This window comes from Oceanobacillus massiliensis str. N'diop (genome assembly GCF_000285495.1).
GTDB classification, from domain to species: Bacteria; Bacillota; Bacilli; order Bacillales; family Amphibacillaceae; genus Oceanobacillus; species Oceanobacillus massiliensis.
This window is the reverse complement of the sequence record NZ_HE610976.1, coordinates 1,046,248-1,087,972: the sequence shown is the minus strand read 5'-3', so window position 1 is coordinate 1,087,972 and position 41,725 is coordinate 1,046,248. Positions and strand designations below refer to the sequence as shown.

Sequence of the window (41,725 nt, the reverse complement as noted above, 5' to 3'; positions counted from 1 at the left end):
GCGGAATAAATAAAAATGGCGCGGAATTCCCATCAGAGCCGCGGAATAATCCAAAACAGTGCGGAATTCCCGCCCGAATCGCGGAATAAACGAAAAAACCGCGGAATCCCCGCCAGAACCGCGTAACCAATCCAGCCAGCTCAAAACTCCACCCCCCCGAAAACCATGGGGAAACTGTATATCCGTCAGATGATTACATTACAATTTAACAAAAATAGTGAAATTTATAGTCTTTATTACAAAAATAATGATAATATAGTATTTATATAGTTAGGTAGGTGTCAACATGGGAAAAATAATGTCCATCGCAAATCAAAAAGGTGGCGTAGGTAAGACAACTTCATCGGTTAACCTTAGTGCATGCCTTGCCTCATTGGGGAATAGGGTACTGCTTGTTGATACAGATCCACAAGGGAATGCTACCAGTGGAGTAGGAATTAACAAGGCGGATGTCAGTAATTGTATTTACAATGTACTGGTTGAGGATTTACCGGCTGAAGAGGTTGTTGTTCCAACAAAAGTAAACAACTTAGATATAATACCTGCAACCATTCAACTCGCAGGAGCTGAAATTGAATTAGTTCCAATTATTTCAAGGGAAATCCGTTTGAAAAAAGCGCTTGATAGTTTAAAAGAAAAGTATGATTATATCATTATAGACTGTCCTCCATCGTTAGGACTATTGACGATTAATGCACTTACAGCATCTGATACGGTGATGATACCGGTGCAGTGTGAATATTATGCACTGGAAGGTCTGAGTCAATTGCTGAATACGATTCGCCTCGTCCAAAAACATTTAAATAAGCAGCTGATGATAGAGGGCGTGCTATTGACAATGCTGGATGCGAGAACCAATTTAGGCATACAAGTAATTGAAGAAGTGAAAAAATATTTTCAGGATAAAGTTTATAGTACAATCATACCGCGTAATGTACGATTGGGAGAGGCACCAAGTCATGGATTACCGATTATTATCTACGATCCGAAATCCAGAGGTGCTGAAGTTTATCTTGAATTGGCGAAGGAAGTGATTGCTAATGGCGAAAGGGTTAGGTAAAGGGCTTAATGCCTTCTTTCCTGAGATTGAAAAACAAGATGACGCTTCCGTTCAAGAGGTTGCTGTTATAGAATGCAGACCAAATCCTTATCAACCGAGAAAGACCTTTCATGCAGATGCAATTGAAGAGCTGAAAGAATCTATTTTGGAATACGGCATCATACAGCCGCTGATTGTCCGCAAAAGTATAAAGGGATATGAAATTGTTGCCGGCGAACGGCGTTTCCGTGCGGCCAAAGAAGCGGGTCTGGAAATCATTCCTGTAATCGTGAAGGATCTCTCAGATGAAAAAATGATGGAAATTGCCTTGCTGGAAAACCTGCAGCGTGAAGATTTGACGCCGATTGAAGAAGCGCACGCCTATGCCAATCTAATGACGGAGCTTAAGATTACCCAGGAAGATCTTTCCAAGCGATTGGGTAAAAGCAGGTCCCATATTGCAAATATTGTCCGCTTGCTTTCCCTCCCGGATCAAGTGGTCGCCTATATTAATAATGGCGAGCTATCGATGGGGCATGGCAGGGCCTTATTAGGGCTTAAAGATAAGGAAAGTTTGCTTCCATTCGTCAATAAGATTCGCCAGGAAAAGCTGAATGTTCGTCAGGTTGAAAAGCTTATCATGGAATTTAATGAAAAACCGGTCAGAAAAAAAGAGAAACCAAAAAAAGATGTTTTCATAAAAGAGCGGGAATCGGTGCTGCGAGATCGGCTAGGTACCGCTGTAACGATTCAAAGAGGGAAGCGTAAAGGGAAAATAGAAATTGAATTTTACACAGATGATGACTTGAATCGAATTATAGAATATCTAGAAAAATAATGGTTCTGAGAAGGCTGACGAACATAGTCAGTCTTTTATATTGGTGAATTAATAGAAAATGTTCCACGTGAAACATTTTAATATTTACATAAGTTGGGGCGGTAGAGATGGTATTATTCGGTACATTAATAAATGGAGCTTTCATAATTGCGGGCAGCGTTCTTGGTCTCTTCTTCACGAAAATCCCCGAAAGATATAAAGAAACGGTCATGCAGGGGATTGGACTTGCGGTTATCTTAATCGGTTTGCAGATGGCTTTGGTTACCGATCAAATTATCATTGTCCTTTTAGGTTTGCTGTCCGGTGCAATCATTGGGGAATTTATTCATCTGGAAGACGGACTAAATCGGCTTGGTTCCTGGCTAGGCAGTAAATTCACGGCCGATCCTGGGAGTGACTTTAGTGTCGCACAGGGGTTTATTACCGCAACATTGATCTTTTGCATTGGTGCGATGTCAATTCTCGGTGCATTGGATAGCGGGATTCGCGGAGATCATGAAGTTTTAATAACGAAAGGTGTTATTGATGGGTTTACCGCACTTGTGTTGACAACCACATTGGGATTCGGTGTCGTTTTCTCTGTCATTCCCGTTGTTCTATATCAAGGTGGAATTGCTCTTCTAGCTACCCAGATTGAAAAATGGATACCCGAAGCCTTTTTAAATGGGATGATTGTTGAGGTAACCGCGGTAGGGGGGTTATTGATTGTTGCTATCGGTTTAAACCTCCTGAAAATAACCCAGATGCGGATTGGCAATCTATTGCCGGCAATCGTGACAGTTGGGATTATCTATTATATCTATCAGATTATATAGAGGGCACCACTCACTCTCAATCGGTATTTTATGATAGCGGTCGGTGTCCATATATCCAAAAAAACGTAAATTCCTGCTGGGATTTACGTTTTTTTAATAGATTTGTGTGTGATATAAGTATTTATAGGATATAAAAAGGAGCCTGATAAAAGTTAATTATACTGTCCATTTCGTTTTATGCTGCTCTTCTGAAATGACAGATGATGGGGAAAAATGATGAACGAGCCTGTCATCAATGATGCTTAGGATTTCAGCTATCTGTTTTGCCATATCGACAACAATCGACAATCTGGTGTTCTGGAGGATGGAATGCTCCATAAATCCGCTAATATTAACTACTCCAGTAATATTTACATCTCCAATGGATGGTAATGCCTTATTTAAAGCAGACCCAGGCTTTAATGGACCATTTTCCGTAATGATATGCCCAATGGAGGCATTCCGTCCAAGACAGGCGTCTATGGCGATGATAAAAGGGTTTCGATAGGTAGTAGTTATTTTCTCGATTGCCTCATGAAGATTTACAGCATGGACGGGATGATGCAATGTTCCGTATACATGCATATGTTTTGTTTTTTCTTCTTGCAAAAAAGACCCTGTCAGTGGGCCAAGTGCATCCCCTGTAGAACGGTCAGTGCCAATACATAGGATGACATATTCCCGCGGCTGATTGGGGAACCAGGACATGATTTTATCGCTCATTCGCAGTGCTATTTCAGAATCCATGTGCGACATACGAAAATTATCAGATGAATTGTCAAAACGATTGTTTAGATTCATAGCTTATCCTCCACAAACATATTGGTATAGTATACGGATGTTGCAAGTGAACTATACATACGAATATGAAATTTATTGGGGGAAGCAGAATGTGGGCAGCAGGATTGAAGTGGATGTTTTTGATTATAGGCACGACCATTGGTGCAGGGTATGCGTCTGGCCGGGAGCTATGGCAATTTTTCGGGCATGAAAGTGGACTTGCTATCTTATTATTTTCATTATTTTTTTCTGTATGCTGTATGGTGATCATGAATATTAGCCATAAATTAAAGACAAATCATTATTTACCGGTACTTGAGGAAATTGTTGGAAGTAAACTGACAGGTGTTTTTGACTTTATGATTCTCCTATATTTATTTACGACCACCATCATTATGATTGCCGGCAGCGGGGCCACGGGGCAGGCGTTTAACTTTCCCAATTGGTGGGGAATGGTTATAATTGCAGTCGCTTTGATTCTATTATTCAGTAAAGGTGTTAATGGGCTTATCAATATCAATAGGTACATCCTTCCTTTTTTACTTGGGGGGATGCTGTACATTCTCATCATGTTCACTATCGATCAGCACTTGGCATTGTTCTCCCATTGGCATGAACAGCGGAACTGGATAGCGGCATTTCCTTTTACGGCATTGAATATATTGCCTCTCATTGCGGTGCTTGGTGCGGTTGGGAATAAAGTTACGTCAAAGAGGGAGATAGGGATTGCCTGCTGGGGAAGCGGGATTTGCTTAGGGGTCCTCTCCTATATTTATAATAACAGTCTCATTCAAATTGCAGATGAAATTCTTTTATATGAAATCCCTTTGTTTGCAATTTTAAAGCATTATCCCTTTGAGATACTCGTGTTAATGTCTATCCTATTGTGGTTTGCTATTTTTACAACGGCGGCATCGGGAATGCTTGGGATTGCTACCAGACTGCAGGAGTATTTCCAAAAACCGCTGCATGTTATCGTTGTTGGGGTATTGCTAATCATGATACCATTATCAACATTCGGATTCTCTACCCTAATTAGTTTTATCTATCCAATCTATGGAATATTGAACCTATATATATTAGCCAGACTCTTAATGTATCCTATATGGAATAAAATGGACAGGCGGCATAAATGATGAGTGGAGGAATAAAGATGGATGCCATCAATAGACAAATAACCGATCTATGGACATATATAACTGGACCGGAATTATGGACAATCATATTCTCGGTTTTCATTAAAGTTGTCATTATCATTCTACTGGCTGTCACGATTGTCAAGGTGACGAGGACCCTGGTAGAAAAGCTGTTTTCAAACAGGAGCAGAGGTCCCATCAGAATCTCGCAGCGAAGGGAAAATACACTCAAAAAACTGATTAAAAATGTGATTGCCTATATCGTATATTTTATGGCAATTGTGATGATACTCGGTGTCTTTAACTTTGAAATCGGTCCGCTGCTTGCAGGTGCCGGGGTTGTAGGCTTGGCTATCGGTTTTGGGGCACAGAATCTGGTAAGGGATATTATCTCTGGCTTCTTTATTATTTTTGAAGACCAATTCTCTGTTGGGGATTATGTGGCAGTATCCGGAATCGAGGGTACGGTAGAGGAGATTGGGCTTCGCACGACGAAGGTACTAAGCTGGACAGGAGAAATGCACATTATCCCAAACGGAAATGTGACACAGGTTACCAATTATTCGCTCCATAATGGGCTTGCAGTGGTAGATATCAATATTCCGTATGAAAGCAATGTTGACGATGCGGAAAAGGTCATTAATAAAGTGGCTGCCAGTTTACCCGAGAAATATGAATTCATTGTCGGAATCCCGGAAATCATTGGGGTGCAGAATCTTGAAGTATCCCATTTTACACTTCGCGTCATTGCAGATACATTACCCGGATTCCAATGGGCTGGAGAACGCAATATTAAAAAAGAAATGCAGGACAAGCTATATAAATCAGGAATTGAAATACCGGCACCGCGACTTGTCATGTATTCAAAAGAAGAAAAAGAGAAATTTATTCAGGAAAATAGAGAGCGCGGACTATAAAATTTAGGTATAATGGGAGATAACAAAAGCATAGAATCCCTGTTGGCGTGGAAGCAAAAATATATGGGTGGGTTGAATTATTCCTGCTATTTTAAACGTTTCGTATCTAAAGTGTAAAAAGGAGAGCCCGAAATGGAGAAAGAATTTGGATTGAATGATGTTGTACAGATGAAAAAACAGCACCCGTGTGGTGAAAACCGCTGGAAAATAATTCGGATGGGCATGGATATCCGAATCAAATGCCTTGGCTGTGAGCACAGTGTCATGATTCCGAGAAGAGAATTTACAAAGAAAATGAAAAAAGTATTGGAAAGGGCAGAAGGATAGTGAAAAGCGCCGATTCCAATATAACGGTTTTTAACAGAAAGAGCCCGTTGCAGCGGGAATGTTAAATAATTTTAAAAATAGTTAAAATTGACTATGAGGCGTTTGAATTAGTATAATAGAAGCATAAAGAGATAGAAAAATGAAAAGTAATAGGGTAAAAGCAAAAATAGGTATACATTGTATGCCTATTTTTGCTTTTTAGCTGCTTGTCTTTTTACATGCTACTATCTATAATTGGGATAACAAACGCGTTCATATGAATGGAATCCTTAAGGAGTGAAAGTTTAATGGCATTGACAGCAGGAATCGTCGGACTTCCGAACGTTGGAAAATCCACACTTTTTAACGCAATAACACAGGCCGGAGCAGAAGCAGCAAACTATCCGTTTGCAACGATCGATCCAAATGTGGGAATTGTGGAAGTACCTGACGAACGCTTAGATAAATTAACTGAATTAGTAAAACCGAAAAAAACGGTACCAACGGCATTTGAATTTACCGATATTGCAGGTATCGTAAAAGGTGCAAGTAAGGGTGAAGGGCTTGGCAACCAATTCCTTTCACATATTCGGCAAGTGGATGCAATCTGTCAGGTTGTTCGCTGTTTCGTGGATGAGAACATTACCCACGTCTCTGGTAAAGTGGACCCGATCGATGATATCGAGATTATTAATCTGGAATTGATTCTTGCTGACTTGGAAACTGTTAATAAACGTTTTCAGCGTGTGGAAAAACTTGCAAGGCAAAAAGACAAGGATGCAGTTGCTGAACATGATGTTCTTGTGAAAATCAAGGATGGCCTGGAAGAAGAAAAACCAGTCCGTGCTTTGGAATTTACAGAAGATCAGCAGAAAGTAGTGAGAGGCCTTCACTTATTAACCAGCAAACCAACCTTATATGTAGCAAATGTAAGCGAGGAAGAGGTTGCTGACCCTGATTCAAATGAAAATGTTCAAAAGGTGCGTGAATTTGCAGCCAAAGAAAATGCGGAAGTCATTGTTATCTGCGCAAGGATTGAAGAGGAGATTTCAGAGCTTGATCCAGAGGAAAAGGAAATGTTCCTTGATGATCTAGGAATTACTGAATCCGGATTGGACAAGCTGATTAAAGCTTCTTACAGCCTCTTAGGACTCGCAACGTATTTTACAGCGGGTGAACAGGAAGTACGCGCATGGACGTTCCGTAAAGGTATTAAAGCACCGCAAGCAGCAGGAATTATCCATACTGATTTTGAAAGAGGCTTCATTCGTGCAGAGACCGTTTCCTATGAGGATTTGGTCGATGCAGGCAACATGGCACATGCACGGGAAAGAGGGAAGGTCCGTCTGGAAGGCAAAGATTACGTTGTCCAGGACGGTGACGTCATTCATTTCAGATTCAACGTCTAAATAACCGCAGAAGCTGGTTGGATCAAGTCAGCACTGTAAATTTGCAATAACGTATATTGGGATCTCTCGGATACTTGTCAAACAAAGCAGGATTTGGTATAATTTATCATTGTGAGTAATTAGATTATGATTATTCCTTGCTCCTATTGCGATTAACGGATAAGTTTTTCAGCAAATGGGGGCCGCTAAGACCAAAAGGAGGTGTAACGGATGAGAAAATACGAAATCATGTATATCGTCCGCCCAGACATTGAAGAGGATGCTCTAACAGCTTTAATCGAGCGTTTCAACAAGATCTTAACTGATAATGGAGCGGAGATTGCTAAAGTAGATGAGAAAGGCAAGAAACGTCTTGCTTATGAAATCAAAGACTACCGTGATGGATATTATGTAATCATTAACTTCAGCAGTGGCGACGAAGCAGTAAATGAATTTGATCGCCTAGCTAAGTTCTCTGATGATATTATTCGTCATATTGCAGTTCGAGATGAACAATAATAAGGAGTGGTTCTGATGTTAAATCGTGTCGTACTCGTAGGCAGGTTAACGAAGGATCCTGATTTACGTTATACACCCAATGGCGTTGCAGTGGCCAACTTTACTGTCGCAGTAAATAGACCGTTCTCCAACCAGCAGGGAAATCGTGAAGCTGACTTCATTAACTGTGTTGTTTGGCGTAAACCGGCTGAAAACCTTGCAAACTACATGAAAAAGGGTAGTTTAATCGGTGTGGATGGCCGTATTCAAACACGTACATTCGAAGGACAAGATGGTAAAACTGTTTATGTAACGGAAGTTGTTGCTGACAGTGTTCAATTTTTGGAATCTAAAGGTTCTTCCCAAGGAAGACAAGAATCATCAGACTTCCAGCAAAACAGAAATCAGAACCAATTTCAAAATCAAAATCAAAATCAAAACCAAAATCAATACCAGCAAAACCAGAATCAAAATCAAGACGATCCATTTAAAAATAATGGAGAGCCTATCGATATATCAGACGATGATTTACCATTCTAAAATATAAAAAGGAGGGTTATCAATGGCAGCTCGTCGCGGACGCGCAAAGCGTCGGAAGGTGTGTTACTTCACAGCAAACGGAATTACACACATCGATTATAAAGATGTAGATTTGCTAAGACGTTTCGTTTCTGAACGTGGAAAAATTCTTCCACGTCGTGTAACTGGAACTTCTGCAAAATACCAGCGTAAGCTTACAATCGCAATCAAACGTGCTCGTACTATGGCTTTACTTCCATATGTATCTGAGTAATGAAAAAGCCTCAAAATCTGTAACCGGATTTTGAGGCTTTTTATATTGCGTTCGTGAATCTTTTTATTTTTTATGCGTAGTTCTTTTCTGCGGATAGATGGTAATCATCTTTATTAAAAGGATAAAGGCATACAGAAAAGCGATAGCTAGATATAGATCACTCACATGAAATAGGAGGGTAATGACCGTATAAAGCAGAAAGGGAATGGTCGTCGTAAAGGCGCTCAGCTTCCAAAGGATGGCAAAGCGCAATTTCCGCTGGGTGATCATTGCAAAGCCCACCCCCATATAAGCGACAATCGATAAGGCGGCAAACACAAGGATTGTCATTGGGAGATAATAAAACATGAAAAAGTAAATGAGCTTGAAAATAATATGAAGATCTGCTCCAAGCCCAGTGGTTGCTGTAAGCCTCTCTATGAGAGATGGGATGGAGACGATGGCGAGCATGAGGAACATATAGATAACGGCTACATCCATTCCAGCCCGATTGAGCTTAAACATAGCATTTTTTTTCGGTAATTTTAGACTGGTAAGAAATAGGTGCAGGTAGGTCATGTAAGTTCATCCTTCTAAAAGTTTGGTTCTATCCATGAGTGAAAATCTATATACAGATAATAAACTCTTGGATATTCCATTATCTCTCTCCCATTATAATGGAAAATAGATGCAAAAGCGCCTATGTTGATGAAATGGATAGCATCTTTTTCATAGAATTAGATGTTTCGACAAGAGGCAGCAGTTTTTTGTCGAAAAAAGGTCTTTCTATTGCCCGGGAAATAATGGTTTCTACATGATCCGACAAGCCTTTCTATTGAAATCATGTTATCATATGATAAGATGTATTCCTGAATTTAATTTCTACTTGCTTAGATGAGGTGCAATGAATGAATCAATCGAGAAAAATGACAGACGGAGCATTATTGCTGGCAATCTTCATGGTACTAGTATTTATTACTGTGTTTGTGCCAGTGCTATCTATATTCGGCATGTTTGTTTTGCCGGTCCCATTTGTTTTATATGCTTCCAGATATGGCTTTAAGCCTTCTTTATTAATGCTTGCAGTTGCATTGGTTTTAACTGTAATCCTGACAACCTTCTTTACCTTGCCGCTTGCAGTATTGATGGGGATTGGCGGTATAGCCATAGGTGGTGCCATCCGCAAGGGTCTTTCCCCATACGAAACATGGGCAAGAGGTACATTAGGGTTTATTGCCGGGCTATTGTTTGTTTTTGTTTTCAGCCAAATCGTCTTATCCATGAATTGGGTGGAAGAATTTAAAGTAATGCTTTCTGATTCATTGGAAATGAGCATGTCTGTAATGGAACAATTTGGTGCAGCGGAGCAGACAGAAGAAATGGAAGAAATGCTCCAATTACAGGTTGAGACCATCATTGATCTCCTTCCGGTAGGGTTTGCTTTATCTGCTATCATACTCGCTTTTCTCTCCCAATGGATTAGCTATAAATTTATAAACCGGCTTGAGAAGAAACAGCTCTATTTTCCCGCTTTTCGCAATTTGAGATTCCCGACATCGATTATATGGGTTTACTTTTTTGCACTGTTCTTTTCATTCCTTGGGCCTGATTCCGGCTTTTACTATATGGCCTTACAGAATGTGCTCGTACTTACAGGTCTGTTAATGACGCTTCAGGGATTTTCTTTTATCTTCTTTTATGCCCATCACAAGCGGATGTCGCGAGCGATTCCGATTTTCAGTGTTGTGCTGACAATACTTTTTCCAACATTTCTGCTTTATTTCGTAAGAATCTTAGGTATAATTGATATAGGTTTTAGGCTAAGAGATTACCTGACAAAGAAGAAATAAAATAAAATCTACAGGTGATATGAAGTAATAGGAGCTGAACGCGATGCCGGATTTACAAAAGAAACCAACATTGAGCAGACACTTGTGGGTGATTTATCTATTGTCCCTAATTTTGCTTGGTGTCATTTGGTATTTCCAATGGATGTTGGGTCTCATTATGACTGTCGTTTTGGCTGCTTCCTTTTATTATAGTATCAGGACAGAACGGATGCTTCTTGAAGAGGCGGAGCAATATATCTCTACGATCTCCCATCGGATAAAGAAAGTCGGTGAAGAGGCATTATTGGAGATGCCGCTCGGGATTGTTCTGTATAATGAGGATTACCATATTGAGTGGACGAATCCATATATGAATAAATTCAGTGAAGAACATGATTCACTGGTAGGTGACTCGTTAAACAAGCTATCAGAAAACCTTATCCCCATGATTAAAGAGAATAAGGATACGGTGTGGCTTGAACTGAAAGGCTATAAGTTTCAAACGATCATCAGAAAAGAAGAAAGACTGCTCTATATGCTTGATCGCACAGATCAGGAAGAACTGCAGGAGCTTTATCATAATGAACAAACCGTATTGGCAATCATATTCCTGGACAATTATGAGGAAATCACACAAAACATGGATGACACTGCAAAAAGCCAGCTGAATTCACAAGTGACGACCGTTTTAAACAACTGGTCCAGTCATTACGGCCTTTATCTAAAACGAACATCACAGGAAAGGTTTCTAGCTGTTGGTACAAAGGAAATCCTTCAACAGCTTGAGAAAGTCAAGTTCGATATTTTGGATGAAGTACGTGAAATGAATGGTACAGATAGTAATCCTGTCACATTAAGCATTGGAGTCGGGGTCGGTAATATAAGCCTTCCTGAACTTGGAGAGCTTGCCCAATCCAGTCTCGATCTGGCGCTTGGACGCGGTGGTGACCAGGTTGCGATTAAAGAAGACCAGGGGAAGGTCCGTTTCTATGGTGGAAAAACCAATCCGATGGAAAAACGGACCCGTGTCAGAGCGCGTGTCATCTCTCATGCGCTGAAGGAACTGGTCAAGACAAGCGATAATGTGATTATTATGGGACATAAATCACCAGACATGGATTCACTCGGTGCAGCAATTGGCGTGTTGAATATTGCTAAGATCAATAATATAGATGGCCATATTGTATTCGATCCCGAAGATTTGGATACGGGTGTATACCGTCTCGTGGATGCGATAAAGGCAGATGAAGAATTATGGGATTATTTTATTGAGCCGGACGAAGCAGAAGAGATGATTACAAGCAGAAGCCTCGTGGTTATCGTGGATACCCACAAACCATCCATGGTGGCTGTTGAGAGTCTGCTGCATAAGTCGGAATATAAAGTAGTGATCGACCACCATCGCAGGGGTGAGGAATTTATTGATAATCCCACACTGGTTTATATGGAACCATATGCATCCTCGACAGCGGAACTGGTAACAGAATTGCTGGAATATCAGCCTAAAGGAACCAAGCTTAAAATGCTGGAAGCAACTGCCCTGTTGGCAGGTATCATTGTAGATACGAAGAGCTTTACGCTAAGAACGGGATCAAGGACCTTTGATGCAGCAAGCTATTTGCGCTCTAAAGGGGCAGACACCGTCCTGGTGCAGCAATTTATGAAGGAAGATCTTGACCTTTATATAAAACGAAGTAAAATAATTGAACGGGCCATTATTTACCGGGAGCATATTGCGATAGCGAAAGCAGAGCCGGGAACAGCCTATAGCCCCGTGCTTATTGCGCAGGCTGCCGATACCTTGCTTACCATGACTGGCATCAGCGCTTCCTTCGTTATCTCTGAAAGAGCAGACGAGAGGATAGGCATAAGTGCAAGATCCCTTGGTGATGTAAACGTACAGGTAATTATGGAGAAAATGAACGGCGGCGGACATTTAACGAATGCAGCTACCCAAATAGAAGATACAACGATTAATGATGCAGAAGCATTTCTGATTGATATTTTAAATGAGTATTATGAAGGGAGAGAAACAGAATGAGAGTAATTTTTCTAAAAGACGTAAAAGGCAAAGCCAAAAAAGGTGATGTAAAAAATGTACCTGATGGATATGCACGGAATTACCTGTTGAAAAACAACCTGGCAGAGGAAGCAACGGCGGGAAGCATGAAGGCACTTGAAGCAAAGCAGCGCAAAAGCGCCCAGCAGGAACAACAGGAAAAAGAAGAAGCTATGAATCTTAAAGATACCCTTGCAGAGTTGACGGTTGAGCTTAAAGCAAAATCAGGCGAAGGCGGCCGGTTGTTTGGTTCTATTACAAGCAAACAGATTGCCGAGGGTCTTCAGAAACAGCATGGCCATAAAGTGGACAAACGTAAAATCGAGCTGGACCAGCCGATTCGGGCATTGGGATATACCACCGTGCCGGTAAAACTTCATCCAGAGGTATCCGGTTCTGTAAAGGTTCATGTAAGTGAACAATAGATCTGCAAAAATAGAAAAATAGCGAAATCGCATGACGGAAATCGGCTTAACTGCCGATTTCTTCTGTATTGCCGACAAACTAGTAAATATTGCTAATCCGTTTAATAGAAGTTAAATAGAAGTAAAGAGGACTTTGTTTTACCTCTTGGATGAAGGGGGAGAAAATGATGAGTCAATCGATGAACGACCGAACACCGCCACATAATATAGAAGCAGAGCAATCTGTAATTGGAGCGATTTTTCTCGAGCCGCAAGCTTTTACGACGGCATCAGAATTATTGGTCTCTGAAGATTTCTATCGTGCGAGTCATCAACGGATTTTTGCCGCAATGATGGACCTTTCTGAAAAGGGAGAACCGATTGATGTAGTAACGGTCACCACGTATTTAAATAACAAAAAACAGCTGGAAGAAGCGGGCGGTGTTACCTATTTGACACAGGTTGCCGAAAGCGTCCCGACAGCTGCCAATATCGAGTACTATAGTAAAATCGTTGAAGAAAAAGCCATCCTGCGCCGCCTAATACGAACTGCGACCGATATTGTGACATCCACTTTTGAAAAGGAAGATGAAGTGGAGGGTATTCTGAATGATGCAGAGAAAAATATCCTCGAGGTATCCGGACGGAAAAATACAGGGGCATTCAAAAACATTAAAGATGTCCTGATTGATGTATATGACAATATTGAGCAGCTACATCAACAGAGCGGCGATGTAACCGGAGTGCCGACAGGGTTTCATGACTTGGACCGAATCACGTCCGGATTCCAGCCAAATGATTTAATTATCATTGCGGCCCGGCCTTCTGTTGGTAAAACTGCCTTCGCCTTGAATGTTGCGCAGAACGTAGCTGTGAAGACAGAACAGAATGTAGCTATCTTCAGTCTGGAGATGGGTGCAGAACAGCTTGTACAGCGTATGCTTTGCGCGGAAGGTAATATTGATGCCCAGCGGCTTCGTAATGGACAGCTCCAGGCAGATGATTGGGGAAAATTGACGATGGCAATGGGATCCCTGTCAAATGCGGGAATCTATATTGATGACTCACCAGGGGTGCGTGTAAGCGAAATTCGCTCAAAATGCCGGCGCTTAAAACAGGAACATGGACTTGGCATGATATTGATCGATTACCTGCAGCTTATCCAGGGGAGTGGAAGCTCCAAAGAAAACCGTCAGCAGGAAGTTTCAGAGATATCACGTGCCTTGAAAGCATTGGCACGTGAACTGAAGGTTCCATTGATTGCCCTTTCGCAGCTTTCCCGTGGAGTGGAATCACGTCAGGATAAACGGCCGATGATGTCGGATATTCGTGAGTCAGGAAGTATTGAGCAGGATGCCGATATCGTAGGCTTCCTTTACCGTGATGATTATTATGACAAAGAAACAGAGAAACAGAATATTATCGAAATCATTATTGCCAAGCAGCGTAACGGCCCAACAGGCACGGTAGAGCTGGCATTCGTAAAAGAGTATAATAAATTCGTCGATTTGGACCACCGCTATCAGGATGGGGATATTCCTCCTATGATGATGCAAGCATAAAGAATGAAACCCAATATGACGAGATCTACGACCATACCCAATCAATAACCGGTATGGTCTTTTTTTATCGAGTGAAAACTTCGATTGCAGGACTTTTAACCTAAAACGTAAGATTATTATCATAAATATTAATATCGAAAATGAATCAATTTATTTAAAATATCCCACTATTATGGAAGTATTTAAGAGGAAAAAAGCGGATATCTATGGAAAGTTGAGCATAAAACCACTCAAACTGACTCGCAGGCATATATATTGGAAAACAGAGATATATGGACTTTGAATAACCAATGTTTAAGATTTATAGTAGTAAGTAGGCGATTGGGGCGGATAATCAAGTATAGAGAATAATGAATCCTAAACAGATTCATGTTTTTTTATGCTCGCGTACTAATAGAATAGTAGCAAGACTTTCTACATACTTCGACAAAATGGCAACTAGGAAATAAGAGGTGATAATATGCCAATAATAGAAGCAAAAAACTTATCAAAGGTTTTCGGTAAGAATACAAAGCAGGCATTGAATCTGATGGATGACGGTTTAAACAAGGAGCAAATCCTTAAAGAAACCGGCAATACAGTCGGTGTCAATCGGGCAAGTTTTTCTGTTGAGGAAGGGGAAATCTTCGTCATCATGGGACTATCCGGCAGCGGAAAGTCGACACTGGTAAGACTGCTGAATCGTTTAATTGAACCGACTGAGGGCAGTATTCTAATCGATGGTGAAGACCTGGCGAAAATGGATAAAAATTCCTTGCGAAAAGTCCGCAGGGAAAAACTAAGTATGGTATTTCAGCAATTCGCTTTGTTCCCACACCGGACGATTTTAGAGAATGCAGAATTTGGCTTGGAGATTCAAAAGGCGCCGAAAGAAGAACGAAGAGAAAAGGCAAAAGCCGCTTTGGAGATGGTTGGCTTAGGGGACTATATCCACCAGAAGCCCAAGCAGCTATCAGGCGGTATGCAGCAAAGAGTTGGACTGGCGCGTGCCCTGGCGAATGACCCCAAAGTATTGCTGATGGATGAAGCATTTTCCGCATTGGACCCACTTATCCGCAAAGATATGCAGGATGAACTCATTGAACTGCAATCCTCGATGAAAAAGACGATTATTTTTATTACCCATGATTTGGACGAAGCCCTGCGCTTGGGTGATCACATTGCACTTATGAAGGATGGTATGGTCGTACAGATCGGGACACCGGAGGAAATCCTGATGAATCCGGCAAATGATTATGTCGAAAAATTCGTTGAAGATGTAGACAGGTCCAAGATTTTAACCGCACAGCATATTATGAAACGACCGGAAACGGTAAATATAGAAAAGCATGGCCCCCGGGTAGCGCTTGAGCGGATGCGGGAAGAAGGAATCTCCAGTATCCTGGTTATCGATGGCAAACGTAATTTACAAGGGTATATCACGGCAGAAGATGCTTCCGAGGCACGAAAGCAGGATATCGGAAATCTGCATGATATTCTACGAACCGATATTCCGAAAGTGGAACGGGAAACAGCCATGAATGAGATTTTCACGATTATCCATGATGCCCTTACCCCAGTAGCCGTTGTAGAAGATTCGAAGCTGGTAGGCATTATCGTACGCGGGGCTGTCATTGCCGCCTTGGCTGGAGATGGTGAGGTGAATTTACAGCATGCCTAATTTTATGTTAAATATCATTCCGGAAATACCGTTAGCAGATGCAACCGATCGATTTACCGATGACTTAAAAGATACGTTTGCATTTCTGTTTGACCCAATTAGAGAACACTTTGGCAATTTCATGGAATTTGTCGCAGAAGATCTACTCATGAATATTCCGCCATTTGTTTTTATTATAATAGTAGCGTTGCTGGCATTCTTTGTTTCGGGTAAAAAACTGGGACTAGCCGCTTTCTCCATTATCGGATTGTGGCTCATCTACAATCAGGGGCACTGGGAAGACCTCATGAATACCGTAACACTTGTCTTGATAGCCAGTCTTCTTTCGGTCATTATTGGCGTCCCGATTGGAATATTGATGTCGAAAAGTAAATGGGCTAACGCCATATTCGCTCCAATTCTGGACTTTATGCAGACGATGCCCGCCTTTGTCTATTTGATTCCCGCCGTTGCCTTCTTTGGAATCGGGATGGTGCCAGGGGTGTTCGCATCCTTGATTTTTGCAACGCCGCCGACAGTGAGATTTACGAATTTAGGAATCCGGCAAGTTTCGAAGGATCTCGTGGAAGCCTCCGACGCATTTGGAAGCACAGGGGCTCAGAAATTATTTAAGGTAGAGCTGCCGATGGCAAAAGCGACGATTATGGCTGGAATCAACCAGACCGTCATGCTTGCACTTTCCATGGTTGTTATTGCATCGATGATTGGTGCGCCTGGACTCGGTAAAGAAGTTCTATCCTCACTCCAGCGTGCAGAAGCAGGAACAGGCTTTGTTGCAGGTTTGGGAATCGTTATTCTGGCGATTATCATTGATCGTATTACCCAAAATATCAATCGTGTAAAAGATTGATTTGTATAGCTGGTTATCTTTTCGCTATGAAAAGTTTTCCATAAAAAGAAAATAGAAAAGGGGAGATTAGATTTATGTTTAAATTTAACTGGAAACGTCTTGGGCTTATTTCCGGCCTATCATTAGCGCTTGTTGCAGCAGGCTGCGGCTCCGACGATGAAGCAGATTCAGGTTCTGAAGACAGTTCTTCATCCGTTGATGGCCAGGAGATCGAATTAGCCTATGTAGAGTGGGATACAGAAGTTGCCTCTACCCACGTAGTCGGAAAGGTATTGGAAGACTTGGGATATGATGTTAAATTAACTGCACTTGATAATGCTGTTATGTGGGAAGCCGTTGCCAATGGCGAAGCAGATGGTATGGTCGCAGCTTGGTTACCTGGTACACATGGTGCTCAATATGAAGAGTATGGTGATCAGCTGGTTGATTTAGGTACCAACTTAGAAGGTGCCGCAATTGGCCTCGTTGTTCCGTCATATATGGATGTGGATTCTATTGCTGATTTAGAAGGACAGGCAGATCAGACAATCACAGGTATTGAGCCTGGAGCAGGTGTCGTTGCAGCAGCTGAACAGGCACTGGAAGATTATGATAATCTGGAAGGCTGGGAAGTACAGACATCTTCAAGTGGTGCAATGGCAACAGCATTAGGTGAAGCCTATGAAAATGAGGAAGAAATCATTGTTACAGGCTGGTCGCCGCACTGGAAATTCCAAGCCTATGATTTAAAATATCTGGAAGATCCAGAGGGTTCATTTGGTGAAGCTGAAGAGATTGCTACCATGGTCCGCGAAGGCTTAGAAGAAGATATGCCGGAAGCTTATCAGGTATTGGATAACTTTAACTGGACACCAGAAGATCTTGAAGCAGTAATGCTTGATATCTATGAGGGTGCAGATCCGGAAGAAGCAGCAGCTACATGGGTTGAAGAGAATGCTGAAAAAGTAGCAGAATGGACAGAAGGAATCGAATAAATAATGGAGAACAGGCCTGCGGATTATCGGCAGGCCTGTTTTTTTGTGGAAAATCTGCATTTTACCGTACAATAAATTAAAATAATCCCATAAACGTTCGTCTTTTAAATTGACTTCATGCTTTGTTATTGATAAACTTACATTTGGTTATAATAAAAACATACAATCTAGATAAATTTAGTGGAGGTGCACTATGTCCTCAGTAGTAGTTGTAGGAACACAGTGGGGCGATGAAGGAAAAGGGAAAATTACCGACTTCCTATCGCAGAACGCAGAAGTAGTGGCTCGTTACCAAGGCGGTAATAATGCAGGCCATACAATCAAATTTGATGATATTACGTATAAATTGCATTTAATTCCATCTGGTATTTTCTTTAATGATAAAATCTGTGTATTGGGCAATGGAATGGTAATTGATCCGAAGGCTTTTGTAGAAGAGATTGCTTACTTGCATGAGCGCAATGTTTCAACAGATAATTTGCGCATCAGCAACCGTGCACATGTTATTTTGCCGTATCACTTACAGCTTGATATTCTTCAGGAAGAAGAGAAGGGCATTCATAAAATAGGTACAACGAAAAAAGGCATCGGTCCAGCTTATATGGATAAAGCAGCACGTATGGGAATCCGTATTGCAGACTTGATGGATAAAGATGCTTTCCGCGAAAAATTAGAGCAGAATCTGAAGGAAAAGAATCGTCTATTCGAAAAGGTCTATGAAGTAGAGCCAATGAATGTGGATGATATTCTGGAAGAGTATTATGAATATGGACAGCAGATGGCTCAGTATGTAACAGATACTTCTGTTGTGCTGAATGATGCACTCGATGCTGGCCGCCGTGTATTATTTGAAGGTGCACAGGGAGTCATGCTTGATATTGACCAGGGAACCTATCCGTTTGTTACATCCTCCAACCCGATTGCTGGTGGCGTGACGATTGGATCTGGTGTTGGTCCAACGAAAATCAATCATGTTGTAGGTGTTTCCAAAGCCTATACATCGCGTGTTGGTGATGGTCCTTTCCCTACAGAACTGGATGATGAAATAGGTCATACCATTCGTGAGGTTGGCCGCGAATATGGGACAACGACAGGAAGACCGCGCCGTGTAGGCTGGTTTGACAGTGTAGTCGTACGCCATGCCCGTCGCGTTAGTGGTATTACGGACTTATCACTGAACTCCATTGATGTGTTGACAGGAATTGAGACATTGAAGATCTGTACAGCATATCGCTACAAAGGCGAAATCATGAAAGAGTTCCCGGCAAGCCTAAAAGTACTGGACGAATGTGAACCGGTATATGAAGAAATGCCTGGCTGGACAGAGGATATTACTGGTGTCAAGACGCTTGATGAATTACCGGCAAATGCCCGTCATTACTTAGAGCGTGTATCGCAATTAACAGAAATCCCTTTATCTATGTTCTCTGTAGGTCCAGATCGTTCCCAAACAAATGTTGTTCGCAGCGTATATGCACAATAAGCGAACATTTCAGGAGAGGCTGTCATTCGTGACGGTCTCTTTTTTGATGGTATCTTTAATAATACTAACGGATGATGCCCGCAACTGCCGTCTGTGCCAAATTTTTCAGTCAGTAAACAGACGCCGTGTTGCGGTATAGAGCTTTAATCCGCGGTTCTGGTGGGGATTCCGCGGTTTACGGGATAATTCCGCGTTTCTCAGCGTAATTCCGCGGTTCCCACGATAATTCCGCGCTCTTCACAATAATTCCGTGGTTCTCGCGATAATTCCGCGCTACTCAGATTAATTCCGCGCTCCTCGGATTAATTCCGCGTTCCCCATGATAATTCCGCGCTCCTCGGATTAATTCCGCGATTCTCGGATTAATTCCGCGCTCCCCAGGATAATTCCGCGCATCTCGGATTAATTCCGCGCTCCCCACGATAATTCCGCGTTTCTCGCGATAATTCCGCGCTCTTCACAATAATTCCGCGCTTCTCAGAATAATTCCGCGGCCCCCAGCATAATTCCGCGCTTCCCACAATAATTCCGCGGTTTTCATGATAATTCCGCGCTTCTCAGAATAATTCCGCGGTTTTCGGTATAATTCCGCGCATCTCGGATTAATTCCGCGGTTCTCGGTATAATTCCGCGCTTCTCGCGATAATTCCGCGCTTCTCGCGATAATTCCGCGCTCCTCAGGATAATTCCGCGCTTCTCACGATAATTCCGCGGTTTTCATGATAATTCCGCGCTTCTCAGAATAATTCCGCGGCCCCCAGCATAATTCCGCGCTTCTCATGATAATTCCGCGCTCCCCACGATAATTCCGCGCTCCCCGCCATAATTCCGCGTTCCCCAGTATAATTCCGCGCTTCTCGCGATAATTCCACGTTTCTCAAGATAATTCCGCGCTCCCCGTCATAATTCCGCGCTCCACACCATAATTCCACACTCTTCCACTATTTTAATGTCAATTTATGGGAGGAATTATACAGTTTCTTTACATTAGTTCGCATGCCCTTTTTAATCCCTTTTACCTATGTTAGATTAATATAGTGGTAAAATGTAAACAAAAATATCCATAAAATAACGATATATATCGTATCAGAACATGTCGGAGGAAATATGGGAATGCTGAATTGGAATACGAGGGAAAATACGAGAAAGAATAAAAGTCTTATGAGAAAGATGGTTATAACAACCTGTATTGGTTTGGGTTTTACGTTGACAACCGTATATGCTGAAGAATCAATCGGCACTGTCTATCATGTATACGTCGATGGCGATCATATCGGAAAAGTAGACGATAAAGAAGTGGTGCAGCATGTCATCGATCAAAAGGTTGCTGAAGGCGAGAAGGAATTTAAAGATTTCTCATTAACGGTAGGCGAAGAAATCTTTTATATCCCGGAGAAAGTCTTTAACCCAACCTTTAATAATGAAGTGGTTTCAGAGAAATTGAATGAGGAATTAACCGTTAAGGCAAATGCAGTGGAACTGAAAATAGCAGATCGCTCGGTTGGTTATTTTACAGATGAGGAATCTGCATCGAATATTCTCGAAACCTATATCAGCGAGTACGTTGACGAAGATATATTGGAAGATGCAATGCTTTTGGAACCGGATGAAGAGAATAGCGATGCAGAGGTCCTGGCCTTTGAAGCTGTTTCAGATTCAAAAGAGAAAGAAAAGCTTGCCACTGGAGATAGTATGGTAACAGATGTCGATCTGTCGGATCCTGTCACATTCGTGAACGAGAAGGTTTCGCCAAAGGAAATCTATAATGCCGATCAAGGACTTACCATACTGGAAAAAGGAACCCTGGAACAGAAAGTCCATACCGTTAAAAAAGGTGAAGTACTTGGCAGGATAGCCGGGAAATATGACCTTTCAACAGAGAAACTATTGGAACTGAATCCGAAGCTAAAGGAAGACTCGATTCTGAAGCCGGGTCAGGATATAAATACAACCGAATATGAACCTTTTGTAGATGTCATCATCCATGAAGAGAAAAAGGTCAAAGAAAAGGTAGATTATGAGACCGAAGTGATTGAATCGGAAGATATGTATAAAGGCGAAGAGAAAGTAAAAAAAGAAGGAAAAGATGGCTCGAAGGAAGTGCTGTATTCCATTGAGAAAACGAATGGAAAAGAGACCGGAAAAACAGCCCTCGACGAAACGATTACGAAAGAACCGGTTAAAGAAGTTATCATTAAAGGTACCAAAGTGATTTCACGAAAGGGTACCGGGGACATGACCTGGCCTGCAGTAGGAGGATATATCTCCAGCCAGCTCGGCGAACGATGGGGAAAAACACATAAGGGTATCGATATAGCGCGACCGTCCAGCAAGGATATCCGGGCGGCAGATAATGGTGTCGTTGAATCGGCAGGCTATACTAATGGCGGTTATGGCAATAAAATCGTCATTAATCACAATAATGGCATGAAAACTGTATATGCACATCTCGACTCCATCGATGTCAAAGTCGGACAGGTCGTTGAGAAAGGCAGCAAGATAGGTGTAATGGGTTCAACGGGTAATTCAACAGGAACCCACCTTCACTTCGAGGTTCACAAAAATGGTGCATTGAAAAACCCAACTGATTACGTAAGCAAATAGCAGAAAGACCGGCTCCTAGGAGTCGGTCTTTCATATGTACCGACAGGATTCGACAAAATCCGAGAAGTGACAGGCACCACTACAATGCGGTAGAATAGAGATTAGTATTGGAAGAAAAGGATGTGGCTAGAAATGAGTCAAAAAATACTTGTAGTAGATGATGAACAGCCAATTGCAGATATATTGAAATTCAACTTAGAAAAAGAGGGTTATCAGGTAATCGTGGCAAATGATGGTGATACAGCGGTCGAACTTGCCGAAAGCGAAAAACCTGATTTGATTCTTTTAGATATTATGTTGCCGGGGAGAGACGGAAATGAAGTCCTTCGGGAAGTAAGAAAGACCCAGACCGTACCGGTAATCATGCTGACAGCCAAAGACTCGGAGATCGATAAGGTGCTCGGACTGGAGCTTGGTGCAGATGATTACGTGACAAAGCCTTTCAGTAACCGAGAGCTGATTGCCCGCGTGAAGGCAAACCTGCGCAGATTGCAGGTGCCGGACGATTCAGTAAAGACGACAAAAGACATCGTTATCGGAGATTTGACGGTTCACCCTGATGCCTATGTGGTTTCCAGAAAAGGGGAACAGATTGAACTGACGCATCGCGAATTTGAATTATTGCATTACTTGGCCCGTCATATCGGACAGGTTATGACAAGAGAGCATTTGCTTGAAACCGTATGGGGCTATGATTATTTCGGGGATGTACGTACGGTTGACGTAACGGTACGGAGACTTCGTGAAAAAATTGAGGAGAGTCCAAGCAACCCATTGTGGATTGTTACGAGACGCGGTGTCGGATATTATTTGCGCAATCCTGAACAGGAGTAGTTGTCATGAATAAGGTTGGTTTTTTTCGTTCGATTCAATTGAAGTTTATTATCATCTATATCCTTTTGCTGCTCCTCGCTGTTCAGGTTATCGGGTCTTTTTTTACGGAACGGCTGGAGGAATCTCTCCTGGAAAGCTTTAAATCGTCCATAAGCCAGCGTGTGGATTTACTTAGCTACAACCTGGAACAGGCATTCGAGAGACGAGCCAGTGACACTGATGACGACGGCCCCACACTAGAGGAAGAGGTTCAGCAAATCGTTGAGGATATGAACACGGATGATGTATCGACGACAGTAAATATCGTTGATAGCCAAAGCCGAGTTATTGGAACGAATAAGATCGATGCACAGGAAGATCTAGGAAAGAAAAGAACCAATCCCATGATCCAGCAGGCTCTTTTTTTTGAGACATCTGTAAAGGATACCCGAAAGGATTCCGATAATGACCGGGTATGGGTTCATGTAGAACCATTGATTGATTCAAAAGGTATGACCGTTGGAGCGATATATTTCCAATCCTCTTTGGAGGAAGTTTACGGTCAAGTACAGGATATTAACACGATATTCTTTCAAGGATCGATTCTTGCCATCAGCATTTCGGCTCTCGTCGGTATCCTTGTGGCACGGACGATAACAAAGCCGATTATGGAGATGCGGGAACAGGCTTTGATTATGTCGAATGGTGATTTTAGCCAAAAGGTTAATATTTACGGGAAAGATGAGATCGGCCAGCTGGCAGAGACATTCAATGATCTGAACAGCAGGCTGAAGCATTCCTATGCGACCATTGAAGAGGAAAGGCGAAAGCTCAGTTCTGTGCTGGCCAATATGTCCGATGGGGTGATAGCGACTGATAACGCTGGTGCCGTAACCTTGATGAATGAGGCGGCAGGCAGGCTGATCGGGGAAGTGCCGGAGGATGTTATCGGCGACTTTCTGCTCGATGTGCTTCAGCTGGAAGGGAAAGTAATCGATATTACGGAACTGCAGGATAGCGGTTCCATGATTATTGACTTCAGCGACGATGATACACCGTTTCTTGTCCGGGCGAATTTTTCAACCGTTTCCGACGATGAAGAAGAGATTACAGGATTCATTACCGTTATCAGCGATGTAACCGAACAGGAAAAAGTGGAACAGGAGCGCCGGGATTTTGTATCGAATGTTTCTCATGAATTGCGCACTCCCCTCACAACGATGAAGAGTTATATTGAAGCATTGACTGACGGAGCGTGGGAAGACAAGGAAATTGCACCGAAGTTTCTTCAGGTAACCCAGAATGAAACCGATCGAATGATCCGCATGGTCAATGATCTGCTGCAGCTTTCCAAAATGGATTCAGATGAAATGCCGATGCATAAAGAGCGAACCGATTTCGTCAGTTATTTCCACCAGGTCATCGATCGCTATGAAATGAATATACCGGAAAAAATAACATTAATCCGAGAAATACCAAAAGGGAAATCGCTCGTCTGGATGGATAAGGATAAAATGACACAGGTAATTGACAACATCATTACCAATGCCATCAAATACTCACCAGAAGGCGGCGATATTCGCATGAAGCTGGATATCAAAAGGCATTATTTACTTGTAAGCATTCAGGACCAAGGTATGGGAATCGCTTATGATAAATTGGAAAAAATCTTTGAACGTTTTTACCGGGCTGATAAAGCAAGAACGAGGAAACTGGGAGGTACCGGTTTAGGACTTGCGATCACAAAGGAACTGGTCGAAGCTCACCACGGGAAGATTTGGGCTAAAAGTAAAGAGGGTAAAGGAACAACCATTTTCTTTACACTACCGCTGATGAGTCAGAAGCGGAGGGATATCCGATGAATCTGGAAACGGCAAAATCATTTATCTTAGTTATCCTGATAGGTTCAAGTATAATCCTTTCTTTTGGGATGTTGAATTATCAGACCGAGACAACGCCCCTAAGTGAAGAATCCTATGAACAAGTGGATGTGGGCGGAGTAGAAAAAGGGAAGAATAGTCTAATCGCACCAAATGATATCATTTTTAAGTCGAATGGCAATTTCTTCGGCTTTTCCGAAACTGAACAGCGTGAACAGCTCTATGCATCGATGCAATCCTGGACACTTTCGGATATAACAATAAGTGTTTATGAAGAGAGAACGCCGAGCAGCTATGAAGTAGAAATTATTTTTCCAAGTGAAATTCCGTTTGAGCTGATCAGCAGCATGTTTTCTGTTTCAGAGGAAAATAGCCTGCCCTATTGGTCGTTTGAACGGATATACATTACATTCAATTCAGATATTAAATCACTGGAAGTCGAGTTTGTTTCCATTGATGGCAGGGAAAGAGCAACCGCATTGATCAATAGTCAGGAAAACTATGACCAGCTGTGGTCTTATATGACAAACGTGGAATCGGACATGTTCCGCAGCTATACGCTGATGGATGAAGCGGCCGAGGATATCTATATACCATCCGGGGTAATTGAACTAAATAAGGCAACGTTATTATATACGGGGATTGAGCCATCAGACTTACGGGATGCCCTGTTCCTGAACCCTAGTGTCGTCAGTGAATCCACCAATGCAGGAGTTGGAATCACTTATTTTACCGACAGCAGGCAGATGCAAGTGGACTCCCATAACCTCGGACTTGAATATGTCAATCTCGTCTCGGATAATCCAGAGGAAAATTCGCTTTCTGAGGTTAGTATATTGGAAAGAAGCATTCTGAATATTAACGATCATAAAGGCTGGACAGCGGATTTTAAATTAGATGAATTGGGCACGAATCCAAATACGGTAAAATATCGCATGTATTATAATGGATATCCTGTATTTAACAATTCAAGCCCGGATTTATCGATAATTGAACAGACATGGAGCAACGGCCAGCAGCTGGAGGAATATAATCGTCCCCTTCTTAATTATGGATTTTCAACGGAGACATCAAGCAGTCTGCCATCGGGGGAATATATTATTGGCCAAATCAAAAGCGATAATGATTATAACCAGGAAGAAGTTGAAGATATCAAAATCGGCTATCGTTTAAAGGCGAATACGGATGACCGCTCCGTTGTTCTCGAGCCCATTTGGTATGTGAAGACAGGCGGACACTGGTCAGCAGTTGTATTGAAAGATTCACCGAATCAAGAAGGAGGAGATTGAGGATGCAATGGGGTCACATTAAATCACTATTTATTCTCAGTTTCCTTATCTTGAATATCTATCTGCTTTTCCAATTTGTGGAGAGGCAGAGGGATTCGGATGTTGAAAATCTGGAAAGCGGCGACAATGCCTCTCTGGAGGAGCAGCTCGCATCAGAGAATATTACGATCACTGCCGATACCGATCAAGAGGTTACAGAAGCGAATTATATAAGCGCATCTCAACGATCATTTACGAATGAAGAAATGGAGCAGTTGAATAGCATTGATAATTTACAGGCAACTCTGTCCGGGACCTATTTTATCCTGTCTCAATTTGACAAGCCCATACCGGTTACGGAGGATGCAGATGAAGACAGTATAACGGCACTGGTTACCCCTTATTTATTGGATCCGGATGACTATGCGTATTGGGGATGGGATGAGGAACTGAATATCATCATGTTCTTTCAGAGAAAGGAAGGCAGGACTGTGTATCTGAACCAGAATGCACTTCTGCTATTTTATCTCAACGATAAAAATGAAATCACCCATTACACCCAAACCATGCTTGGTGAAGCTAAAAAGCAAGGAAACACAGAGAGTCTCTCACAGCCCAGACAGGCAATTGGTTCTCTGTATCAAAGCAGAGACCTTATCCAGGACCAGGAAGTGACGGATGTGCAGCTTGGATTCGTTTCCCGGATCAATTCGGAAGAGAGCCAGGTATTTGCACCGACTTGGAAGGTCACTGTTGATGGGGAGAAGAATTATTTCGTCAATGCTATTGAAGGTATCATCTATCCGGGAAATGATACGGAATTTCTTAAGATGACACTGGCCGAAAACTATATGGGCAAGATCTCGCTCTTGCCGGAAGATAATGAGCTCAAGGCACCTGCTACCGCGGTGTTTAATCAAAAGCTCGAACAAGAAAATCGGAGTGAAACAGAATGACATTACGTTTTAGTGTACTGGCGTCAGGAAGTACAGGAAATGCCTTTTATATTGAATCAAACGAACAGAAATTTCTGGTGGATGCCGGATTAAGCGGAAAACAGATGGATCAATTGTTCAGCGGTGTTCATGTAGACCCGTCTGCATTATCCGGAATTCTCGTAACCCACGAACATAGTGATCATATAAAGGGGCTTGGCATCATAGCCAGAAAATATAACCTGCCGATCTATGCAAATGAAAAGACCTGGAAAGCAATGGAGAACTCTATAGGGAAACTGTCACTAGATCAGAAATTCCTTTTTGGCATGGAAGAGGTCAAGACATTTGGCGATATGGATATTGAATCGTTCGGGGTATCTCATGATGCCGCAGAGCCGATGTTCTACACATTCCATCATGAAGGGAAGAAGGTCGCCCTTGTGACAGATCTCGGCTATGTTTCAGAACGGATCAAAAAAACAGTGGAAGATGCAGATGCCTATATCTTCGAGGCGAATCACGATGTGAGCATGCTGCGGATGGGACGCTATCCATGGAGTGTCAAACGCAGAATCCTTGGTGATTCCGGGCACGTATCCAATGAGGATTGCGGGCTTGCACTGACAGATATCATCAGCAACCGTACGAAGCGGATCTATCTTGCTCACTTGAGCCTGGATAATAATATGAAGGATCTCGCACGCATGTCTGTTCAAAGCGTGCTGCAGGAGAGAGGGATTGAAATCGATCTGCATGACACCGATCCGAAGAATCCAACTCCGTTATACGAAGTAGGTTAAATTTCCAGGACTTATGAAGGATATTATTGTTTAATTTTCTCAGCTTTAAGGTAATACTAATATATATTGATATGGTAAGGAGACCTTAAATATGGGATATTACGATCAGAACTATAGGACCCCTTCCAGAAGAAGAGGACGCTGGCTCTTGCCTCTCATCATGGGGGTTATTATCGGTGGATTAATCGTTGTTATCGTTGTACCAGAATTCATGAATGATAATCATTCAACAGGTGACCGTGATGTGACAGAGGAAACCGATCTTGCCGGCAGTGACCCGGGAATGAACAGGTCGCTCCAAGTTGACGTATCTACGCAGCTTACAGAAATCGTCGAAGAAGTGACCCCCGCTGTTGTGGGCATTTCGAATATACAGCAGAGCAAGGATTACTGGCAGCAACAGGAAGGTGTTGAAGCCGGAACAGGGTCAGGTGTCATTTATAAGCAAGATAATGACACGGCCTATGTGGTAACCAATCACCATGTCATAGAGGGCGCAGACACTGTTGAAGTTGTACTGGCAGATGATACCCATTTGGAAGCGAAAATCATCGGCAGTGATCTATTCTCGGACCTTGCCGTATTGAAAATGGATAGCTCCAACGTGAAGAAGGTTATCGACATTGGCTCCTCGGCGAATATTAAGGTAGGGGAACCTGCCATTGCCATTGGAAACCCGCTTGGCCTCTATCTTTCAAGCACAGTAACCCAAGGCGTAATCAGCGGAACAGAACGGACGATACCGCAGGACTTCAATCAGGACGGACGTGCAGACTGGCAGGCAGAAGTTATCCAGACAGATGCAGCAATCAATCCCGGTAACAGTGGTGGTGCATTGATCAATATCAATGGACAGCTGATCGGTATCAATTCAATGAAAATTAACCAGGAGGCAGTGGAAGGAATCGGATTTGCCATTCCAATTGACAGTGCCATGCCGATCATCGAGGAACTGGAGGCAAATGGTGAGGTCGTTCGTCCCTATCTCGGAGTCGAAATCTATTCCCTTGATGAAGTACCGCAAACAGAGTGGAAAAACACCCTAAATCTCCCGCCAGAAGTAGAAGGCGGCGTATATGTTTGGAGTACAGAGGCACTATCACCTGCAGATAAGGCTGGAATCGAGCGGCTCGATGTCATTACTGAGCTGGACGGAGAACCAATTATGAACATGATCGATTTGCGCAAAATCCTCTATCAGGAAAAGGAAATCGGTGATGACGTAGCGGTAACCTATTACCGGAATGGTGAAAAAGCCCAGACCACCATAACGCTAGGAACACAACAATAAACGCTAGCGGCGCGTGGGATAGCTTGTAGGGCGCGGAATAATCATGAGAACCGCGGAATAAACGTGAAGAGCGCGGAATTAATCCGAGAATCGCGGAATAATTGTGAAGAGCGCGGAATAATTGTGAAGAGCGCGGAATAATTGTGAAGAGCGCGGAATAAACGCGGAAAGCGCGGAATAAACGTGGAAAGCGCGGAATAAACGTGGGGAGCGCGGAATAAACGTGGAAAGCGCGGAATAAACGTGGGGAGCGCGGAATAATCATGAGAACCGCGGAATAATCAAGAAAAGCGCGGAAAAACCGCCAGAACCGCGGAATAATCGAGAAAAGCGCGGAAAAACAGTGAGAATCGCGGAATAATCAAGAAAAGCGCGGAAAAAAACGCCAACACCGCAGAATCCCCGCCACCCCCGCCACCCCCGCCCAATCCCCGAGTAAAGCTATTCTCCCTTAAGGGGGAATAGCTTTACTTTCATGCTGAGAAAAGCTCCCGCAAACGAATCTTGCTCTTTCCAACAATAATTCATCCACAGAAAACGAAAGTTATGCACAAACAGTGGATAAAATTTTGGGCGAAATCAATATATGGTATAGAAAAGATACACCATAACAAAATAGCTACGAACACTTGTGCATATGTGTATAACTTTGTGTATAAGCAGGGGTGATTTGATAAAAAAGAGCTATTATACACGGCTTATCCACAAAATTAATCTGTCCTTTGTTGATTATACGATATCAGGGCAAGGTGATTTTTCTAGTGTGCTGCCATAGAATCAGGAGAAGGATGAAGACAACAATATCCAGCCGTGCATTGAAAGCGAATGCTAGAAGTCCTTCCGTCCCAATTACCGGCAGTTTTGTCAGAAAGATTGCTGCAAGCATAATCAGGATAAGCGGCGGTACTGCAAGCCTCATATACATCCTGCCTGCAATCAGCATTCCACATCCAAGCTCTACAATAGCTACAAGAAATAATGTAAGCTCTGGAAAAGGCAGACCGAGATTCATGAAAGTCACTTTGAAATCAGCGCTAATCAATTTCATCAGCCCGGAAATAATAAATACATAGCCTGTTGCATAGCAAATCCATTTTGTCGTACTTATGTTTATCACAAGATTACCTCCCATATTCTCTATTCTTCTAACGTATGCAAGAAGATGGACAAACTTTCCCCTCCATAAAAATTTCATCCGCGAACTTTGTCGAGCCAGCATATTGCCAATGCCGTTAATTATCTCTATAATTCTCTGTAGAAAAGAGTAAGGGAGTGCCGAGTATTGATACGTCGATTTTTTTCCTATTATAAGCCGCATAAGCGGTTATTTATTATTGATTTCACCGCAGCTATCATTGTTGCGTTACTTGAACTTGCGTTTCCTCTAGCCGTTCAATGGTTTATCGATGACCTGCTGCTCGGTAATGACTGGAATATGATTTTGACGGTAGGAATCCTGCTATTATTAGTCTATATTATCAGCACCTATCTGCAGTACGTCGTCAGCTATATTGGCCATAAGCTTGGTGTGAACATTGAAACGGATATGCGAAGAGATCTATTCTTTCATGTGCAGAAGCAATCCTTCCGATTCTTTGATAATACAAAGACAGGCCATATCATGAGCCGGATCACCACGGATCTATTTGATCTTGGCGAGCTGGCACACCATGGACCGGAAGATTTCTTCATCTCGATTATGACCTTTATTGGGGCATTTCTGATTATGTTTACGATCAACCCCGTCTTAGCGCTGGTCATTCTAATCGCCGTGCCGGTTCTTATTTTCCTGATCACATTCGGCAACATCCGCATGAATCGGTCCTGGAAGAGCATGTACGAGAATATTGCCGGAGTAAATGGACGTGTCGAGGATGCTGTATCGGGTGTACGGGTTGTCCAATCCTTTACAAATGAAAAGTTTGAAATGGAGCGTTTTACAGTAGACAACAACAGCTTCCGGAAGGCAAAAATTGGCGCATACCGCGTCATGTCCATTGTCCATTCCAATATTTATCTGCTCATGCGTCTGATTACATTGGTCGTTCTTGTTGCCGGGGCATGGCTGACATTCAATGACAGAATGACCTCTGGTGAGCTTGTCAGCTTTATCCTGTTTGTAAATGTCCTGACAAACCCAATCAACAAGATAACGGCCCTTCTCGAGATGTATCCGAAGGGAATGGCAGGATTTAAGCGGTTCACGGAACTGATGGATATCGATCCGGATGTTTCCAACCGAAACGATGCAAGGGATCTGAAGAATGTATTAGGTGATATTACATTCCAGAATGTGACCTTTGGCTATGGGGAATCCCATACGCCTGTCCTGAATGATATCAGTTTCCAGATACATGCCGGGGAAACGGTAGCCTTTGTCGGTCCATCAGGTGCCGGAAAGACCACCATTTCTTCACTCATTCCGCGTTTTTATGATGTGAACGATGGCAGCATCAAAATTGACGGAATAGATATCCGTGAAGTGACAAAAGAGTCGCTGCGCAGCCAGATTGGTGTCGTACAGCAGGATGTATTTCTCTTTACCGGTACATTACGGGAAAATATCGCCTATGGTAAGCTTGATGCCACGAATGAAGAGATTGAACAGGCCGCAAAACGGGCCCATATGGAGGAATTCATCAAGGAATTGCCTAATGGATATGAAACCCAGGTCGGCGAACGCGGACTGAAGCTGTCTGGCGGACAAAAGCAGCGCATTGCAATCGCGCGCATGTTCCTGAAGAATCCACCAATCCTTATTTTGGATGAGGCTACCTCTGCACTGGATACGGAGACCGAAATGATTATCCAGAAGGCGTTAAATGAACTGGCGAAGAACCGGACGACATTGGTGATCGCCCACCGCCTGGCAACGATCAAAAATGCAGATCGAATTATGGTAGTGACCAAGAATGGAATTGAAGAAGAAGGAAGTCATAAAGAATTATTGGAACGTGATGGGATTTTTGCCCATCTGCATAATGTACAGATGAATTAAACACGAGAGGGATTGCTGGCTACGCTGGCAGAATCCCTCTTTTTTATTTGCCATGCTGATATGAGGATGAATTTCCTTTTCAGACAGTCGCTTTTCACGGCCGCGCTTTGAAGCAAGACCGGGCTCTTGCGGAATTTTCAGCCACACTCTTTTCGATTGAAGTCGGATACCTTCCAATACCGGCAAAAAAAGGCTTGGAGATAGTAAATAACAGCTGTTGCTAAAGCAATGTTATCCACAGTGGGGGATAAGTTGTTGATATGTTTGAAAATTATTAAAATAACTATTTTTTACTTTGGACTCGGTTTGTGAAAAAAATATCGAATCATTCAGTAAAAATTTGTCGATATTTCCCGGGAAATGGAGAAGGATTGGATAAACACCCTAAAACCGGGCACTTTTACCATGAAAACAGTATATTTTAATGCTTAATAGAAAAAATCGTCTTCATCCTGTTCATAAATATCCCCAAATGACAAACCCTATAAAAAAGGAGGTCATTTCATTGTGGAAATTAATAATGGGTCTAAGTATTGCCATCTTTTTTATCATGACAACTATCGCATCACCAGCAGCCCAGGATGTGCAGGTGCAGGAAACAATTCCATCCTATGCGAAATGGGGACGCCTTGCAGTACAGGAGACAAAAGCGAAGTATGCCAATGCCAAAATCGTTGATTATCTTCATGTTGGCAAGGAAACAAAAGACGATACGAGTATCGAGAAATTCAAGCTATGGTTAAACGAAGGGGACAGGGAATTCGGTGTCTTCATTCATATCGAATTTGATACAGAAACCGAAAAAGTACAATCCGTCACATTTGAGGAGACAGATCGGTAAAGGCTCTCTCCTTGCTTACATAAGATCACATGAGAAAATTTCCGCAAGTATTTCTCGATTATCTCCTCTTCATCGCCATGGCTGGAAAAGTATTATTTTCCAATCTTCCCGAAATTTCATTATTCTTTTGCACCATTCTGGTATATCATGAAGATAGATTTGTATTAGAATAAAACTAACAGAGTGAATGCAGAAACTGAATACATAAAAGGAAGGTTCCTATATGAGTGAAGAAAATATAACACGATTACAGCTAAACAATAAGGAATATATCCTTATCGGTACAGCACACGTATCCAAGAACAGCGCAGAACAGGTAAAGGCAGTAATAGAAGCGGAAAAGCCTGACTCCGTTTGTATCGAACTGGATGATGCCAGATATCAATCGATTACAGAAGGAAATAAGTGGAAGAACACCGATATCTTTGAAATCATTAAAAATAAAAAGGCAACCCTGCTATTAATGAATCTCGCTATATCATCCTTTCAAAAAAGAATGGCGAAACAGTTTGGAATCAATCCCGGACAGGAAATGATTCAAGGGGTTGAATCAGCAAAAGAAATAGGTGCAGAACTGGTATTGGCCGACAGGGATATTCAGATTACCTTCTCCCGTATATGGGGAAACATTGGACTGAAGGGGAAGGCCATGCTATTGATGCAAGTGATTGGGGGCATCTTCAGCAATGACAGTATTTCTGAAGAAGACCTTGAAAAAATGAAACAGCAGGATACGATTAATGCCATGCTGTTAGAGTTTACCGAGTATTTCCCGAAATTGAAGACACCGCTTATTGATGAGCGGGATCAGTATTTGTCACAGAAAATAAAGGATGCACCCGGAGAAAAGGTAGTGGCCATTCTTGGAGCGGCCCATGTTCCGGGAATAACGAAGGAAATTCAGCATGATCATGATTTGAAACGCCTGTCCCGGCGGCCGGCCAAATCGAAAGCACCGAAAATCATTGGCTGGACGATCCCGATTGCTATTCTTGCCATTATTGCCTATACATTTTATATGAATCCCTCGGCAGGTCTGCAGCAGACCATTAGCTGGATTGCATGGAATGGCTCCTTATCGGCAATTGGTGCATTGCTCGCATTGGCGCATCCACTCGCTATACTGACAGCCTTTGTTGCAGCACCAATTACTTCACTGAATCCATTGCTTGCAGCGGGCTGGTTTGCCGGATTTGTACAGGCATATGTAAAGAAACCAAATGTCGGAGACTTCGAACAATTGGCCGATGACGTCCATACGGTCAAAGGCTTCTGGGATAACAAGGTCACCCGGATTCTTCTCGTTGTCGTCCTTGCAAACCTTGGAAGCTCACTGGGAACCGTGATAGGCGGACTCGATGTCGTCCGTGTCTTTATTCATAATCTAATGGGTTAAAATGGCCAAACAAGCAGAAAAACACTTTCCAATGTGAAAGTGTTTTTCCCTTTATGAATAGTTATTCTCTTCAATCTGTTCCAGCTTGTTTAGCAGAACATCCAGCTCCTGTGAAATTTTTATGATCTGCTGGTTTTGAAGCTTGCTCTCAGAGGCATTGTACATTTTGGCTCTAAGCAGCTCCACTTGTGTCTCAATCTTCTCTTTTGTATTCAACAGTCAACACCCGCTTCCGATACAATACTATATAACCGGAATCAATTGGAGCCAAACCCTTAAACTAATGATTTATAGGGACAAGCTGTCATTGCCAGCCGATAACGAATCATTGTATCATAAGGGCTTGCTGAATTTCAGGTTATGATATCTGACAGAAGCTGGTTATAGGTCTGCGGCAAATGGTGCAGACTAGTTGTTAGTAGCTCTATCGGCTCCTTATTAGACGCTTAAAAGCGGAGCCTCAGCGATTTGATTAAAAGTTTTGAAAATGTCTGTCTCTTTGGTAGCATATTACTTTTTTCTTTTTGCTATATAAGATATGATGTAGCTAGTTAACTATATTTTTTTGTGTACATATTAGAGGAGGAATACACTCGTGATCATTGCGATCATCGTACTACTATTTGTTTCATTTTTCTTTTCAGGAAGTGAAACCGCATTAACCGCAACAAATAAGATGAGACTCCAATCAAAGGCAAATAATGATGATATAAAGGCAGGCAAGATCCTGCAGCTCGTCTCTAAGCCCAGAGAGTTTATTACAGCGATATTGATTGGTAACAACATCGCCAATATCCTGCTGCCGACACTCGTAACGATGATGGCATTGGATTATGGATGGAATGTCGGAATAGCATCTGCTGTTTTAACCGTGGCCATTATTATCTTCTCTGAAGTGATTCCGAAATCCGTGGCAGCGACATTCCCGGATCGGATCTCATACATGGTATATCCATTCATAAAATTTGTTGTCGTCCTATTAAAGCCAATCACCATCCTGCTGAACGGACTGACCGGAATCATTACCAAAGCACTCTCCAAGGGACAGCCTGTATATCCAGCCATCTCCAAAGAAGAATTGATGGCAATTGTCGATATTGCAGATTCTGAAGGAACATTCAAGAAGGAAGAATCGAATCGGATTCGAGGCGTCCTTGATTTCTATAATATGAATGTGAAGGATGTACTGAAAACACCCCGTGTGGAGATTGTCTCGCTTCCGAGTACGGCAACATTTGAAGAAGTAAGAGACACCGCCCTTAAGAATCCATTTACAAGATATCCGATTTATGAAGATGATATCGATAACATTGTAGGAGTCTTTCACTCCAAATACCTGATTGCCTGGACGGTTGAGATGGGCAAATCCTTGAAGCACTATAGTGATACCGAACCATTGACCGTCTATGAATTCCATTCGATTGAATATGTATTCCGCAAGATGACCAAAGAGAAAAAGCATATGGCAATCGTCCTGGATGAATATGGCGGCACAGAAGGGATACTCACCCACGAAGACATCATCGAAGCGATGATCGGACTGGAAATTGAAGATGAAACAGATGTGGAAAGTGATTCCCTTGTCGAGAAATTGACCGACACCGAAATTATTTGCGATGGAAAGATCACACTGCACCGATTGAACGCCGTTTTCCACACCGATATCCCGGAAGAAGAAGATGTCCTCGCCGGATACCTGCTGAAGGAATTCAGTGAATTTCCCAAACAGCAGGACGTCATCGAACGCGACAACCTGACATTCCGGATTCTCGAGGTCGACGGAAGATCGATTAAGCAGGTACAGATAATCAAATAGTATATGTAATCCTCAGGCCCCATCCTTCACTTGATTGATGGGGTTTGCTATCGTCTGGGATGAACGTACCAGGCTCTGAATTGATATAAAAGTATGGAGTAAAGGACCGATAATATGAGAATAACGATTGTTTCAGTAGGGAAATTAAAAGAAAAATATTTAAAGCAGGGCATTCAGGAATACATGAAGCGCCTCACCGCCTATGCAAAAGTGGACATCATCGAGGTTGCCGATGAAAAGGCACCTGAAAATATGAGTGAAGCAGAAATGCAGGAGGTCAAACGAAAAGAAGGCGAACGCATCCTATCCCACATCCATCCCGACACCTATGTCATCACACTGGAAATCAACGGCAAAATGCTAAGCTCCGAACAGCTCGCCGCCAAAATGGACGAACTCGCCACCTACGGAAAAAGCAAAATCGCCTTTGTGATTGGCGGATCGCTAGGGATTAGTGAAGCAGTACAGAAGCGCAGTGACCTTGCCTTATCATTTTCAAAGATGACGTTTCCCCATCAGGTCATGCGGTTGATACTGCTGGAGCAGGTATATAGGGGATTTCGGATTATTAGGGGGGAACCGTACCATAAGTAAATGAGGTTTTTTGACAAAGTAAAACTCATTCAAGATAGAGATACAAAATTTAACGTGGCCAATAAATATATGGAGAGAAAACTATTTCCATTTATTTATTGGCTCTTAATATTTTTTTCTTTGCAAAAAAGTTTTTTTTAATCTATAATTTATGAAGATATATTTGATTAGTGTTGACAAGTGTTGGAAAGTGTTGAATAGGTTTGGAAGGGGTTGCGATATAGTGACAGAAAAATTGATTAATAGCTCTAAAGAGTTGTTTACTGTTAAAAAAGCTGCAGAATTTTTAGGGGTTAGTACCTCGACTATTTATAGAGCAGAAGAAAAAGGATTACTAAGAGCTATAAAAACACCAGGTGGACAGAGAAGGTTTGAAAGTAGTGAGTTAGAAAATTATAAAGAAGAAAGTAAGAATTTCAAGGCTCCTCAAACTCCTTCGACAGGTAATAAACAGGTGGGTTTTGAGCAATTAGAATTAATTGACAATGAAGAAAAGAGATTAAAACAAAAAAAGGTAGAAAATGACTCTGTAGATACTACTGAAGATGAATTGGAAGAAAAAAATGAAGGTGTTTATGACCCCCGAAATAAATTAAATAATTTAACTGGAAAAGAGTGGCTTCCAGAAACTAAGAGCTTTTGGTATCAAAAAGGATTAGGTTCCAAACATCCACATGCTCAAATTGAGAAACAGCATCCAGCACCTTTTTCATATCAAGATGTTGGTAGATTAATAGCGTTCTTTACAAAAGAAGGGGATAGTGTGTTAGACCCGTTTCTTGGGGTAGGCTCTACTCTTAAAGCTTGTGGTTTATTAAGTAGAGAAGGAACAGGTATTGAACTTTCTCCTAAGTGGAGTTCGCTGGCTAAAGAACGGTTAGAATTTGAAGTTGGAGAAGGAGAGTCAGAGAATCATAGTATTATTACTGGGGATAGTAGAATTGAGTTAAAGAACCTTCAAGATAATTCATTCGATTTTATGGTAACAAGTCCTCCTTATTGGGCTATTTTAAATAAAAAGGCCGACCATAAAGTAAAAAAGAAAGAGTTGAAAATAACCTAGCAACTAATTATTCAGAAGATGTTCAAGACCTTGGTAATATTCCAAATTATGAAGAATTCTTGGAGATTTTAGTGAATGATGTATTCCTAGAATGTGCCCGTGTGATAAAACCTGAAAAGTATATGGCAATTGTTGTATCTGATTTTAGAAATAAATCTGAATTTATTAGCTTTCACAGTGATTTAATACAGCAGCTGAATAAGAATCGAGTTAACGATGATTATATTTTAACTTTACAGGGTGTTAAAGCACTCATGCAGAATCATAAATCATTATTACCATACGGATATCCGTTTGCATATGTGGAAAATATACATCACCAGTATATTTTAATATTCAGGAAAACAAAAATGAAGAGGAAGAAATAAAGATGCAGTATGAATTTAATCAAGTATATAAAGAAGATTGTGATATAGCACTACCTAAATTAGTGCAAGATGGTATTAAGTTTGATTTAATTTTAACTGACCCTCCCTACAATTTACGCAAGGACTTTGGAAATGATAGTGATAAGTTAGAATTAAATGATTTTATAGAAGTTAATAAAAGAAGATTAGCATACTGTAGTGACTTAATGGATAAGAACGCTAGCATAGTTTGGTTTGGTATACACCATTATATTGGATTTATTCAAACTATGATGTATGAATTAGGGTTGTCGTATAAAAGAATGAACATTTGGTATTATGAAAATGGTTTCTCTAGAACGAAGAAAACCCCAGCTACACAATATGAACCATTTTTATGGTTCTCTAAATCAGATAAGAAATGGACATATAATGCAGATGACGTACGGGTCCCATATAAAAGTGCAGATAGGTTAAAGACACCTGTATATTATAAGAACTCAAAAGGTGAAACAAAAAAATGGGTTCCCAATCCTTTAGGAGCGTTACGAGGGGATGTTTGGTCGTATCCTACTCTAGCAGGTAAGAATGCAAAAAAAGAGAGAACAGAGCATCCTACACAAAAACCTATAAGTCTAATTCTAGATATTATTAAAGCCCATTGTCCCAAAAACAAAGATGGATTCTATGAAGGAAAAATATTAGACCCGTTCTTTGGTTCCGGAACCCTTGGAGTTTGTTGTGAAATCCTAAATAAGGAAGGGCATAATATTCAATGGATGGGCTTTGAAATAGAGGAAAAGTGGGTTGCCATTACTAATCAAAGAATAAGTGAAGTTAGGGAGACCTTGGTATAGGTCCCCCTTTCATTCATTTAGATGTTTCTAGAATTGAAAGGAACGCTTCAGATATGAGAACCTTTCTTCCTATAATATCTTCTAACATGTTCCTTAAACTCAGATTTTCTGAATCAAGATAAAAGCTTGTATTAGAAAAATCGAATGTTTTATTGTTCCAAATTAATATAAAGAGAGCTCCAATTGTCAAAGTATTTATTTTTATATTCAAAATATTTTTAATATCTCGGATTACCCTATAATACTCTGTCCTTGAATTTGCGAGAGACATTGAAACAATTAATGGTGTCAAAGTTTTAGATTTTATATTATACCTTGAATTTAATACTGCTATATTATCTAACATATTTCTAGGTGAATCCAAAATACCCATCGATGCAAGTTCAACTTCTAAAACTCCAGCTTCAGTTCCAGGTGGCCCTAAAACACCATCCATTCTAAGATTTACATCTCCTTTTCTTCGAATTGCACATGAAGTTCCTGTTTGGATAAGTAAATTTCTAGTTAGCAGATTAGGGAATTGAGCATCTACTTTTAAACTCATCATTTTACTGTAGATTACATCAAATATTCTATCTTCTTCTTTTATAAATAAACCTTCCTTTGGTAAAGATTCTAATAAAATCTTATTTTCTTCTATATGTTCGATAGTTTTAGAGGTATCTTGTTGAGTACATATTTCAAAAGATTCACTTGAATCATTATTTATAACTGCAAATACTTCTTGAGGTTGTTCTTTTTCACCAAAGGTTTTAAAATATATTGCTCCACTTGGACATCTTGATGCACAAATTCCACAAGCAATACAACGATTAGGGTCAATGGTAGGAGCACCGCTATCTGCATCTAGAGTAATAGCTTCAGTAGGACATACATTACTTACATTATCTTGTGGAAAGGACATAAAAGTATCATTAATTAGCTCTTCTTCTTTGTATTTCATACATGGAGTATCAGGACAGTGTAAACAACTTCCACTTATAATGGTGTTATTATCTAATAGAATCTTAGCTGGTCCATTCTCATTGTAAATCATTTTCTTAGGTGGAGAATTAGGAGAAAATAATTTTGGATTTATTAGTACTTCTTTTTGCTTAAATATCTGAGACATTAATTATGCCCTCCATTCCTTTTAAAGTCTCTATGTTAAGCTCTTTCCCCTGAACTACCTTTAACACTGCTAAGTATAATAATGTTTTGATGTCTAAAATTCCAATCTTGATATTATAAGTAGTCTTAATGTCACTTATTAGCCTATAAACATCTGACCTATTATTTGGAATTTTATAACCGATGGCCAAAGTTACAGTGTCATTATCAGTTTTGTAAGCTTTTCGTGACAATAAGACAATTTTATTCTCAAGAGCTTGACGCACTGCTTTAACAGATAAGAATTCCTCTTCAGAAGGTGATTTAATTTCAATAGGTATACTGTAGTTCTCATCAATAATTATTGCGTCCCACCTTTGGTAATTAACTCCATGTCTTGGATTTTCGCAATCAAAACCCATAGTCCTAAATAAACTAGATACCAATGGATAAAAGACATCTTTATCTGTCGTAGAATATTTACTGGTAAGTTCATTCACAATTAAATCTATTGAATTCCCAAACTCTTCAGCAAGTCTTTTTATTTCTGCTCCCATAACTTCTGTTTGAGGGTCATTAGAGCTACTTGTTGAATTTTGGAGAAAAATCGTACTTCTCACCGGTTCTTCATTATCTTTCTCCTCAATCACACTTACCTCTGCAACCTGGTTAATATTCTCTTCAAATGTAGGGACAGGGCCTGTAATTGGCGATAATGCCTCGTTCACAAAGGATTGAGGAAGTGTTTGAAAAGGAGAAAAAAGTATCTCTTTATTACTGGATTTATATAATAACTTTTTATCTTCTTCTAATTGACTTTTTATATGGTCAATATCATAATCGGACCGTTCTAACATTTCAAAAAACCCAATTCTACTGAGGATAGCTAATTCACTATCAGACTTGGACTCGAGGTCTGGATAGTAAATGTTTTCTATTTCATCTAACCAATCTACTGTCATCTCTCCTTCTTTTGTTAGACATAGCATACTTCTGCTACCTTTATAAATTTTTTCTGCTCTATCTTCTACCCAAGCAGAATATCTAAGTGCTGCCATGGGGAATCGAGTGTAATTTTGCAATGTGTTAATTTGTATCTTAAGTTTGGAAGAGAGGTTTTCAAGTTCCTCCTTAAGAGCCGCCCTATTATTGGAGGATTCTCTTATCTGGTGCATTTTCTTTATCATATCTGTATAGTTTTCATCGGTATAATTTAAACTTAAAGGCCCTATTATCATCTCGTCCCTATTAATTTTCCCATCTAAATCCTTCATTGTTTTTAATATGGTGAAGAATGGTCTGTTAATATTCTGCGACTTAATTTCTAATATTTTGTTAGGATAATTAATACCTAGTAGACATTGCCGAATTAATGGAAGAGGATTGTTTTTTGAAACTGCCATATGTTCTCCTAATAAAGTAAATCTATATTGCAGTTTACTTTTATCAGTTGACTGTATCCACCCTAGAGTTCTATAAACTTCTGCATACATTTTTGATTGATTGTAAAGGGGGTCTAATGAACGTTTTTTGCGGGTAGACCTTGTTAAAGCTTCCTCCCCCATGTACCCTGAGGAACTAGCAAGATTGGCTAATGTTAAAGTCTTGGACATATCATCTAAAGTAAAGGAATACTGCTTATTCAAGTAAGAATAAAGAACTTGAAATATTTTTGTCATTGTAGGAATATTTGACCCGGGATTAGGAAATCTAATCATTCTAATGCCTCCCATAAATAGAAATATAGACCAATCATACTATGCTATTGAGATTATGTGAACCTAAACATTCTTGTAAATATATATTATTATCTTGAATTTAAAGAGGTTATCTCTTGGGCA

General features: G+C 41.3%; 39 protein-coding genes. 33 read left to right on the top strand and 6 right to left on the bottom strand.

The window, feature by feature from the left end:
- The first annotated feature begins 286 nt into the window (after positions 1 to 286).
- The 3 genes from OMHG_RS05155 (at position 287) to OMHG_RS05145 (ending at position 2,692) form a co-directional block, all read left to right on the top strand.
- Complete coding sequence (locus OMHG_RS05155) at positions 287 to 1,060, top strand: ParA family protein (RefSeq protein WP_010648894.1); 774 nt, start codon at positions 287 to 289, stop codon at positions 1,058 to 1,060.
- Positions 1,041 to 1,877, top strand: a complete 837-nt coding sequence (locus OMHG_RS05150; RefSeq protein ID WP_010648893.1) for a ParB/RepB/Spo0J family partition protein — start codon at positions 1,041 to 1,043, stop codon at positions 1,875 to 1,877. Before OMHG_RS05155 ends, OMHG_RS05150 begins: the two co-directional genes overlap by 20 nt.
- Before the next feature lie 107 nt (positions 1,878 to 1,984).
- On the top strand, positions 1,985 to 2,692 hold the full coding sequence (locus OMHG_RS05145; RefSeq protein ID WP_010648892.1) for a DUF554 domain-containing protein: 708 nt from the start codon (positions 1,985 to 1,987) through the stop codon (positions 2,690 to 2,692).
- A gap of 156 nt (positions 2,693 to 2,848) precedes the next feature.
- Here the strand turns inward: OMHG_RS05145 and yyaC are convergent, their stop codons facing one another.
- Positions 2,849 to 3,472: a spore protease YyaC gene (gene yyaC / locus OMHG_RS05140; protein ID WP_010648891.1), complete on the bottom strand. Its 624-nt coding sequence runs from the start codon at positions 3,470 to 3,472 to the stop codon at positions 2,849 to 2,851.
- Between the two features lie 89 nt (positions 3,473 to 3,561).
- Between yyaC and OMHG_RS05135 the strand changes: the two genes are divergently transcribed.
- From OMHG_RS05135 to rpsR, 7 genes are all read left to right on the top strand, one after another.
- The gene (locus OMHG_RS05135; RefSeq protein WP_010648889.1) at positions 3,562 to 4,587 is read left to right on the top strand and encodes a YkvI family membrane protein; all 1,026 of its coding nucleotides are present in this window, start codon (positions 3,562 to 3,564) and stop codon (positions 4,585 to 4,587) included.
- Complete coding sequence (locus OMHG_RS05130) at positions 4,587 to 5,504, top strand: mechanosensitive ion channel family protein (protein ID WP_010648888.1); 918 nt, start codon at positions 4,587 to 4,589, stop codon at positions 5,502 to 5,504. Before OMHG_RS05135 ends, OMHG_RS05130 begins: the two co-directional genes overlap by 1 nt.
- Positions 5,505 to 5,636: 132 nt before the next feature.
- A complete protein-coding gene (locus OMHG_RS05125) occupies positions 5,637 to 5,831 on the top strand; it encodes a DUF951 domain-containing protein (protein WP_010648887.1) in 195 nt (64 codons plus the stop codon).
- A gap of 287 nt (positions 5,832 to 6,118) precedes the next feature.
- On the top strand, positions 6,119 to 7,219 hold the full coding sequence (ychF, locus tag OMHG_RS05120; protein ID WP_010648886.1) for a redox-regulated ATPase YchF: 1,101 nt from the start codon (positions 6,119 to 6,121) through the stop codon (positions 7,217 to 7,219).
- Positions 7,220 to 7,429: 210 nt separating this feature from the next.
- A complete protein-coding gene (rpsF, locus tag OMHG_RS05115) occupies positions 7,430 to 7,717 on the top strand; it encodes a 30S ribosomal protein S6 (protein WP_010648885.1) in 288 nt (95 codons plus the stop codon).
- Between the two features lie 15 nt (positions 7,718 to 7,732).
- On the top strand, positions 7,733 to 8,236 hold the full coding sequence (gene ssb / locus OMHG_RS05110) for a single-stranded DNA-binding protein (protein ID WP_010648884.1): 504 nt from the start codon (positions 7,733 to 7,735) through the stop codon (positions 8,234 to 8,236).
- A 22-nt stretch (positions 8,237 to 8,258) separates the two neighbouring features.
- On the top strand, positions 8,259 to 8,489 hold the full coding sequence (rpsR, locus tag OMHG_RS05105; protein ID WP_010648883.1) for a 30S ribosomal protein S18: 231 nt from the start codon (positions 8,259 to 8,261) through the stop codon (positions 8,487 to 8,489).
- Between the two features lie 63 nt (positions 8,490 to 8,552).
- Here the strand turns inward: rpsR and OMHG_RS05100 are convergent, their stop codons facing one another.
- Entirely contained in the window at positions 8,553 to 9,047 is a 495-nt protein-coding gene (locus tag OMHG_RS05100; RefSeq protein WP_010648881.1) for a hypothetical protein, read from the bottom strand.
- A gap of 329 nt (positions 9,048 to 9,376) precedes the next feature.
- Here OMHG_RS05100 and OMHG_RS05095 point away from each other — a divergent pair, with 329 nt between their 5' ends.
- From OMHG_RS05095 to OMHG_RS05020, 15 genes are all read left to right on the top strand, one after another.
- Positions 9,377 to 10,318 carry a YybS family protein gene (locus OMHG_RS05095; RefSeq protein ID WP_010648880.1) on the top strand — a complete coding sequence of 314 codons (942 nt, stop codon included), beginning with the start codon at positions 9,377 to 9,379 and terminating at the stop codon, positions 10,316 to 10,318.
- A gap of 43 nt (positions 10,319 to 10,361) precedes the next feature.
- Entirely contained in the window at positions 10,362 to 12,338 is a 1,977-nt protein-coding gene (locus OMHG_RS05090) for a DHH family phosphoesterase (RefSeq protein WP_010648879.1), read from the top strand.
- A complete protein-coding gene (rplI, locus tag OMHG_RS05085) occupies positions 12,335 to 12,781 on the top strand; it encodes a 50S ribosomal protein L9 (protein ID WP_010648877.1) in 447 nt (148 codons plus the stop codon). The genes OMHG_RS05090 and rplI overlap by 4 nt, the downstream gene beginning before the upstream one ends.
- Before the next feature lie 167 nt (positions 12,782 to 12,948).
- Positions 12,949 to 14,322, top strand: a complete 1,374-nt coding sequence (gene dnaB / locus OMHG_RS05080; RefSeq protein WP_010648876.1) for a replicative DNA helicase — start codon at positions 12,949 to 12,951, stop codon at positions 14,320 to 14,322.
- A gap of 460 nt (positions 14,323 to 14,782) precedes the next feature.
- Positions 14,783 to 15,982 (top strand): quaternary amine ABC transporter ATP-binding protein, encoded by a 1,200-nt coding sequence (locus OMHG_RS05075; protein ID WP_010648875.1) that lies wholly within the window; start codon positions 14,783 to 14,785, stop codon positions 15,980 to 15,982.
- Complete coding sequence (locus tag OMHG_RS05070; RefSeq protein WP_010648874.1) at positions 15,975 to 16,832, top strand: ABC transporter permease; 858 nt, start codon at positions 15,975 to 15,977, stop codon at positions 16,830 to 16,832. Before OMHG_RS05075 ends, OMHG_RS05070 begins: the two co-directional genes overlap by 8 nt.
- Before the next feature lie 74 nt (positions 16,833 to 16,906).
- Positions 16,907 to 17,806, top strand: coding sequence for a glycine betaine ABC transporter substrate-binding protein (locus OMHG_RS05065; protein WP_010648873.1), 900 nt, complete (start codon positions 16,907 to 16,909; stop codon positions 17,804 to 17,806).
- A 193-nt stretch (positions 17,807 to 17,999) separates the two neighbouring features.
- The gene (locus OMHG_RS05060) at positions 18,000 to 19,289 is read left to right on the top strand and encodes an adenylosuccinate synthase (protein ID WP_010648872.1); all 1,290 of its coding nucleotides are present in this window, start codon (positions 18,000 to 18,002) and stop codon (positions 19,287 to 19,289) included.
- Between the two features lie 1,113 nt (positions 19,290 to 20,402).
- A complete protein-coding gene (locus OMHG_RS05050) occupies positions 20,403 to 21,893 on the top strand; it encodes a M23 family metallopeptidase (protein WP_010648871.1) in 1,491 nt (496 codons plus the stop codon).
- A 132-nt stretch (positions 21,894 to 22,025) separates the two neighbouring features.
- Positions 22,026 to 22,727 (top strand): response regulator YycF, encoded by a 702-nt coding sequence (gene yycF, locus OMHG_RS05045; protein WP_010648870.1) that lies wholly within the window; start codon positions 22,026 to 22,028, stop codon positions 22,725 to 22,727.
- A gap of 5 nt (positions 22,728 to 22,732) precedes the next feature.
- Positions 22,733 to 24,568, top strand: coding sequence for a cell wall metabolism sensor histidine kinase WalK (gene walK / locus OMHG_RS05040; RefSeq protein WP_010648867.1), 1,836 nt, complete (start codon positions 22,733 to 22,735; stop codon positions 24,566 to 24,568).
- Positions 24,565 to 25,875: a YycH family regulatory protein gene (locus OMHG_RS05035; protein ID WP_010648863.1), complete on the top strand. Its 1,311-nt coding sequence runs from the start codon at positions 24,565 to 24,567 to the stop codon at positions 25,873 to 25,875. The genes walK and OMHG_RS05035 overlap by 4 nt, the downstream gene beginning before the upstream one ends.
- A gap of 2 nt (positions 25,876 to 25,877) precedes the next feature.
- Complete coding sequence (locus tag OMHG_RS05030) at positions 25,878 to 26,810, top strand: two-component system regulatory protein YycI (protein ID WP_010648862.1); 933 nt, start codon at positions 25,878 to 25,880, stop codon at positions 26,808 to 26,810.
- Positions 26,807 to 27,592: an MBL fold metallo-hydrolase gene (locus OMHG_RS05025; RefSeq protein ID WP_010648861.1), complete on the top strand. Its 786-nt coding sequence runs from the start codon at positions 26,807 to 26,809 to the stop codon at positions 27,590 to 27,592. The genes OMHG_RS05030 and OMHG_RS05025 overlap by 4 nt, the downstream gene beginning before the upstream one ends.
- A 91-nt stretch (positions 27,593 to 27,683) precedes the next feature.
- A complete protein-coding gene (locus OMHG_RS05020; protein WP_010648860.1) occupies positions 27,684 to 28,883 on the top strand; it encodes a S1C family serine protease in 1,200 nt (399 codons plus the stop codon).
- Positions 28,884 to 29,622: 739 nt separating this feature from the next.
- Here OMHG_RS05020 and OMHG_RS05015 read toward each other — a convergent pair.
- Entirely contained in the window at positions 29,623 to 30,000 is a 378-nt protein-coding gene (locus OMHG_RS05015) for a DoxX family protein (protein WP_010648859.1), read from the bottom strand.
- 165 nt (positions 30,001 to 30,165) lie between these two features.
- Here OMHG_RS05015 and OMHG_RS05010 point away from each other — a divergent pair, with 165 nt between their 5' ends.
- From OMHG_RS05010 to OMHG_RS05000, 3 genes are all read left to right on the top strand, one after another.
- Positions 30,166 to 31,881, top strand: coding sequence for an ABC transporter ATP-binding protein (locus OMHG_RS05010; protein ID WP_010648858.1), 1,716 nt, complete (start codon positions 30,166 to 30,168; stop codon positions 31,879 to 31,881).
- Between the two features lie 505 nt (positions 31,882 to 32,386).
- Entirely contained in the window at positions 32,387 to 32,722 is a 336-nt protein-coding gene (locus tag OMHG_RS05005) for a YqzG/YhdC family protein (protein ID WP_010648857.1), read from the top strand.
- A 223-nt stretch (positions 32,723 to 32,945) separates the two neighbouring features.
- Positions 32,946 to 34,118, top strand: a complete 1,173-nt coding sequence (locus OMHG_RS05000) for a TraB/GumN family protein (protein ID WP_010648855.1) — start codon at positions 32,946 to 32,948, stop codon at positions 34,116 to 34,118.
- Positions 34,119 to 34,169: 51 nt separating this feature from the next.
- Here OMHG_RS05000 and OMHG_RS17755 read toward each other — a convergent pair whose 3' ends face one another.
- A complete protein-coding gene (locus OMHG_RS17755) occupies positions 34,170 to 34,334 on the bottom strand; it encodes an aspartyl-phosphate phosphatase Spo0E family protein (RefSeq protein WP_081498493.1) in 165 nt (54 codons plus the stop codon).
- A 379-nt stretch (positions 34,335 to 34,713) separates the two neighbouring features.
- On the opposite strand from OMHG_RS17755, the gene OMHG_RS04995 reads away from it, so the two are divergent.
- The 5 genes from OMHG_RS04995 to OMHG_RS04980 all read left to right on the top strand — a co-directional run bounded on the left by OMHG_RS04995 (position 34,714) and on the right by OMHG_RS04980 (position 38,795).
- The gene (locus tag OMHG_RS04995; protein WP_010648853.1) at positions 34,714 to 35,934 is read left to right on the top strand and encodes a hemolysin family protein; all 1,221 of its coding nucleotides are present in this window, start codon (positions 34,714 to 34,716) and stop codon (positions 35,932 to 35,934) included.
- A 114-nt stretch (positions 35,935 to 36,048) separates the two neighbouring features.
- Positions 36,049 to 36,528 (top strand): 23S rRNA (pseudouridine(1915)-N(3))-methyltransferase RlmH, encoded by a 480-nt coding sequence (gene rlmH, locus OMHG_RS04990; protein ID WP_010648851.1) that lies wholly within the window; start codon positions 36,049 to 36,051, stop codon positions 36,526 to 36,528.
- A 223-nt stretch (positions 36,529 to 36,751) separates the two neighbouring features.
- Positions 36,752 to 37,591, top strand: coding sequence for a DNA methyltransferase (locus tag OMHG_RS04985; protein WP_010648849.1), 840 nt, complete (start codon positions 36,752 to 36,754; stop codon positions 37,589 to 37,591).
- Positions 37,592 to 37,662: 71 nt separating this feature from the next.
- Positions 37,663 to 37,959, top strand: a complete 297-nt coding sequence (locus tag OMHG_RS18750; protein WP_010648847.1) for a hypothetical protein — start codon at positions 37,663 to 37,665, stop codon at positions 37,957 to 37,959.
- Positions 37,960 to 37,961: 2 nt separating this feature from the next.
- Positions 37,962 to 38,795, top strand: coding sequence for a DNA-methyltransferase (locus OMHG_RS04980; RefSeq protein WP_010648846.1), 834 nt, complete (start codon positions 37,962 to 37,964; stop codon positions 38,793 to 38,795).
- A gap of 13 nt (positions 38,796 to 38,808) precedes the next feature.
- Here the strand turns inward: OMHG_RS04980 and OMHG_RS17490 are convergent, their stop codons facing one another.
- Together OMHG_RS17490 and OMHG_RS04970 are read right to left on the bottom strand one after the other, a co-directional pair.
- A complete protein-coding gene (locus OMHG_RS17490) occupies positions 38,809 to 39,906 on the bottom strand; it encodes a 4Fe-4S binding protein (RefSeq protein WP_010648845.1) in 1,098 nt (365 codons plus the stop codon).
- The gene (locus tag OMHG_RS04970) at positions 39,890 to 41,602 is read right to left on the bottom strand and encodes a hypothetical protein (protein ID WP_010648844.1); all 1,713 of its coding nucleotides are present in this window, start codon (positions 41,600 to 41,602) and stop codon (positions 39,890 to 39,892) included. Before OMHG_RS04970 ends, OMHG_RS17490 begins: the two co-directional genes overlap by 17 nt.
- Between the last annotated feature and the right edge of the window lie 123 nt (positions 41,603 to 41,725).

Excerpts from the sequence above, each read along its gene's own strand:
- OMHG_RS05155 (WP_010648894.1), top strand. The coding sequence starts at position 287 with ATGGGAAAAATAATGTCCATCGCAAATCAAAAAGGTGGCGTAGGTAAG.
- OMHG_RS05150 (WP_010648893.1), top strand. The coding sequence starts at position 1,041 with ATGGCGAAAGGGTTAGGTAAAGGGCTTAATGCCTTCTTTCCTGAGATT.
- OMHG_RS05145 (WP_010648892.1), top strand. The coding sequence starts at position 1,985 with ATGGTATTATTCGGTACATTAATAAATGGAGCTTTCATAATTGCGGGC.
- yyaC (WP_010648891.1), bottom strand. The coding sequence starts at position 3,472 with ATGAATCTAAACAATCGTTTTGACAATTCATCTGATAATTTTCGTATG.
- OMHG_RS05135 (WP_010648889.1), top strand. The coding sequence starts at position 3,562 with ATGTGGGCAGCAGGATTGAAGTGGATGTTTTTGATTATAGGCACGACC.
- OMHG_RS05130 (WP_010648888.1), top strand. The coding sequence starts at position 4,587 with ATGAGTGGAGGAATAAAGATGGATGCCATCAATAGACAAATAACCGAT.
- OMHG_RS05125 (WP_010648887.1), top strand. The coding sequence starts at position 5,637 with ATGGAGAAAGAATTTGGATTGAATGATGTTGTACAGATGAAAAAACAG.
- ychF (WP_010648886.1), top strand. The coding sequence starts at position 6,119 with ATGGCATTGACAGCAGGAATCGTCGGACTTCCGAACGTTGGAAAATCC.
- rpsF (WP_010648885.1), top strand. The coding sequence starts at position 7,430 with ATGAGAAAATACGAAATCATGTATATCGTCCGCCCAGACATTGAAGAG.
- ssb (WP_010648884.1), top strand. The coding sequence starts at position 7,733 with ATGTTAAATCGTGTCGTACTCGTAGGCAGGTTAACGAAGGATCCTGAT.
- rpsR (WP_010648883.1), top strand. The coding sequence starts at position 8,259 with ATGGCAGCTCGTCGCGGACGCGCAAAGCGTCGGAAGGTGTGTTACTTC.
- OMHG_RS05100 (WP_010648881.1), bottom strand. The coding sequence starts at position 9,047 with ATGACCTACCTGCACCTATTTCTTACCAGTCTAAAATTACCGAAAAAA.
- OMHG_RS05095 (WP_010648880.1), top strand. The coding sequence starts at position 9,377 with ATGAATCAATCGAGAAAAATGACAGACGGAGCATTATTGCTGGCAATC.
- OMHG_RS05090 (WP_010648879.1), top strand. The coding sequence starts at position 10,362 with ATGCCGGATTTACAAAAGAAACCAACATTGAGCAGACACTTGTGGGTG.
- rplI (WP_010648877.1), top strand. The coding sequence starts at position 12,335 with ATGAGAGTAATTTTTCTAAAAGACGTAAAAGGCAAAGCCAAAAAAGGT.
- dnaB (WP_010648876.1), top strand. The coding sequence starts at position 12,949 with ATGAGTCAATCGATGAACGACCGAACACCGCCACATAATATAGAAGCA.
- OMHG_RS05075 (WP_010648875.1), top strand. The coding sequence starts at position 14,783 with ATGCCAATAATAGAAGCAAAAAACTTATCAAAGGTTTTCGGTAAGAAT.
- OMHG_RS05070 (WP_010648874.1), top strand. The coding sequence starts at position 15,975 with ATGCCTAATTTTATGTTAAATATCATTCCGGAAATACCGTTAGCAGAT.
- OMHG_RS05065 (WP_010648873.1), top strand. The coding sequence starts at position 16,907 with ATGTTTAAATTTAACTGGAAACGTCTTGGGCTTATTTCCGGCCTATCA.
- OMHG_RS05060 (WP_010648872.1), top strand. The coding sequence starts at position 18,000 with ATGTCCTCAGTAGTAGTTGTAGGAACACAGTGGGGCGATGAAGGAAAA.
- OMHG_RS05050 (WP_010648871.1), top strand. The coding sequence starts at position 20,403 with ATGCTGAATTGGAATACGAGGGAAAATACGAGAAAGAATAAAAGTCTT.
- yycF (WP_010648870.1), top strand. The coding sequence starts at position 22,026 with ATGAGTCAAAAAATACTTGTAGTAGATGATGAACAGCCAATTGCAGAT.
- walK (WP_010648867.1), top strand. The coding sequence starts at position 22,733 with ATGAATAAGGTTGGTTTTTTTCGTTCGATTCAATTGAAGTTTATTATC.
- OMHG_RS05035 (WP_010648863.1), top strand. The coding sequence starts at position 24,565 with ATGAATCTGGAAACGGCAAAATCATTTATCTTAGTTATCCTGATAGGT.
- OMHG_RS05030 (WP_010648862.1), top strand. The coding sequence starts at position 25,878 with ATGCAATGGGGTCACATTAAATCACTATTTATTCTCAGTTTCCTTATC.
- OMHG_RS05025 (WP_010648861.1), top strand. The coding sequence starts at position 26,807 with ATGACATTACGTTTTAGTGTACTGGCGTCAGGAAGTACAGGAAATGCC.
- OMHG_RS05020 (WP_010648860.1), top strand. The coding sequence starts at position 27,684 with ATGGGATATTACGATCAGAACTATAGGACCCCTTCCAGAAGAAGAGGA.
- OMHG_RS05000 (WP_010648855.1), top strand. The coding sequence starts at position 32,946 with ATGAGTGAAGAAAATATAACACGATTACAGCTAAACAATAAGGAATAT.
- rlmH (WP_010648851.1), top strand. The coding sequence starts at position 36,049 with ATGAGAATAACGATTGTTTCAGTAGGGAAATTAAAAGAAAAATATTTA.
- OMHG_RS04980 (WP_010648846.1), top strand. The coding sequence starts at position 37,962 with ATGCAGTATGAATTTAATCAAGTATATAAAGAAGATTGTGATATAGCA.
- OMHG_RS17490 (WP_010648845.1), bottom strand. The coding sequence starts at position 39,906 with ATGTCTCAGATATTTAAGCAAAAAGAAGTACTAATAAATCCAAAATTA.
- OMHG_RS04970 (WP_010648844.1), bottom strand. The coding sequence starts at position 41,602 with ATGATTAGATTTCCTAATCCCGGGTCAAATATTCCTACAATGACAAAA.